This is a genomic window from Citrobacter sp. C13 (assembly GCF_014596815.2).
In the GTDB taxonomy this organism is placed as follows: Bacteria; Pseudomonadota; Gammaproteobacteria; order Enterobacterales; family Enterobacteriaceae; genus Citrobacter; species Citrobacter portucalensis.
The window spans coordinates 402,932-457,013 of the sequence record NZ_CP115024.1; the positions used below are offsets into that span (position 1 = coordinate 402,932).

A 54,082-nucleotide genomic window follows, 5' to 3' on the forward strand; every position below is an offset into this window, starting at 1 on the left:
ACCAGGCGGGCGCTTCTAGTAAGCAGCCCGCTTTGGGCTACTTAAATTGAACGCCTAAAAGATAAACGAGGAATCAAATGGCTCGTACAACACCCATCGCGCGCTACCGTAACATCGGTATCAGTGCGCACATCGACGCCGGTAAAACCACTACTACCGAACGTATTCTGTTCTACACCGGTGTAAACCATAAAATCGGTGAAGTTCATGACGGCGCAGCCACCATGGACTGGATGGAGCAGGAGCAGGAACGTGGTATTACTATCACCTCCGCAGCGACTACTGCATTCTGGTCTGGTATGGCTAAGCAGTATGAACCGCATCGCGTAAACATCATCGACACCCCGGGGCACGTTGACTTCACTATCGAAGTAGAACGTTCCATGCGTGTGCTTGATGGTGCAGTAATGGTTTACTGCGCAGTTGGTGGTGTTCAGCCTCAGTCTGAAACCGTATGGCGTCAGGCAAACAAATATAAAGTTCCGCGCATTGCGTTCGTTAACAAAATGGACCGTATGGGTGCGAACTTCCTGAAAGTTGTTGGTCAGATCAAAACCCGTCTGGGCGCGAACCCTGTTCCGCTGCAGCTGGCAATTGGCGCTGAAGAAGCGTTCACCGGTGTTGTTGACCTGGTGAAAATGAAAGCCATCAACTGGAACGAAGAAGATGCAGGCGTAACCTTCACTTATGAAGATATCCCGGCTGACATGCAGGAACTGGCTGAAGAATGGCACCAGAACCTGATCGAGTCCGCTGCAGAAGCTTCAGAAGAGCTGATGGAGAAATACCTGGGTGGTGAAGAACTGACTGAAGAAGAGATCAAAAAAGCTCTGCGTCAGCGCGTTCTGAACAACGAAATCATCCTGGTAACCTGTGGTTCTGCGTTCAAGAACAAAGGTGTTCAGGCGATGCTGGATGCGGTAATTGATTACCTGCCATCCCCAGTAGACGTACCTGCGATCAACGGTATTCTGGACGACGGTAAAGATACTCCTGCTGAGCGTCATGCTAGCGATGACGAGCCGTTTGCTGCTCTGGCATTCAAAATCGCTACCGACCCGTTCGTGGGTAACCTGACCTTCTTCCGTGTGTACTCTGGTGTGGTTAACTCCGGTGACACCATCCTGAACTCCGTGAAAACTGCACGTGAACGTTTCGGCCGTATCGTACAGATGCACGCTAACAAACGTGAAGAGATCAAAGAAGTTCGCGCGGGCGATATCGCTGCTGCAATCGGTCTGAAAGACGTGACCACTGGTGACACTCTGTGTGACCCGGATCACCCGATCATTCTGGAACGTATGGAATTCCCTGAGCCGGTAATTTCCATCGCGGTAGAACCGAAAACCAAAGCTGACCAGGAAAAAATGGGTCTGGCTCTGGGCCGTCTGGCGAAAGAAGACCCGTCATTCCGCGTATGGACTGACGAAGAATCTAACCAGACCATTATCGCTGGTATGGGTGAGCTGCACCTCGACATCATCGTTGACCGTATGAAGCGTGAATTCAACGTTGAAGCGAACGTCGGTAAACCTCAGGTTGCTTACCGTGAAGCGATTCGCGCGAAAGTTACCGATATCGAAGGTAAACACGCTAAGCAGTCTGGTGGTCGCGGTCAGTACGGTCATGTTGTTATCGACATGTACCCGCTGGAGCCGGGTTCAAACCCGAAAGGCTACGAGTTCATCAACGACATCAAAGGTGGTGTAATTCCTGGCGAATACATCCCGGCCGTTGATAAAGGCATCCAGGAACAGCTGAAATCTGGCCCGCTGGCTGGTTACCCGGTTGTTGATCTGGGCGTGCGTCTGCACTTCGGTTCTTACCATGACGTTGACTCCTCTGAGCTGGCGTTTAAACTGGCCGCTTCTATCGCCTTCAAAGATGGCTTTAAGAAAGCGAAACCAGTTCTGCTTGAGCCTATCATGAAGGTTGAAGTAGAGACTCCGGAAGAGAACACCGGTGACGTAATCGGTGACTTGAGCCGCCGTCGTGGTATGCTTCGTGGTCAGGAATCCAACGTCACTGGCGTTGTTATCCATGCTGAAGTTCCGCTGTCTGAAATGTTCGGATATGCAACCCAGCTGCGTTCTCTGACCAAAGGCCGTGCTTCTTACTCCATGGAGTTCCTGAAGTACGACGATGCGCCGAACAACGTTGCTCAGGCCGTTATTGAAGCCCGTGGTAAATAATCCACAGGATTAAAACCTAAGTCCCGTGCTCTCTCCATAGGGGAGAGCACTATAGTAAGGAATATAGCCGTGTCTAAAGAAAAATTTGAACGTACAAAACCGCACGTTAACGTCGGCACCATCGGCCACGTTGACCACGGTAAAACTACCCTGACCGCTGCAATCACTACCGTACTGGCTAAAACCTACGGCGGTGCTGCTCGTGCATTCGACCAGATCGATAACGCGCCGGAAGAAAAAGCTCGTGGTATCACCATCAACACTTCTCACGTTGAATATGACACCCCGACTCGCCACTACGCACACGTAGACTGCCCGGGCCACGCCGACTATGTTAAAAACATGATCACCGGTGCTGCGCAGATGGACGGCGCGATCCTGGTTGTTGCTGCGACTGACGGCCCGATGCCGCAGACTCGTGAGCACATCCTGCTGGGTCGTCAGGTAGGTGTTCCGTACATCATCGTGTTCCTGAATAAATGCGACATGGTTGATGACGAAGAGCTGCTGGAACTGGTAGAAATGGAAGTTCGTGAACTTCTGTCTCAGTACGATTTCCCGGGCGACGACACTCCGATCGTTCGTGGTTCTGCTCTGAAAGCGCTGGAAGGCGAAGCAGAGTGGGAAGCGAAAATCATCGAACTGGCTGGCTTCCTGGATTCTTACATCCCAGAACCAGAGCGTGCGATTGACAAGCCGTTCCTGCTGCCTATCGAAGACGTATTCTCCATCTCCGGTCGTGGTACCGTTGTTACCGGTCGTGTAGAGCGCGGTATCATCAAAGTTGGTGAAGAAGTTGAAATCGTTGGTATCAAAGAGACTGCTAAGTCTACCTGTACTGGCGTTGAAATGTTCCGCAAACTGCTGGACGAAGGCCGTGCTGGTGAGAACGTTGGTGTTCTGCTGCGTGGTATCAAGCGTGAAGAAATCGAACGTGGTCAGGTACTGGCTAAGCCGGGCTCTATCAAGCCGCACACCAAGTTCGAATCTGAAGTGTACATTCTGTCCAAAGACGAAGGCGGCCGTCATACTCCGTTCTTCAAAGGCTACCGTCCGCAGTTCTACTTCCGTACTACTGACGTGACTGGTACCATCGAACTGCCGGAAGGCGTAGAGATGGTAATGCCGGGCGACAACATCAAAATGGTTGTTACCCTGATCCACCCAATCGCGATGGACGACGGTCTGCGTTTCGCAATCCGTGAAGGCGGCCGTACTGTTGGTGCGGGCGTTGTTGCCAAAGTAATGAGCTAATTATTGATTAATTAGCTTTGAGCTTAAAAAGGGCGCTTCGGCGCCCTTTTTGCTACCTGCAATTTAGTCGTTGTCATATTTATTCGCATTTTTTATTCATTCTCCCGCCGTGTAAATCGCGTTGTGCTATTGTAATCATAACTATTCTCATTTACACTTTGCGCAGAAATTGAACGGGAGCGATCATGTACGTTTGTTTGTGTAATGCGATAAGTGATAAAAAAATACGTCAGGCTGTTCGCCAGTTTCATCCTCAGTCCTTTCAGCAATTACGTAAATTTATTCCTGTTGGAAATCAATGCGGTAAATGCATTCGTGCTGCCCGCGAGGTCATGCAGGATGAATTAACACAAATGCCAGAATTTAAAGAGATCGCCTAAGTCACACTCTTTTTTTTGACATCCCTGTAGCCCCATCTACGCTCTAAGAGTGGAAGCGGAGGGACTATAAAATGAAAGGTGATGTTAAAATCATAAATTATCTCAATAAACTATTGGGAAATGAGCTTGTCGCGATCAACCAGTATTTTCTCCATGCTCGTATGTTTAAAAACTGGGGACTGACTCGCCTCAATGATGTTGAGTACCATGAATCTATCGATGAGATGAAACACGCTGATAAATATATCGAGCGTATTTTATTCTTAGAAGGGATCCCGAACTTGCAGGATCTTGGCAAGTTGGGTATTGGCGAAGACGTTGAAGAGATGCTGCAATCCGATCTTCGACTCGAACTCGATGGTGCTAAAGACTTGCGTGAAGCCATTGCCTATGCCGATAGCGTTCATGATTATGTCAGCCGGGATATGATGATTGAGATTCTGACTGAAGAAGAAGGGCATATTGACTGGCTCGAAACCGAGCTGGACCTGATTGCAAAACTTGGCTTACAAAATTATCTGCAATCGCAAATTAAAGTCAGTGACTAACCGCCCAGTATCATACTTACCAGGCCAATAACAAAACCCGCAGCCGCCAGATATGGCCCAAATGGCAGCGGGTTTTTTAGTACCTGTTTCCCGTAACGGACGCAGGAAATCCCGGTGAGGCAACATGCCATACCCGCGGCAAGTAAAACCAAAAGTGGTAATGATTCCCAGCGATGCCATGCGCCTAGTGCGGCAAGAAATTTGACATCGCCAAAGCCTAACCCTTCCTGTCGGCATATCAAACGATATCCCCAGTAGAACAAAGCAAATACCCCATAACCCGCTACAGCACCCCAAAGCGCGTCGGATAACTGTTCAGGTCTGCAGCATTGATGATAAATAAGACCGCCCCACAAAAGAGGGCAGGTAAATTTGTCGGGCAGCAACCCGGTACGTAGGTCGTGGACTAAGAGCAACCCTGATAGCGAAACATAAATCAACAGAAAGGGGAGGTCGATGTACATGGGCAAGCCTTATCTGGTAAAGAGTTTACCTTCAGGTAAACCTGGCGGCCCTACAAGCCCGGGATGTGGGTTATGGATGCTCTCTTCCACGGAAAACGCGTTGCACCGCAGGACATACAATCAGAGTGGAAGGAGCGCCGCATTTGTGAACGAGTGATTAATTTCTACGCGGCACTTGCTTAAGACTGAGATTTACGTATAATGCGCGGGCTTGTCTAATATTGACAGCGGTTCGATATGAGCCACCGGTACTGCGAAAGCAATACCAGACAATGTTCCCAATCGGGGAACTCTGTAAGAACGGTTACACTCTCCCATCAATCGTAATGGGTTTGAGGAGTAACTATTTCGTCTATAAAATAATTGGAGCTCTGGTCTCATGCAGAACCAAAGAATCCGTATCCGTTTGAAAGCGTTTGATCATCGTCTGATCGATCAATCAACCGCGGAAATCGTCGAGACTGCCAAGCGCACTGGTGCGCAGGTTCGTGGTCCGATCCCGCTGCCGACCCGCAAAGAGCGTTTCACCGTTCTGATCTCCCCGCACGTCAACAAAGACGCGCGTGATCAGTACGAGATCCGTACTCACAAGCGTCTGGTTGACATCGTTGAGCCAACTGAAAAAACCGTTGATGCTCTGATGCGTCTGGACCTGGCTGCCGGTGTAGACGTGCAGATCAGCCTGGGTTAATCAGGTCATCGAGCGATTGAGAGGTTGATACAATGATTGGTTTAGTCGGTAAAAAAGTGGGTATGACCCGCATCTTCACTGAAGATGGCGTATCTATCCCAGTAACCGTTATCGAAGTTGAAGCAAACCGCGTTACTCAGGTTAAAGATCTGGCTAACGATGGCTATCGCGCTGTTCAGGTTACCACCGGTGCTAAAAAAGCTAACCGCGTAACTAAGCCGGAAGCTGGCCACTTTGCTAAAGCTGGCGTAGAAGCTGGCCGCGGCCTGTGGGAGTTCCGTCTGGCAGATGGTGAAGAATACACCGTTGGTCAGAACATTAGCGTTGAACTGTTTGCTGACGTTAAAAAAGTTGACGTAACCGGTACCTCTAAAGGTAAAGGTTTCGCTGGTACCGTTAAGCGCTGGAACTTCCGTACCCAGGACGCTACTCACGGTAACTCCTTGTCTCACCGCGTTCCGGGTTCTATCGGTCAGAACCAGACTCCGGGCAAAGTGTTCAAAGGCAAGAAAATGGCAGGTCAGCTGGGCAACGAACGTGTAACCGTTCAGAGCCTGGACGTAGTACGTGTTGACGCTGAGCGCAACCTGCTGCTGGTTAAAGGTGGTGTTCCGGGTGCGACCGGTTGCGACCTGATCGTTAAACCAGCTGTGAAGGCGTAAGGGGATAGCAATGGAATTAGTATTGAAAGACGCGCAGAGCGCGCTGACTGTTTCCGAAACTACCTTCGGTCGTGATTTCAACGAAGCGCTGGTTCACCAGGTTGTTGTTGCTTATGCAGCTGGTGCTCGTCAGGGTACTCGTGCTCAGAAGACTCGTGCTGAAGTAACTGGTTCAGGCAAAAAGCCGTGGCGCCAGAAAGGTACCGGCCGTGCGCGTTCAGGTTCTATCAAGAGCCCGATCTGGCGTTCAGGTGGCGTGACCTTCGCTGCTCGTCCACAGGACCACAGTCAAAAAGTTAACAAAAAGATGTACCGCGGCGCGCTGAAAAGCATTCTGTCCGAACTGGTACGTCAGGATCGTCTGATCGTTGTCGAATCATTCTCTGTAGAAGCGCCTAAAACTAAGCTGCTGGCACAGAAACTGAAAGACATGGCTCTGGAAGATGTGCTGATCATCACCGGTGAGCTGGACGAAAACCTGTTCCTGGCTGCGCGCAACCTGCACAAGGTTGACGTACGCGATGCAACTGGTATCGACCCGGTTAGCCTGATCGCCTTCGACAAAGTCGTAATGACTGCTGATGCTGTTAAGCAAGTTGAGGAGATGCTGGCATGATTCGTGAAGAACGTCTGCTGAAAGTGCTGCGCGCACCGCACGTTTCTGAAAAAGCGTCTACTGCGATGGAAAAAACTAACACCATCGTTCTCAAAGTTGCTAAAGACGCGACCAAAGCAGAAATCAAAGCTGCTGTGCAGAAACTGTTTGAAGTCGAAGTCGAAGTCGTTAACACCCTGGTAGTTAAAGGGAAAGTTAAACGTCACGGACAGCGTATCGGTCGTCGTAGCGACTGGAAAAAAGCTTACGTCACCCTGAAGGAAGGCCAGAATCTGGACTTCGTCGGCGGCGCTGAGTAAGTCGGAGGAGTAATACAATGGCAGTTGTTAAATGTAAACCGACATCTCCGGGTCGTCGCCACGTTGTTAAAGTGGTCAACCCAGAGCTGCACAAGGGCAAACCTTTTGCTCCGCTGGTTGAAAAAAACAGCAAATCCGGTGGTCGTAACAACAATGGCCGCATCACCACTCGTCACATCGGTGGTGGTCACAAGCAGGCTTATCGTATTGTTGACTTCAAACGCAACAAAGACGGTATCCCGGCAGTTGTTGAACGTCTTGAGTACGATCCGAACCGCTCCGCGAACATCGCGCTGGTTCTGTACAAAGACGGTGAACGCCGTTACATCCTGGCCCCTAAAGGCCTGAAAGCTGGCGACCAGATTCAGTCTGGCGTTGATGCTGCAATCAAAGCAGGTAACACCCTGCCGATGCGCAATATCCCGGTTGGTTCTACCGTTCATAACGTAGAAATGAAACCAGGTAAAGGCGGTCAGCTGGCACGTTCCGCTGGTACTTACGTTCAGATCGTTGCTCGTGATGGTGCTTATGTCACCCTGCGTCTGCGTTCTGGTGAAATGCGTAAAGTCGAAGCAGACTGCCGTGCAACTCTGGGCGAAGTTGGCAATGCTGAGCATATGCTGCGCGTTCTGGGTAAAGCAGGTGCTGCACGCTGGCGTGGTGTTCGTCCTACCGTTCGCGGTACTGCGATGAACCCAGTCGACCACCCACATGGTGGTGGTGAAGGTCGTAACTTTGGTAAGCACCCGGTAACTCCGTGGGGCGTTCAGACCAAAGGTAAGAAGACCCGCAGCAACAAGCGTACTGATAAATTCATCGTACGTCGCCGTAGCAAATAATTTTAGAGGATAAGCCATGCCACGTTCTCTCAAGAAAGGTCCTTTTATTGACCTGCACTTGCTGAAGAAGGTAGAGAAAGCGGTGGAAAGCGGAGACAAGAAGCCCCTGCGCACTTGGTCCCGTCGTTCAACGATCTTTCCTAACATGATCGGTTTGACCATCGCTGTCCATAATGGTCGTCAGCACGTTCCGGTATTTGTTTCCGACGAAATGGTCGGTCACAAACTGGGTGAATTCGCACCGACTCGTACTTATCGCGGCCACGCTGCTGATAAAAAAGCGAAGAAGAAATAAGGTAGGAGGAAGAGATGGAAACTTTAGCTCAACATCGCCATGCTCGTTCTTCTGCTCAGAAGGTTCGCCTTGTTGCAGACCTGATTCGCGGTAAGAAAGTGTCGCAGGCTCTGGATATTCTGACCTACACCAATAAGAAAGCGGCTGTACTGGTTAAGAAAGTCCTGGAATCTGCCATTGCTAACGCTGAACACAACGATGGCGCTGACATTGACGATCTGAAAGTTACGAAAATTTTCGTAGACGAAGGCCCGAGCATGAAGCGCATTATGCCGCGTGCAAAAGGTCGTGCAGATCGCATCCTGAAGCGCACCAGCCACATTACTGTGGTTGTGTCCGATCGCTGAGACTCTGGAGACTAGCAATGGGTCAGAAAGTACATCCTAATGGTATTCGCCTGGGTATTGTAAAACCATGGAACTCAACCTGGTTTGCGAACACCAAAGAATTCGCTGACAACCTGGACAGCGATTTTAAAGTACGTCAGTACCTGACTAAGGAACTGGCTAAAGCGTCTGTATCTCGTATCGTTATCGAGCGTCCGGCTAAGAGCATCCGTGTGACCATTCACACCGCTCGCCCGGGTATCGTTATCGGTAAGAAAGGCGAAGACGTAGAAAAACTGCGCAAAGTCGTAGCGGATATTGCTGGCGTTCCTGCTCAGATCAATATCGCCGAAGTGCGTAAGCCTGAACTGGACGCAAAATTGGTTGCTGACAGCATCACTTCTCAGCTGGAACGTCGTGTTATGTTCCGTCGTGCTATGAAGCGTGCTGTACAGAACGCAATGCGTCTGGGCGCTAAAGGTATCAAAGTTGAAGTTAGCGGCCGTCTGGGCGGCGCGGAAATCGCACGTACCGAATGGTACCGCGAAGGTCGCGTACCTCTGCACACTCTGCGTGCTGACATCGACTACAACACCTCTGAAGCGCACACCACTTACGGTGTAATCGGCGTTAAAGTGTGGATCTTCAAAGGCGAGATCCTGGGTGGTATGGCTGCTGTTGAACAACCGGAAAAACCGGCTGCGCAACCTAAAAAGCAGCAGCGTAAAGGCCGTAAATAAGGAGCGTCGCTGATGTTACAACCAAAGCGTACAAAATTCCGTAAAATGCACAAAGGCCGTAACCGCGGTCTGGCTGCTGGCGCGGATGTTAGCTTCGGCAGCTTCGGTCTGAAAGCTGTTGGCCGTGGTCGTCTGACTGCCCGTCAGATCGAAGCAGCACGTCGTGCTATGACCCGTGCAGTTAAGCGTCAAGGTAAGATCTGGATCCGTGTATTCCCGGACAAACCGATCACTGAAAAGCCGCTGGCAGTGCGTATGGGTAAAGGTAAAGGTAACGTGGAGTATTGGGTTGCCTTGATTCAGCCGGGTAAAGTCCTGTATGAAATGGACGGCGTACCGGAAGAGCTGGCCCGTGAAGCATTCAAGCTGGCAGCAGCGAAACTGCCGATTAAAACCACCTTTGTAACTAAGACGGTGATGTAATGAAAGCAAAAGAGCTGCGTGAGAAGAGTGTTGAAGAGCTGAACACCGAGCTGCTGAATCTGCTGCGTGAGCAGTTCAACCTGCGTATGCAGGCTGCAAGTGGCCAGCTGCAACAGTCTCACCTGTTGAAGCAAGTGCGTCGTGACGTCGCACGCGTTAAGACTTTACTGACTGAGAAGGCGGGTGCGTAATGACCGATAAAATCCGTACTCTGCAAGGTCGCGTTGTTAGCGATAAAATGGAGAAATCCATCGTTGTTGCTATCGAACGTTTTGTGAAACACCCGATCTACGGTAAATTCATTAAGCGTACGACCAAACTGCACGTACATGACGAGAACAACGAATGCGGTACTGGTGACGTGGTTGAAATCCGCGAATGCCGTCCGCTGTCCAAGACTAAGTCCTGGACGCTGGTTCGCGTTGTAGAGAAAGCCGTTCTGTAATACAGTAGGCATTCTCAACGAATAAACGGCTCAGCGATGAGCCGTTTATTTTTTCTACCCATATCGTTGAAGCGGTGTTATAATGCCGCGCCCCCGATATGGGGCTTTTTTAACGACCTGATTTTCGGGTCTCAGTAGTAGTTGACATTAGCGGAGCACTAAAATGATCCAAGAACAGACTATGCTGAACGTCGCCGACAACTCCGGTGCACGTCGCGTAATGTGTATCAAGGTTCTGGGTGGCTCGCACCGTCGCTACGCAGGCGTCGGCGATATCATCAAGATCACCATCAAGGAAGCAATTCCGCGTGGTAAGGTCAAAAAAGGTGATGTGCTGAAGGCGGTAGTGGTGCGCACCAAGAAGGGTGTTCGTCGCCCGGACGGTTCTGTCATTCGCTTCGATGGTAATGCATGCGTTATTTTAAACAATAACAGCGAGCAACCTATCGGTACGCGTATTTTTGGGCCGGTAACTCGTGAACTTCGTAACGAGAAGTTCATGAAAATTATCTCTCTGGCACCAGAAGTACTCTAAGGAGCGAATCATGGCAGCGAAGATCCGTCGTGATGACGAAGTTATCGTGTTAACCGGTAAAGATAAAGGTAAACGCGGTAAAGTTAAGAATGTCCTGTCTTCCGGCAAGGTCATTGTTGAAGGTATCAACCTGGTTAAGAAACATCAGAAGCCGGTTCCGGCCCTGAACCAACCAGGCGGCATCGTAGAGAAAGAAGCAGCTATTCAGATCTCTAACCTTGCTATCTTCAACGCGGCAACCGGCAAGGCTGACCGTGTAGGCTTTAGATTCGAAGACGGCAAAAAAGTCCGTTTCTTCAAATCTAACAGCGAAACTATCAAGTAATTTGGAGTAGTACGATGGCGAAACTGCATGATTACTACAAAGACGAAGTAGTCGCTAAACTCATGACTGAGTTTAACTACAATTCTGTCATGCAAGTCCCTCGGGTCGAGAAGATCACCCTGAACATGGGTGTTGGTGAAGCGATCGCTGACAAGAAACTGCTGGATAACGCAGCAGCTGACCTGACAGCAATCTCCGGTCAAAAACCGCTGATCACCAAAGCACGCAAATCAGTTGCAGGCTTCAAAATCCGTCAGGGCTATCCGATCGGCTGTAAAGTAACTCTGCGTGGCGAACGCATGTGGGAGTTCTTTGAGCGCCTGATCACTATTGCTGTTCCACGTATCCGTGACTTCCGTGGCTTGTCCGCTAAGTCTTTCGACGGTCGTGGTAACTACAGCATGGGTGTCCGTGAGCAGATCATCTTCCCAGAAATCGACTACGATAAAGTCGACCGCGTGCGTGGTTTGGATATTACCATTACCACTACTGCGAAATCTGATGAAGAAGGCCGTGCTCTGCTGGCTGCCTTTGACTTCCCGTTCCGCAAGTAAGGTAGGGTTACTGAATGGCTAAGCAATCAATGAAAGCACGCGAAGTAAAGCGCGTAGCTTTAGCTGATAAGTACTTCGCAAAACGCGCTGAACTGAAAGCTATTATCTCTGATGTGAACGCGACCGACGAAGATCGTTGGAACGCAGTTCTCAAGCTGCAGTCTCTGCCGCGTGATTCCAGCCCGTCCCGTCAGCGTAACCGCTGCCGTCAAACAGGTCGTCCGCATGGCTATGTGGGCAAGTTCGGGTTGAGCCGTATCAAACTGCGTGAAGCCGCCATGCGCGGTGAAGTACCAGGCTTGAAAAAGGCTAGCTGGTAATTACCAATTGAATCACGGGAGTAAAGACAGATGAGCATGCAAGATCCGATCGCGGATATGCTGACCCGTATCCGTAACGGTCAGGCCGCGAATAAAGCTGCGGTCACCATGCCTTCCTCCAAGCTGAAAGTGGCAATTGCCAACGTGCTGAAGGAAGAAGGTTTTATTGAAGATTTTAAAGTTGAAGGCGACACCAAGCCGGAACTGGAACTTACTCTCAAGTATTTCCAGGGTAAAGCTGTTGTAGAAAGCATTCAGCGTGTCAGTCGCCCAGGTCTGCGCATTTATAAGCGTAAAGACGAGCTGCCGAAAGTTATGGCTGGCATGGGTATCGCAGTTGTTTCTACCTCTAAAGGTGTTATGACTGATCGTGCAGCGCGCCAGGCTGGTCTTGGTGGCGAAATTATCTGCTACGTAGCCTAATCGGAGGAAAAAATGTCTCGTGTTGCTAAAGCACCGGTCGTTATTCCTGCCGGCGTTGATGTAAAAATCAACGGTCAGGTTATTACGATCAAAGGTAAAAACGGCGAGCTGACTCGTACTCTCAACGATGCTGTTGCAGTAAATCATGCAGATAATGCACTGACCTTCGGTCCGCGTGATGGTTACGCAGATGGATGGGCTCAGGCTGGTACCGCGCGTGCCCTGCTGAATGCAATGGTTGTCGGTGTTACCGAAGGCTTCACTAAGAAGCTTCAGCTGGTTGGTGTAGGTTATCGTGCAGCGGTTAAAGGGAATGTAGTAAACCTGGCTTTAGGTTTCTCTCACCCAGTTGACCATCAGCTGCCTGCGGGAATCACTGCAGAATGTCCGTCTCAGACTGAAATCGTGCTGAAAGGCGCTGATAAACAGCTGATCGGCCAGGTTGCAGCAGATCTGCGCGCCTACCGTCGTCCTGAGCCTTATAAAGGCAAGGGTGTTCGTTACGCCGACGAAGTCGTGCGTACCAAAGAGGCTAAGAAGAAGTAAGGTAACACTATGGATAAGAAATCTGCTCGTATCCGTCGTGCGACCCGCGCACGCCGCAAGCTCCAGGAGCTGGGTGCAACTCGCCTGGTGGTACATCGTACCCCGCGTCATATTTACGCACAGGTAATTGCACCGAACGGTTCTGAAGTTCTGGTAGCTGCTTCTACTGTAGAAAAAGCTATCGCTGAACAATTGAAGTACACCGGTAACAAAGACGCTGCTGCAGCTGTAGGTAAAGCTGTTGCTGAACGCGCTCTGGAAAAAGGCATCAAAGATGTTTCTTTTGACCGTTCCGGGTTCCAATATCATGGTCGTGTCCAGGCACTGGCAGATGCTGCCCGTGAAGCTGGCCTTCAGTTCTAAGGTAGAGGTGTAAGATGGCTCACATCGAAAAACAAGCTGGCGAACTGCAGGAAAAGCTGATCGCGGTTAACCGCGTATCTAAAACCGTTAAAGGTGGTCGTATTTTCTCCTTCACAGCTCTGACTGTAGTTGGTGATGGTAACGGTCGCGTTGGTTTTGGTTACGGTAAAGCGCGTGAAGTTCCAGCAGCGATCCAGAAAGCGATGGAAAAAGCCCGTCGCAATATGATTAACGTCGCGCTGAATCACGGCACCCTGCAGCACCCGGTTAAGGGTACTCACACGGGTTCTCGTGTATTCATGCAGCCGGCTTCCGAAGGTACCGGTATCATCGCCGGTGGTGCAATGCGCGCCGTTCTGGAAGTCGCTGGAGTTCGTAACGTTCTGGCTAAAGCGTATGGTTCTACTAACCCGATTAACGTGGTTCGTGCAACTATCGATGGCTTGGAAAATATGAAATCTCCGGAAATGGTCGCTGCCAAGCGTGGTAAATCCGTTGAAGAAATTCTGGGGAAATAAACCATGGCAAAGACTATTAAAATTACTCAAACCCGCAGTGCAATCGGTCGTCTGCCGAAACACAAGGCAACGCTGCTTGGCCTGGGTCTGCGTCGTATTGGTCACACCGTAGAGCGCGAGGATACTCCTGCTGTTCGTGGTATGGTCAACGCGGTTTCCTTCATGGTTAAAGTTGAGGAGTAAGAGATGCGTTTAAATACTCTGTCTCCGGCCGAAGGCTCTAAAAAAGCGGCTCGCCGCCTGGGTCGTGGTATCGGTTCTGGCCTCGGTAAAACCGGTGGTCGTGGTCACAAAGGTCAGAAGTCTCGTTCTGGCGGTGGCGTACGTCGCGGTTTCGAGGGTGGTCAGATGCCTCTGTACCGTCGTCTGCCGAAATTCGGCTTCACTTCACGTAAAGCAGCGATTACAGCCGAAGTTCGTCTGTCTGACCTGGCTAAAGTTGAAGGCGGTGTTGTAGACCTGAACACGCTGAAAGCAGCTAACATTATCGGTATCCAGATCGAGTTCGCGAAAGTGATCCTGGCTGGTGAAGTCACTACTCCGGTAACTGTTCGTGGCCTGCGTGTTACTAAAGGCGCTCGTGCTGCTATCGAAGCTGCTGGCGGTAAAATCGAGGAATAAGTAGCAGATGGCTAAACAACCGGGATTAGATTTTCAAAGTGCCAAAGGTGGCTTAGGCGAGCTGAAACGCAGACTGCTGTTTGTAATCGGCGCGCTGATTGTGTTCCGTATTGGCTCTTTCATTCCGATCCCTGGTATTGATGCCGCTGTACTTGCCAAACTGCTTGAGCAACAGCGAGGCACCATCATTGAAATGTTTAACATGTTCTCTGGTGGTGCTCTCAGCCGTGCTTCTATCTTTGCTCTGGGGATCATGCCGTATATTTCGGCGTCGATCATTATCCAGCTGCTGACGGTGGTTCATCCAACGCTGGCAGAAATTAAGAAAGAAGGGGAGTCTGGTCGTCGTAAGATCAGCCAGTACACCCGCTACGGTACTCTGGTGCTGGCAATATTCCAGTCGATCGGTATTGCTACCGGTCTGCCGAATATGCCTGGTATGCAGGGCCTGGTGATGAACCCAGGCTTTGCATTCTATTTCACCGCTGTTGTAAGTCTGGTTACAGGGACGATGTTCCTGATGTGGTTGGGCGAACAGATTACTGAACGTGGTATCGGCAACGGTATCTCAATCATTATCTTCGCCGGTATTGTCGCGGGACTCCCGCCAGCCATTGCCCATACTATCGAGCAAGCGCGTCAAGGCGACCTGCACTTCCTCGTGTTGCTGTTGGTTGCAGTATTAGTATTCGCAGTGACGTTCTTTGTTGTATTTGTTGAGCGTGGTCAACGCCGTATTGTGGTAAACTACGCGAAACGTCAGCAAGGTCGTCGTGTCTATGCTGCACAGAGCACACATTTACCGCTGAAAGTGAATATGGCGGGGGTAATCCCGGCAATCTTCGCTTCCAGTATTATTCTGTTCCCGGCGACCATCGCGTCATGGTTCGGGGGCGGGACTGGTTGGAACTGGCTGACAACAATTTCGCTGTATTTGCAGCCTGGGCAACCGCTTTATGTGTTACTCTATGCGTCTGCAATCATATTCTTCTGTTTCTTCTACACGGCGTTGGTTTTCAACCCGCGTGAAACAGCAGATAACCTGAAGAAGTCCGGTGCATTTGTACCAGGAATTCGTCCGGGAGAGCAAACGGCGAAGTATATCGATAAAGTAATGACCCGCCTGACTTTGGTTGGTGCGCTCTACATTACCTTTATCTGCCTGATCCCGGAGTTCATGCGTGATGCAATGAAAGTACCGTTCTACTTCGGTGGGACCTCACTGCTTATCGTTGTTGTCGTGATTATGGACTTTATGGCTCAAGTGCAAACTCTGATGATGTCAAGTCAGTACGAGTCTGCATTGAAGAAGGCGAATCTGAAAGGCTACGGCCGTTAACAGTCGCCCGAGAAGTTACGGAGAGTAAAAATGAAAGTTCGTGCTTCCGTCAAGAAATTATGCCGTAACTGCAAAATCGTTAAGCGTGATGGTGTCATCCGTGTGATTTGCAGTGCCGAGCCGAAGCATAAACAGCGCCAAGGCTGATTTATTCGCATATTTTTCTTGCAAAGTTGGGTTGAGCTGGCTAGATTAGCCAGCCAATCTTTTGTATGTCTGTGCGTTTCCATTTGAGTATCCTGAAAACGGGCTTTTCAGCATGGTGCGTACATATTAAATAGTAGGAGTGCATAGTGGCCCGTATAGCAGGCATTAACATTCCTGATCAGAAACATGCTGTGATCGCATTAACTTCGATCTACGGCGTCGGCAAGACCCGTTCTAAAGCCATTCTGGCTGCCGCGGGTATCGCTGAAGATGTTAAGATCAGTGAGCTGTCTGAAGAACAAATCGACACGCTGCGTGACGAAGTTGCCAAATTTGTCGTTGAAGGTGATCTGCGCCGTGAAGTTAGCATGAGCATCAAGCGCCTTATGGATCTTGGTTGCTATCGCGGTTTGCGTCATCGTCGTGGTCTCCCGGTTCGCGGTCAGCGTACCAAGACCAACGCACGTACCCGTAAGGGTCCGCGCAAACCGATCAAGAAATAATCGGGGTGATTGAATAATGGCAAAGGCACCAATTCGTGCACGTAAACGTGTAAGAAAACAAGTCTCTGACGGCGTGGCTCATATCCATGCTTCTTTTAACAACACCATCGTTACCATTACTGATCGTCAGGGTAACGCACTGGGTTGGGCAACAGCCGGTGGTTCCGGTTTCCGTGGTTCTCGCAAATCCACTCCGTTTGCAGCTCAGGTTGCAGCAGAGCGTTGCGCTGAAGCCGTAAAAGAATACGGTATCAAGAATCTGGAAGTTATGGTCAAAGGACCGGGTCCAGGTCGCGAATCTACTGTTCGTGCTCTGAACGCCGCTGGTTTCCGCATCACTAATATTACTGATGTGACTCCGATCCCTCATAACGGTTGTCGTCCGCCGAAAAAACGTCGCGTATAACGCTGTCGTTTCTAGGATTGTTGGAGAAAGAAAATGGCAAGATATTTGGGTCCTAAGCTCAAGCTGAGCCGTCGTGAGGGCACTGACTTATTCCTTAAGTCTGGCGTTCGCGCGATCGATACCAAGTGTAAAATTGAACAAGCTCCTGGCCAGCACGGTGCGCGTAAACCGCGTCTGTCTGACTATGGTGTGCAGTTGCGTGAAAAGCAAAAAGTTCGCCGTATCTACGGTGTGCTGGAGCGTCAGTTCCGTAACTACTACAAAGAAGCAGCACGTCTGAAAGGCAACACCGGTGAAAACCTGTTGGGTCTGCTGGAAGGTCGTCTGGACAACGTTGTATACCGTATGGGCTTCGGTGCCACTCGTGCAGAAGCACGTCAGCTGGTCAGCCATAAAGCAATTATGGTAAACGGTCGTGTTGTTAACATCGCTTCTTATCAGGTTAGTCCGAATGACGTTGTTAGCATTCGTGAGAAAGCGAAGAAGCAGTCTCGCGTGAAAGCCGCTCTGGAGCTGGCTGAGCAGCGTGAAAAGCCAACCTGGCTGGAAGTTGATGCTGGCAAGATGGAAGGTACGTTCAAGCGTAAGCCGGAGCGTTCTGATCTGTCTGCGGACATTAACGAACACCTGATCGTCGAGCTTTACTCCAAGTAAAGCTTAGTACCAAAGAGAGGACACAATGCAGGGTTCTGTGACAGAGTTTCTAAAACCGCGCCTGGTAGATATCGAGCAAGTGAGTTCGACGCACGCCAAGGTGACCCTTGAGCCTTTAGAGCGTGGCTTTGGCCATACTTTGGGTAACGCACTGCGCCGTATTCTGCTCTCATCGATGCCGGGTTGCGCGGTGACCGAGGTTGAGATTGATGGTGTACTACATGAGTACAGCACCAAAGAAGGCGTTCAGGAAGATATCCTGGAAATCCTGCTCAACCTGAAAGGGCTGGCGGTGAGAGTTCAGGGTAAAGATGACGTTATTCTTACCTTGAATAAATCTGGCATTGGCCCTGTGACTGCAGCCGACATTACCCATGATGGTGATGTCGAAATCGTCAAGCCACAGCACGTGATCTGCCACCTGACCGATGAGAATGCATCTATTAGCATGCGTATCAAAGTTCAGCGCGGTCGTGGTTATGTGCCGGCTTCTACCCGAATTCATTCGGAAGAAGATGAGCGCCCAATCGGCCGTCTGCTGGTCGACGCATGCTACAGCCCTGTAGAGCGTATTGCCTACAATGTTGAAGCAGCGCGTGTAGAACAGCGTACCGACCTGGACAAGCTGGTCATCGAAATGGAAACCAACGGCACAATCGATCCTGAAGAGGCGATTCGTCGTGCGGCAACCATTCTGGCTGAACAACTGGAAGCTTTCGTTGATTTACGTGATGTACGTCAGCCGGAAGTTAAAGAAGAGAAACCAGAATTCGATCCGATCCTGCTGCGCCCTGTTGACGATCTGGAATTGACTGTCCGCTCTGCTAACTGCCTCAAAGCAGAAGCTATCCACTATATCGGTGATCTGGTACAGCGTACTGAGGTTGAGCTTCTTAAGACGCCTAACCTTGGTAAAAAATCTCTTACCGAGATTAAAGACGTGCTGGCTTCCCGTGGACTGTCTCTGGGCATGCGCCTGGAAAACTGGCCACCGGCAAGCATCGCTGACGAGTAACCGGATCACAGGTTAAGGTTTTACTGAGAAGGATAAGGTCATGCGCCATCGTAAGAGTGGTCGTCAACTGAACCGCAACAGCAGCCATCGCCAGGCTATGTTCCGCAATATGGCAGGTTCACTGGTTCGTCATGAAATCATCAAGACGACTCTGCCGAAAGCGAAAGAGCTGCGTCGCGTAGTTGAGCCGCTGATTACTCTTGCCAAGACTGATAGCGTAGCTAATCGTCGTCTGGCATTCGCCCGTACTCGTGATAACGAGATCGTGGCAAAACTGTTTAACGAACTGGGCCCGCGTTTTGCGAGCCGCGCCGGTGGTTACACTCGCATTCTGAAGTGTGGTTTCCGTGCAGGCGACAACGCGCCGATGGCATACATCGAGCTGGTTGATCGTTCAGAGAAAACAGAAGCTGCTGCAGAGTAATCTGTAGTAACGTAAAAAAACCCGCCTCGGCGGGTTTTTTTATATCCGTCATATCCCCACTTATCTACAATATCTGTACTCTTTTTGTTCATCCCCTGGAGTGTTGTATGCGGTTACTTGACCAGTGGGCAGAGCGCCATATTATTGATGCACAGTCTAAAGGCGAGTTTGATGATTTACCGGGAATGGGCGAACCGCTGACTCTTGACGATGACTCCCATGTCCCGCCTGAACTCCGAGCCGGATACCGTTTATTAAAAAATGCAGGTTGCCTTCCTCCTGAGCTCGAGCAACGCAGAGAGGCAATACAGCTGCTTGAAATACTCGCGGGGATCCGCAAAGATGATCCCAGTTATCCGGAGGTGAGCCGAAGACTGTCGCTACTGGAACTTAAACTTCGGCAGGCTGGACTCAGCACCGAGTTTTTGCGCGGTGACTACGCAGATAAGTTGCTAAAAAAGATCAACGACGAATAGCGGAGAGAGCATGTACCGAATTGGTGAAATAGCGAAACTGGCTGACGTGACGCCGGATACTATCCGCTACTATGAAAAGCAGCAGATGATGGAGCATGAAGTGCGTACTGAAGGCGGATTTCGGCTCTATACAGAAAGCGATCTTCAGCGCTTGAAGTTTATTCGTTATGCCCGGCAGCTTGGTTTCACTCTGGAGTCGATCCGCGAATTGCTTTCGATCCGTGTTGATCCCGAACACCATACCTGTCAGGAATCAAAAGGGATCGTCCAGGAAAGACTGCAAGAAGTCGAAGCCCGTATTGCTGAACTTCAGACGATGCAGCGGTCTCTGCAGCGATTGAATGATGCATGCTGCGGCAAGGCACACAGCAGCGTGTACTGCTCTATTCTTGAAGCTCTTGAGCAAGGCGCCAGTGGAACAACATCAGGCTGTTGATTTCTTGAACTGCCAGGTCTACACTCGCGGCGTAAATTCCTACAAACTGGAGATATTATGAGTCGTTATCAGCACACCAAAGGGCAGATAAAGGACAACGCCATTGAGGCGCTTCTGCATGACCCACTGTTCAGACAGCGCGTTGAGAAAAATAAGAAAGGGAAAGGAAGTTATCTACGTAAAGGAAAACATGGCAATCGGGGTAACTGGGAGACCAGTGGCAAGAAAGTAATTAACTTTTTTACCACTGGCCTTCTTGTTTCAGTGAGTGCTTAAGAGCGATTATTCTGTTCTTTCAGCAGGTCACGAATTTCACTTAGCAATATTTCTTCTTTCGATGGAGCTGGCGGTGCTGCCGGCTCTTCCGCTTTTTTACGGTTCAGTTTGTTGATCAGTTTGATTGCCATAAAGATAGCAAACGCAACAATAATGAAATCGAATACATTTTGAATAAATACACCGTAATGCATGACCACGGCAGGGATGTCTCCCTGTGCATCACGTAGCGTTAAAGCAAACTGTTTAAAATCAATTCCACCAATTAACAGCCCCAGCGGCGGCATAATGATATCGGCAACCAGTGATGAAACAATCTTACCGAATGCCGCGCCAATAATGACACCCACTGCCAAATCGACAACATTCCCGCGCATCGCGAATTCGCGAAACTCTTTAATAATGCTCATTTTATTCTCCCTATGCAGCTGACGTTTATAAGTTTAACAAATGTTTAGGCAATTTCCATTTATGTATTGCCGAAAGGAAAATTAATTAGACCATGAAAAATAAAGGGAAATAAAAAGGGCGCTGTATTAGCGCCCAAATTATTACAGGAAAAAAGGACTTGGCTGGAATAGTCGCTCGACGTCGGTAATAAACTTTTTATCTGTCAGGAACATAATTACGTGATCGCCCTGCTCAATGCGCAGGTTATCGTTGGCAATCATGACATCGTTACCACGTACAACGGCGCCAATAATGGTTCCGGGCGGAAGTTTAATTTCATCAATTGAACGCCCTACAACTCTCGACGTCGTTTCATCCCCGTGTGCGACGGCTTCAATGGCTTCCGCGACGCCACGGCGAAGTGAAGAAACGCCAACAATATCAGCTTTACGCACGTGGCTCAGCAGCGCGGAGATGGTCGCCTGCTGCGGTGAAATCGCAATATCGATCACGCTGCCTTGCACCAGATCGACGTATGCTCTGCGCTGGATCAACACCATTACTTTCTTGGCGCCCATCCGTTTGGCAAGCATCGCCGACATGATATTTGCTTCGTCATCATTGGTCACTGCGATGAACAGATCGACCTGATCGATATGTTCTTCGGCCAGTAACTCTTGATCCGAAGCATCACCAAAAAAGACGATTGTATTTTGTAGTTTCTCTGCAAGTTCGGATGCGCGTTGTTGATTACGTTCGATCAGTTTGACGCTGTAATCTTTTTCCAGACGACGTGCCAGACCCGCACCGATATTACCGCCACCCACTAACATAATGCGTTTGTACGGCTTTTCCAGACGCTGCAGTTCACTCATTACGGCGCGTATATGCTGTGATGCCGCAATAAAGAAGACTTCATCACCCGCTTCAACGATTGTAGAACCTTGCGGACGGATCGGTCGGTCATGACGGAAAATCGCCGCAACGCGGGTATCGATGTGCGGCATATGCTCACGCATTGTTGACAGCGCATTACCGATAAGCGGCCCGCCGTAATAGGCTTTTACTACTGCCAGACTGACTTTACCTTCGGCAAAATTCACCACCTGCAATGCGCCCGGATATTCAATCAGGCGATAAATACTATCAATAACCAGTTGCTCAGGCGCAATCAGGTGATCGATTGGCACCGCATCGGATTGGAACAGCTTGTCGGCATCGCGAACGTAATCTGGTGAACGAATACGGGCGATGCGATTAGGCGTATTAAACAGTGAATAAGCTACCTGGCAGGCAACCATATTTGTTTCATCTGAGCTGGTTACGGCAACCAGCATATCGGCATCGTCGGCACCGGCTTCACGCAATACGCGGGGATGCGAACCATGCCCTTGCACGACACGGAGATCAAACTTGTCCTGCAGGCTGCGCAGGCGTTCACCATTGGTATCGACTACCGTGATATCGTTGTTCTCTCCGACCAGGTTTTCAGCCAGCGTACCGCCAACTTGCCCTGCGCCCAGAATGATAATTTTCATCAGTCGCGACCCGTTATCTCATCACTTTTTGATTAGCTTAGCGTAAAAGAAGCCATCGCCATCTTCCGCACCCGGTAAATTCTGACGTCCGGGTTTTTCCGGCGTACCGGTTTCGCTTAATACCGCATCCGGTGTGCGTGCCAGGAAGGCGGCAATTTGCTGCTGGTTCTCTTCTGGCAGGATAGAACACGTTGCATACACCAGCGTGCCGCCAGATTTAAGATGTGACCAGGTAGCATTCAGGATCTCAGCCTGTAATTGGGCAAGTTCGGCAATATCCCGGTCGCGGCGCAGCCATTTGATATCCGGATGGCGACGGATCACCCCGGTTGCAGAACATGGGGCGTCCAGCAAAATACGGTCAAACTGTTGTTCACCGCACCACTGCTTTGGATAGCGTCCATCCCCCTGTTTTACGGTTGCCTTCATGCCCAGACGTTTCAGATTGTCGTAAACGCGCGATAAGCGTTTTTCATCCACATCGACGGCCATGACGTTAGCTTGCGGAGCAACTTCCAGAATGTGAGTGGTTTTACCGCCCGGCGCACAGCACAGGTCGAGGATCTGCTCACCGTCCTCCGGCAACAGATAATTTACGCATCCTTGAGCGGAAGCATCCTGAACGGTGACCCAACCTTCGTTAAAACCAGGGAGGGCGTGAACTGGGGCCGGTGTTTCCAGACGCACTGCATCCGGGTAGTCTGGATGCGGAAAACCTGTTAATCCCGCTTCGGTAAGCAGGTCTAGCCAGGCGTCGCGAGTATGGTGATTACGATTGACTCGTAGCCACATCGGCGGTCGCTGGTTATTGGCTTCAAGAATGGCTTCCCATTTCTGCGGATACGCACTCTTAATACGTTTCACCAGCCAGGAGGGGTGTAAGAAGCGCAAATCGCTTTGCGCAAACTCGGCCAGCAGTTCATCCTGACGGCGTTGAAACTGGCGCAGTACGCCGTTGATCAGCCCTTTCAGCTGTGGACGCTTAATAATGACCGCGCCTTCTACGGTCTCAGCTAACGCAGCGTGTGCTGGAATCCGAGTATGCAACAGTTGGTAGAAGCCCACCATGATCAGGTAGTGAACGGTGCGCTGTTTGCCCGTCATTGGACGTTCCATCAGTTGCTGGATCATCCACTCCAGTTGAGAGAGTGTACGTAATACGCCGAAGCAAAGTTCCTGTAACAGCGCTTTGTCTTTATCGGCAACTTTTTGCTGCATGGCGGGCAGCACGTTACTTAGTGATTGTCCTTTCTCGACAACCTGTTCGACGGCCTGGGCCGCCATACTGCGTAAATTAAGATGTTTTTTCATAAGCGCAAAAATAAAAATGCCCGGAGACACCGGGCTTAAAGAGATGAACCGTCAGGCCAGACGGTTTCCGGGCACGAACCACTCCCGGCGTGAATTAAGCAGATCCTGCGCGCTCATGGCTTTTTTACCGGCAGGCTGCAAAGAGATAAGATTCAGAATGCCGTCACCTGTTGCGACCTGGATACCCTGCTTTGTCGCCTCTAGAATGGTGCCTGGCTCGGCCTGGGTGTTTACAGCAATAACCGAAGCTTGCCAGACTTTCACTGGCTGACCATCGATTTCAAGCCAGCTCATTGGCCACGGGTTAAAGGCGCGGATGCAGCGTTCCAATTGAACAGCCGAAAGCGACCAGTCGATACGGGCCTCTTCTTTGCTGAGTTTTTCTGCATGCGTAACCAGTGATTCGTCTTGTACCACCGGTTTTATTGTACCGGCAGCCAGCTGTTTTAGCGTTTCAATCAGCCCCTGAGGCCCCAGGTCTGCCAGCTTGTCATATAACGAACCGCTGGTATCTTCTGCCGTAATTGGGCAGGACAGCTTCAGCAGCATATCACCGGTGTCGAGGCCAACATCCATCTGCATGATGGTAACACCGGTTTCGGCGTCGCCTGCCCACAGTGAGCGCTGGATCGGTGCTGCACCCCGCCAACGCGGAAGCAGGGAACCGTGAACGTTGATACAACCCAGGCGCGGCATTTCCAGTACTGCTTTTGGCAGGATCAGGCCATATGCCACCACCACCATCACGTCTGCGTGTAAATCAGCAACCAGTAGTTGGTTTTCCTGAGGGCGAAGAGAGACGGGTTGAAAGACCGGTATCCCTTTTTCTTCTGCCAGCACTTTTACCGGGCTGGGCATCAGCTTTTTACCGCGTCCCGCCGGGCGGTCCGGTTGGGTAAACACGCCAACGACGTTATGTCCAGAAGACAGCAGCGCGTCGAGATGACGCGCTGCAAAGTCAGGTGTACCCGCAAAAATAATACGTAGTGAGTCTGACACGTTGATCCTTGTCCTTAAGCTCGGGCGTTCAGGCGGTCGAGTTTTTCAACTTTCTGACGAATGCGTTGTTGCTTCAACGGAGACAGATAATCGATAAATAGTTTACCGACCAGGTGATCCATTTCATGTTGAATGCAGATAGCGAGCAGGCCATCGGCTTCCAGTTCAAAAGATTTGCCGTCGCGATCAAGCGCACGAATTTTTACTTTCTCTGCACGCGGTACTAACGCACGCTGTTCAGGAATAGACAGACAGCCTTCTTCAATGCCGGTTTCGCCGTCTTTTTCCAGCAGTTCTGGGTTAATGAGTACCAACTGCTCATCGCGATTTTCAGAGACATCAATAACAATGATGCGCTGATGAATATCGACCTGTGTTGCTGCCAGACCGATACCTTCTTCGGCGTACATCGTTTCGAACATATCATCAACGATACGCTGAATTTCTGCATTCACTTCTTCAACCGGTTTTGCGACTTTGCGAAGGCGCTCGTCCGGAATATGTAACACTTGCAAAACTGACATAGTTATCCAGAGTTGTGTTCAGGAGTTGAAAAGATAATTACCTCTATTCTAGACAAAACCCCCTCTGATTGACAGCATCAGTGACCAATCGCAAAGATTGCCAGGACTGCTTGTGGCAGGGGAACAGGGATGACCCAAATCGAAATTTGGCTACGTTTAGCGCAAGTGAATGAACTGTATGGTGATGAGATAGTGCGCGTTGCTCACTGGCTCAATACTCAACCGTGTATTAACAACGCGGTACTCTTGCAGGCTGGATTCTCTCCACGCCAGGCAAGACGCTTTTTAACCTTTTCAGATCTGACGCTGGAAAAAACGCTGCGCTGGCTTGAACAGCCTAACCACCATTTTGTGGTTGCCGACAGCGAGCATTATCCGCCACAGCTCCGTGCGATTGAGGATTATCCTGGGGTGCTTTTTGTTGCAGGAGCTCCCGCATGCCTCCACTCATTTCAAGTTGCCGTTGTCGGTAGTCGACAACACTCATGGTATGGCGAACGCTGGGGACGGTTGTTTTGCGAAAATCTTGCTGCATGTGGGGTGACGATCACCAGCGGTCTGGCCCGGGGGATTGATGGCGTGGCGCACAATGCTGCGATAAACCGACAAGGCACAAGTATTGCGGTGCTGGGAAATGGACTTGAGACCATTCACCCACGACAGCATATCCGTCTTGCGGAGCGACTTATTGAGGCTGGGGGCGCACTGGTGTCTGAGTTCCCATTAGATATGCTCCCTTTGCCGCGCAATTTTCCCCGACGAAATCGCATTATTAGTGGTCTAAGTAAAGGTGTACTGGTCGTTGAAGCTGCACAGCGTAGTGGTTCACTGGTTACTGCTCGCTGTGCACTGGAACAAGGGCGGGAGGTGTTTGCTTTACCAGGGCCGATTGGGAGCCCGGGAAGTGAAGGCCCGCATTGGCTTATTCAGCAGGGAGCCATGCTTGTGACGACACCAGAGGAAATTCTTGAAAATTTGCAATATGGGCTGCAATGGTTGCCAGATGAACCTGAAAAATCAATTTATTCGCCAGATCACGGAGAGGTGGCATTGCCATTTCCGGAGCTCCTGGCTAACGTAGGAGATGAGGTAACACCTGTTGACGTCGTCGCTGAACGTGCCGGCCAACCTGTGCCAGAGGTAGTGGCTCAACTGCTCGAACTGGAGTTAGCAGGGTGGATCGCAGCTGTACCCGGCGGCTATGTCCGATTGAGGAGGGCATGCCATGTTCGACGTACTAATGTATTTGTTTGAGACATATATCCATAACGAAGCTGAGCTGCGTGTGGATCAGGACAAACTGGAACGGGATCTTACCGACGCTGGTTTTGATCGTGAAGACATTTACAACGCGTTACTTTGGCTGGAGAAGCTTGCTGACTATCAGGATGGCCTTGCTGAACCTATGCAGCTGGCATCGGACCCTCTTTCTATACGTATTTATACTGCGGAAGAGTGCGATCGACTGGATGCAAGCTGTAGAGGATTCCTGCTATTCCTGGAGCAGATTCAGGTGCTAAACCTCGAAACGCGAGAAATGGTTATTGAGCGCGTACTCGCGCTGGATACGGCAGAGTTCGATCTGGAAGACCTGAAGTGGGTGATTCTGATGGTGCTATTCAACATTCCAGGTTGTGAAAATGCCTATCAGCAAATGGAAGAATTACTCTTTGAAGTGAATGAAGGTATGCTGCATTAATCAATCTTCATTCAGTATGAGTTGTTATGGCTAAATCAGCACTGTTCACGGTGCGTAAAAACGAGCCCTGCCCACAATGCGGGGCTGAACTGGTTATTCGTTCCGGGAAACACGGTCCATTTCTCGGTTGTTCACTCTATCCAGAATGCGATTACATCCGTCCGCTGAAATCTTCCGCGGACGGACATATTGTCAAAGTTCTGGAGGGTAAGCTTTGTCCTGCATGTGGCGCTGAGCTGGTGCTGAGACAGGGCCGATTCGGTATGTTTATTGGATGCAGTGACTATCCTGCGTGCGATCACACCGAGCTCATCGACAAGCCTGATGAAACAGCAATAGTCTGTCCTCAATGCCAGACTGGTCATCTTGTCCAGCGGCGTTCCCGTTATGGCAAAACCTTTTACTCCTGCGATCGCTATCCGGAGTGCCAGTTTGTCATTAACTTCAAACCGTTAGCCGGAGAATGTCCTGAGTGTCATTATCCGCTTCTCATCGAAAAGAAAACCGCGCAGGGTGTGAAGCATTTCTGTGCCAGTAAACAATGTGGAAAGCCGATTTCGGCGGAATAAAAAAGTGAATAATAACCTGCCCACAGATCCTATCGTTGCTGCGATAGCGGTTCTGAAACAAGAAAAAGTCATCGCCTATCCAACTGAAGCTGTATTTGGTGTCGGCTGCGACCCCGATAGCGAAACGGCGGTGAGCCGTTTGTTGGCGCTAAAACAACGTCCGGTCGATAAAGGGTTAATTTTAATCGCGTCAAACTTTGAACAACTTAAACCGTATATCGACGATAGCATGCTCACCGATGCTCAACGTGACGCTGTTTTCGCCCGTTGGCCTGGTCCTGTTACCTTCGTTTTCCCAGCGCTTGCGACAACGCCACGCTGGTTGACCGGGCGCTTTGATTCTCTGGCTGTTCGCGTCACCGATCACCCGCTGGTGGTTGCGTTGTGCCAGGCTTATGGCAAACCGTTAGTTTCTACCAGTGCTAATTTGAGTGGCTTACCGCCTTGCAGAACGGTAGAGGAAGTTCGCGCACAGTTCGGTACAGACTTTCCTGTGGTTGAAGGGGAGACCGGGGGGCGTTTGAATCCTTCGGAGATCCGTGATGCTCTGACAGGTGAACAGTTTCGACAGGGGTAATATGAAAGAAGCCTATGCTGTTTTTGGTAATCCGATAGCGCACAGTAAATCGCCCTTTATTCATCAGCAATTTGCAGAGCAACTGAAGATTGATTACTCCTACGGGCGTGTATTGGCACCCATCAATGATTTTGTGAATACCCTGAACGCTTTTTTTGCTGAGGGCGGGAAGGGGGCAAATGTCACCGTGCCTTTTAAAGAAGAGGCATTTGCACGTGCCGATGAACTAACGGAGCGGGCATCGCTTGCTGGAGCGGTCAACACCCTTAAACGGCTGGAGGATGGGCGTTTGCTGGGAGACAACACGGATGGTATCGGCTTGTTGAGCGATCTTGAGCGTTTATCTTTCATTCGTCCCGGATCGCGAGTTCTGCTGATTGGTGCGGGTGGTGCATCCCGTGGAGTTTTATTACCTCTTCTTTCTATGGATTGCGCGGTGACTATTGTTAACCGTACCGCTTCGCGCGCTGAAGAACTGGCACTAATCTTCTCCCATACCGGCAGCGTACAGGCGGTAGGAATGGATGAGCTTGATAATTACAGTTTTGATTTGATTATTAACGCGACATCCAGCGGAATTAGCGGTGAGATACCGGCTATTCCGACATCTCTTATTCACTCATCTGTCTATTGTTATGACATGTTTTATCAGAAAGGAGATACACCGTTCCTCTCCTGGTGTGCCGAACATGGGGCGAAACAATATGCTGATGGCCTGGGTATGCTGGTGGGGCAAGCAGCGCACGCCGTTTTACTCTGGCATGGGGTTTTGCCGCAGATTGAACCCGTCATTAAAAGCATGCAGCAGGAATTGTCGGCATGAATCAGGCGATCCAGTTTCCCGATCGAGAAGAATGGCGCACGGATGTCAGCGCCGTGGTTTTTCCGGCGATGGTTCATGGTATGCAGTTAACATGTGCCATATCTGGAGAGATGCTGGCGTCCCGCTTTGGCGGCGACACGCCTGAACAGTGGTTGGAAATCTTTCAACAGCATCGCTGGGATCTGGAAGAAGAAGCTGAAGGATTGATCCAGGACCAGCAGGAAGATGCTCAAGGTTGGGTGTGGTTACTCTGACTTAAATATTCATCTTTCCACTTAACATAGTTGTTAGCTGAATATTGTAAGCCTGCTTTCTCTTCATCGCTTAATGGACGGATTTGTTTAACCGGGCTTCCCAGGTACAGATACCCGCTTTCCAGGCGTTTGTTTTGGGGAACCAGGCTCCCAGCCCCAATCATAACGTCGTCTTCTACTACCACGCCATCCAGCAGAATCGAACCCATGCCGACTAATACGCGGTTGCCAATGATACAGCCGTGTAGCATGACTTTATGACCGACTGTTACATCCTCACCCACGATCAATGGATTACCCTGCGGATTAGACGTGGATTTATGTGTGACATGGAGAACGCTGCCGTCCTGAATGTTTGTACGGGCACCAATTTGTACATAGTTAACGTCGCCACGAATGGCAACCAGTGGCCAAATTCCGACATCATCAGCCAAACGAGCATCACCAATGACGACACTGCTGGTGTCGATCATCACGCGATTTCCGATCTGTGGGAAAAGATCCTTATAAGGACGCAGTACATCAGACATGTTTACCTCAACGAAAATAGAGCAGTAATGAAGACTTTGGTTGGATTATTGAGACTGTGCAAGTGGTTTAGCTATCAAAAATCAGCCAAATTGCGCAGGAATGTAGCGAAAGGAGTGAAAAACAAGCATTCAGAAAAAAAGATCCAAAAAATACTTGTGCTAAAAAATGGGATCCCTATAATGCGCCTCCATCGACACGGCGGATGTGAATCACTTCACGCAAACAGCCGGTTCGGTTGAAGAGAAAAACCTGAAAATGAGGGTTGACTCTGAAAGAGGAAAGCGTAATATACGCCACCTCGCGACAGAGCGCTAAAGCGCGTCGCAACTGCTCTTTAACAATTTATCAGACAATCTGTGTGGGCACTCGAAGATACGGATTCTTAACGTCGCAAGACGAAAAATGAATACCAAGTCTCAACGAGTGAACACGTAATTCATTACGAAGTTTAATTCATTGAGCATCAAACTTTTAAATTGAAGAGTTTGATCATGGCTCAGATTGAACGCTGGCGGCAGGCCTAACACATGCAAGTCGAACGGTAGCACAGAGGAGCTTGCTCCTTGGGTGACGAGTGGCGGACGGGTGAGTAATGTCTGGGAAACTGCCCGATGGAGGGGGATAACTACTGGAAACGGTAGCTAATACCGCATAACGTCGCAAGACCAAAGAGGGGGACCTTCGGGCCTCTTGCCATCGGATGTGCCCAGATGGGATTAGCTAGTAGGTGGGGTAACGGCTCACCTAGGCGACGATCCCTAGCTGGTCTGAGAGGATGACCAGCCACACTGGAACTGAGACACGGTCCAGACTCCTACGGGAGGCAGCAGTGGGGAATATTGCACAATGGGCGCAAGCCTGATGCAGCCATGCCGCGTGTATGAAGAAGGCCTTCGGGTTGTAAAGTACTTTCAGCGAGGAGGAAGGTGTTGTGGTTAATAACCGCAGCAATTGACGTTACTCGCAGAAGAAGCACCGGCTAACTCCGTGCCAGCAGCCGCGGTAATACGGAGGGTGCAAGCGTTAATCGGAATTACTGGGCGTAAAGCGCACGCAGGCGGTCTGTCAAGTCGGATGTGAAATCCCCGGGCTCAACCTGGGAACTGCATCCGAAACTGGCAGGCTAGAGTCTTGTAGAGGGGGGTAGAATTCCAGGTGTAGCGGTGAAATGCGTAGAGATCTGGAGGAATACCGGTGGCGAAGGCGGCCCCCTGGACAAAGACTGACGCTCAGGTGCGAAAGCGTGGGGAGCAAACAGGATTAGATACCCTGGTAGTCCACGCCGTAAACGATGTCGACTTGGAGGTTGTGCCCTTGAGGCGTGGCTTCCGGAGCTAACGCGTTAAGTCGACCGCCTGGGGAGTACGGCCGCAAGGTTAAAACTCAAATGAATTGACGGGGGCCCGCACAAGCGGTGGAGCATGTGGTTTAATTCGATGCAACGCGAAGAACCTTACCTACTCTTGACATCCAGAGAACTTAGCAGAGATGCTTTGGTGCCTTCGGGAACTCTGAGACAGGTGCTGCATGGCTGTCGTCAGCTCGTGTTGTGAAATGTTGGGTTAAGTCCCGCAACGAGCGCAACCCTTATCCTTTGTTGCCAGCGGTTCGGCCGGGAACTCAAAGGAGACTGCCAGTGATAAACTGGAGGAAGGTGGGGATGACGTCAAGTCATCATGGCCCTTACGAGTAGGGCTACACACGTGCTACAATGGCATATACAAAGAGAAGCGACCTCGCGAGAGCAAGCGGACCTCATAAAGTATGTCGTAGTCCGGATTGGAGTCTGCAACTCGACTCCATGAAGTCGGAATCGCTAGTAATCGTGGATCAGAATGCCACGGTGAATACGTTCCCGGGCCTTGTACACACCGCCCGTCACACCATGGGAGTGGGTTGCAAAAGAAGTAGGTAGCTTAACCTTCGGGAGGGCGCTTACCACTTTGTGATTCATGACTGGGGTGAAGTCGTAACAAGGTAACCGTAGGGGAACCTGCGGTTGGATCACCTCCTTACCTTAAAGAAACGTTCTTTGTAGTGCTCACACAGATTGTCTGATGAAAATTAGCAGTAAGAAAATCTCTGCAGGCTTGTAGCTCAGGTGGTTAGAGCGCACCCCTGATAAGGGTGAGGTCGGTGGTTCAAGTCCACTCAGGCCTACCAAATTCTTTCTGATACCGCGTTGTGAAACGACTCGCATACTTCAGTATGCTTCACCGTTCCACGCCTTGTCTCAGCAAGAATTAAGGTGAATGAGATAACTACGATGGGGCTATAGCTCAGCTGGGAGAGCGCCTGCCTTGCACGCAGGAGGTCTGCGGTTCGATCCCGCATAGCTCCACCATCCCTTACTGCAAAAACACAAGAAAACTTCAGAGTGTACCTGAAAAGGTTCACTGCGAAGTTTTGCTCTTTAAAAATCTGGATCAAGCTGAAAATTGAAACGACACACTGTTTCATTTCTCCGTAATAAGAAATGAAAAGCGGTGTGTTCGAGTCTCTCAAATTTTTGCAAACCGATGATGAATCGAAAGAAACATCTTCGGGTTGTGAGGTTAAGCGACTAAGCGTACACGGTGGATGCCCTGGCAGTCAGAGGCGATGAAGGACGTGCTAATCTGCGATAAGCGTCGGTAAGGTGATATGAACCGTTATAACCGGCGATTTCCGAATGGGGAAACCCAGTGTGATTCGTCACACTATCATTACGTGAATACATAGCGTAATGAAGCGAACCGGGGGAACTGAAACATCTAAGTACCCCGAGGAAAAGAAATCAACCGAGATTCCCCCAGTAGCGGCGAGCGAACGGGGAGCAGCCCAGAGTCTGAATCAGCATGTGTGTTAGTGGAAGCGTCTGGAAAGTCGCACGATACAGGGTGAAAGTCCCGTACACAAAAGTGCATGTGTTGTGAACTCGAAGAGTAGGGCGGGACACGTGGTATCCTGTCTGAATATGGGGGGACCATCCTCCAAGGCTAAATACTCCTGACTGACCGATAGTGAACCAGTACCGTGAGGGAAAGGCGAAAAGAACCCCGGCGAGGGGAGTGAAAAAGAACCTGAAACCGTGTACGTACAAGCAGTGGGAGCACCCTTTGGGGTGTGACTGCGTACCTTTTGTATAATGGGTCAGCGACTTATATTCTGTAGCAAGGTTAACCGAATAGGGGAGCCGAAGGGAAACCGAGTCTTAACTGGGCGTTAAGTTGCAGGGTATAGACCCGAAACCCGGTGATCTAGCCATGGGCAGGTTGAAGGTTGGGTAACACTAACTGGAGGACCGAACCGACTAATGTTGAAAAATTAGCGGATGACTTGTGGCTGGGGGTGAAAGGCCAATCAAACCGGGAGATAGCTGGTTCTCCCCGAAAGCTATTTAGGTAGCGCCTCGTGAATTCATCTTCGGGGGTAGAGCACTGTTTCGGCTAGGGGGTCATCCCGACTTACCAACCCGATGCAAACTGCGAATACCGAAGAATGTTATCACGGGAGACACACGGCGGGTGCTAACGTCCGTCGTGAAGAGGGAAACAACCCAGACCGCCAGCTAAGGTCCCAAAGTCATGGTTAAGTGGGAAACGATGTGGGAAGGCACAGACAGCCAGGATGTTGGCTTAGAAGCAGCCATCATTTAAAGAAAGCGTAATAGCTCACTGGTCGAGTCGGCCTGCGCGGAAGATGTAACGGGGCTAAACCATGCACCGAAGCTGCGGCAGCGACACTATGTGTTGTTGGGTAGGGGAGCGTTCTGTAAGCCGTTGAAGGTGTACTGTGAGGTATGCTGGAGGTATCAGAAGTGCGAATGCTGACATAAGTAACGATAATGCGGGTGAAAAACCCGCACGCCGGAAGACCAAGGGTTCCTGTCCAACGTTAATCGGGGCAGGGTGAGTCGACCCCTAAGGCGAGGCCGAAAGGCGTAGTCGATGGGAAACAGGTTAATATTCCTGTACTTGGTGTTACTGCGAAGGGGGGACGGAGAAGGCTATGTTAGCCGGGCGACGGTTGTCCCGGTTTAAGCATGTAGGCGGGAAGTTTAGGTAAATCCGGACTTCTTTTAACGCTGAGGTGTGATGACGAGGCACTACGGTGCTGAAGTAACAAATGCCCTGCTTCCAGGAAAAGCCTCTAAGCATCAGGTAACACGAAATCGTACCCCAAACCGACACAGGTGGTCAGGTAGAGAATACCAAGGCGCTTGAGAGAACTCGGGTGAAGGAACTAGGCAAAATGGTGCCGTAACTTCGGGAGAAGGCACGCTGATATGTAGGTGAAGTGGTTTACCCATGGAGCTGAAATCAGTCGAAGATACCAGCTGGCTGCAACTGTTTATTAAAAACACAGCACTGTGCAAACACGAAAGTGGACGTATACGGTGTGACGCCTGCCCGGTGCCGGAAGGTTAATTGATGGGGTTATCCGTAAGGAGAAGCTCTTGATCGAAGCCCCGGTAAACGGCGGCCGTAACTATAACGGTCCTAAGGTAGCGAAATTCCTTGTCGGGTAAGTTCCGACCTGCACGAATGGCGTAATGATGGCCAGGCTGTCTCCACCCGAGACTCAGTGAAATTGAACTCGCTGTGAAGATGCAGTGTACCCGCGGCAAGACGGAAAGACCCCGTGAACCTTTACTATAGCTTGACACTGAACACTGGTCCTTGATGTGTAGGATAGGTGGGAGGCTTTGAAGTGTGGACGCCAGTCTGCATGGAGCCATCCTTGAAATACCACCCTTTAATGGCTGGTGTTCTAACGTAGACCCGTGATCCGGGTTGCGGACAGTGTCTGGTGGGTAGTTTGACTGGGGCGGTCTCCTCCTAAAGAGTAACGGAGGAGCACGAAGGTTAGCTAATCCTGGTCGGACATCAGGAGGTTAGTGCAAAGGCATAAGCTAGCTTGACTGCGAGAGTGACGGCTCGAGCAGGTGCGAAAGCAGGTCTTAGTGATCCGGTGGTTCTGAATGGAAGGGCCATCGCTCAACGGATAAAAGGTACTCCGGGGATAACAGGCTGATACCGCCCAAGAGTTCATATCGACGGCGGTGTTTGGCACCTCGATGTCGGCTCATCACATCCTGGGGCTGAAGTAGGTCCCAAGGGTATGGCTGTTCGCCATTTAAAGTGGTACGCGAGCTGGGTTTAGAACGTCGTGAGACAGTTCGGTCCCTATCTGCCGTGGGCGCTGGAGAATTGAGGGGGGCTGCTCCTAGTACGAGAGGACCGGAGTGGACGCATCACTGGTGTTCGGGTTGTCATGCCAATGGCATTGCCCGGTAGCTAAATGCGGAAGAGATAAGTGCTGAAAGCATCTAAGCACGAAACTTGCCCCGAGATGAGTTCTCCCTGACTCCTTGAGAGTCCTGAAGGAACGTTAAAGACGATGACGTTGATAGGTCGGGTGTGTAAGTGTAGCGATACATTGAGCTAACCGATACTAATGAACCGTGAGGCTTAACCTTACAACGCCGAAGATGTTTTGGCGAAAGAAAGACATCGATTTCAGTCTGATTACAGATGACATCGACATGCTAAAAGCGTGTTGATAAACAGAATTTGCCTGGCGGCTGTAGCGCGGTGGTCCCACCTGACCCCATGCCGAACTCAGAAGTGAAACGCCGTAGCGCCGATGGTAGTGTGGGGTCTCCCCATGCGAGAGTAGGGAACTGCCAGGCATCAAATTTAGTGTGCTGATATGGCTCAGTTGGTAGAGCGCACCCTTGGTAAGGGTGAGGTCCCCAGTTCGACTCTGGGTATCAGCACCAGTTTTTCGGTTAAAGTTCGGCACTTAGAAAAGAATTTGTCTGGCGGCTGTAGCGCGGTGGTCCCACCTGACCCCATGCCGAACTCAGAAGTGAAACGCCGTAGCGCCGATGGTAGTGTGGGGTCTCCCCATGCGAGAGTAGGGAACTGCCAGACATCAAATAAAAGCGAAAGGCTCAGTCGAAAGACTGGGCCTTTTGTTTTATCTGTTGTTTGTCGGCGAGCGCTCTCCTGAGGAGGACAAATCCGCCGGGAGCGGATCTGAACGTTGCGCAGCAACGGCCCGGAGGGTGGCGGGCAGCACGCCCGCCATAAACTGCCAGACATCAAATAAGTGAAAAGGCCATCCTTTCGGATGGCCTTTTTGCATTTATACGCGAAAATCAGCCGGAACTGTATCCGGCATATATATTTAATGAATAACCTGCGATAAAAACGCGCGAGTGCGTTCCGATTTGGGGTGAGCAAAAAACTCATCCGGTGGTGCCTGTTCCACAATCTCGCCAAGATCCATAAAGATCACCCGGTCGGCTACTGTGCGGGCAAAGCCCATTTCATGGGTTACACATAGCATGGTCATACCCGATTGCGCCAGACCTATCATGGTATCCAGCACTTCTTTTACCATTTCAGGATCCAACGCTGATGTGGGTTCATCAAATAACATGATTTTGGGTTTCATACACAGCGAGCGTGCAATGGCCACGCGCTGTTGTTGTCCACCAGAGATTTGCCCGGGATATTTATGCGCATGTTCGGCAATGCGGACCCGCTCAAGGTAGTGCATTGCCAGTACTTCAGCCTCTTTTTTCGGCATCTTTTGCACCCAGATAGGCGCCAGTGTGCAGTTTTGCAAGACAGTTAAATGAGGAAAGAGATTAAAGTGCTGAAAGACCATGCCGACTTCTTGTCGGACGCGCTCAATATTGCGGATGTCTTCATTGAGTTCAATCCCATCCACCACAATGCGTCCTTGCTGATGTTCTTCAAGATGGTTAATACAGCGGATAGTTGTCGATTTACCCGAACCGGAAGGCCCGCATAATACGATGCGCTCTCCCTGTTTTACCTTTAGGTTGATGTTTTTCAGGACATGAAACTGTCCGTACCATTTGTTGACGTTTTCCAGTGTAATCATCGAGTCGGTAGACGGCATTAATAATTGGCTCATAAATTCCTCAGTGCGGTGTACGCCCGGTGTTAAAACGTTTTTCCAGATGCTGGCTGTAACGCGACATGCTGAAACAGAAGATCCAGTAGATCAGTGCGGCAAAAACATATCCTTCCGTCGACATACCCAGCCACGCAGGGTCCACAGTTGCCTGCTGTACGCTACTGAAGAGATCAAACAGACCGATGATGATGACCAGGCTGGTATCCTTGAACAGAGCGATAATCGTGTTAACCAGGCCAGGGATAACCAGCTTGAGGGCTTGCGGAAGAATGACCAGCCCCTGAGTTTTCCAGTAACCTAGCGCCAGTGATTCTGCGGCTTCATACTGACCTTTTGGTAGGGCCTGTAACCCTCCGCGAACCACTTCTGCGACATAGGCCGACTGGAAAAGAATAACGCCGACCAGCGCCCGGATAAGCTTGTCGATACTGGTTCCTTCGGACATAAACAGAGGAAGCATGACCGAGGACATAAACAGAACGGTAATCAGCGGTACACCGCGCCAGAACTCAATGAAAATGACGGATAAAACCCGCACGACTGGCATATGGGAACGACGTCCCAACGCCAGTAAAATGCCCCATGGAAGCGCGCCTGCAATCCCCACGGATGCAATAATAAGCGTCAGTGTTAATCCGCCCCACTGCCGCGTTTCTACGCGTTCAAGCCCGAAAAAACCACCGTACATCAGCCACCAGACGACAATCGGATAAATGACTGCCCAGATGGCGATATAGCGGCCACGGTGAGGAATGGTTTTCCAGAACATCGGAACAATAGAAACCAGACCAATCATCAGGGCCAGATTTACGCGCCAACGCTGATCGTGGGGATAAAGCCCATACATGAATTGCCCGAAGCGTTCATGAATGAACACCCAGCAGGCTCCCGCTTTGGTGCAGTCTGCCCGGGTAGAGCCGACCCAGTTGGCCTGAAAAAATACCCAGTTCAACAGTGGTGGAAGAAATGACCAAATCAGCCATACGCATAGCAGGGTGAGCAGGCTATTTGACCAACTGGAGAACAGGTTTTTACGCACCCAGAGTAGACTGCGGCTTGCCGGATTGCTGCGCTGGCGCGAGGGGTGAGACAGCAGTGCTTTTGTCATCATGGCTCCTTAGCGCTCAATCAGTGCAATACGGCGGTTATAAATATTCATCAGCAAAGAAATACTTAGACTGATGATCAGGTATACCGACATGGTGATGGCGATCGTTTCAATGGCTTGCCCTGTTTGATTGAGTACCGTGCCGGCAAACAGTGAAACCATGTCCGGGTAGCCAATGGCGGCTGCAAGAGAAGAGTTCTTGACGATATTCAGGTACTGGCTGGTCAGTGGGGGAATGATGACGCGTAGCGCCTGTGGGATGATTACCTGGCGTAGCGTCACCGGATTTGGTAGACCCAGCGAGCGTGCGGCTTCATGTTGGCCGTAAGGAACGGCCTGAATGCCTGCCCTAATAATTTCTGCAATAAATGCCGAGGTATATACCGAAAGCGCCAGAGTTAGTGCCGCCAGTTCAGGAATAAGCACCATACCGCCACTGAAGTTAAAACCACGGAGCGCGGGAATATCCCAGTGAAGCGCAGCGCCAAACATCCACTGTGAAATCACCGGTAAAAGTACGATCAACGTAAGAGCTGTGGGCCAGGTCCGACGTAGCTGACCGGTTTTGGTCTGATGCATTCTGTTGAAGCGAAATAATCCGATGGTGACGACGATAGCGATAACAACAGCGGTGCAAAAGGCAAAAAAACCTTCTCCCATTTGCAGGGACGGAATATAGAGCCCCCGGTTACTCAGGAACATCAAATCCAGCGCGTTAACGGCCTGGCGTGGGCCGGGCAGGTTACGTAATACGGCGAAATACCAGAAGAAGATCTGCAGCAGCGGCGGTATATTGCGGAACGTTTCGATGTAGATCGTCGAGAGCTTTCGCAATAACCAGTTATCTGACAGGCGTGCCAGCCCGAGAAAGAAACCGAGAATTGATGCGAAAACAATGCACAGTGCTGAAACTAACAGCGTATTGAGCAGGCCGACCACAAAGACACGACCATACGTATCGCCTTGCTCGTAATCAATCAGATGCTGGACAATACCAAATCCGGCGCTGCGATCGAGAAAAGAAAACCCCGAGGTAATACCGCTATTGTTCAGGTTATTTATCGTGTTATGAATGAGATAGACCGCAATGCTGATAACCACAATGACGGCGAGTATTTGAAATAACCAGGCGCGGACCGCAGGGTTAGAAAAGGATAACGATCCTTTTACGGTTGAGCGGCGATGGAACATAAGAAAACCTCAGTAACTATGACTCTGGGCTGAGCGCCGCAGTTGCGGCGCCCGTTACATCACTACGCATTAGCGCACCGGTGGCGCATATTGAATGCCACCGTTATTCCAGAGGTTGTTCTGTCCACGTTTGATCTTCAGCGGACTTTCCGATCCAACGTTACGTTCAAAGATCTCCGAATAGTTACCAACCTGCTTGATAATGTTGTAGGCCCATTTGTTATCAAGCTTCAGATCCTTGCCATAATCCCCTTCTTTACCCAAAAGGTGTGCCATATCCGGTGTTGCTGGATTAGCCGCTTTTTCATCGACGTTTTTCGAGTTAACACCCATTTCTTCCGCATTCAGCATGGCGAACAGCGTCCAGCGAACAATGGAGAACCACTCATCGTCCCCACGACGTACGACAGGTCCCAGAGGTTCTTTAGAAATAACTTCTGGCAGGACGATCCATTCCGCAGGATTGCTCAGCTTGATGCGTAGGGCATACAGCTGAGACTGGTCGGAAGCCAGCGTATCGCAACGTCCAGATTCCAGAGCTTTGGCTGATTCATCCGAACGGTCAAAGGTGACGGGGGTGTACTTCATCTTGTTGGCTTTAAAGTAGTCGGCCACGTTTAGTTCGGTATCGGTTCCCGCCTGAATACAGACCGTTGCACCATCCAGCTCTTTAGCGCTCTTCAGGCCTGCTTTATTGTGGGTAAGAAAACCAATGCCGTCGTAATACGTTACACCAGTGAAGGACATGCCCATACCGGCATCACGAGAAGAGGTCCACGTGGTATTACGAGAGAGCAAGTCGACTTCACCAGACTGTAATGCGGTAAAGCGTTCCTTGGCGGTGAGCGGGGTATATTTTACTTTGCTATCATCGCCAAATACGGCGGAGGCAACGCCACGACATACATCAACATCAATACCCGAGAACTTGCCGCTTGCATCGGCGTAAGAAAAGCCAGGCAAGCCGTCGCTGATCCCACATTGCACAAACCCTTTTTTCTTTACGGCATCAAGTGTTGCGCCGGCATGTGCCTGATTTGCAACAGCAAGCAGCACACCGGCCGCAGCCAGGCTGGCGATTATCATCTTTTTCATAGAGCATCCTGTGTGGAGGAATTATTGTTATGGAAACGTTCTGAAAACGTCTTTTACCTGTCTGTGGCTTTGGCCATACTCTTTTAAGCAAAGGTAGTGCCAGTTTTTTGCGCCTGATTATTCGACGCAATATGCAGAGTGTAGACAGGAAAAAATAAATGCAGCGCCCTGAAGTGGTGCAAAATTGAAACGTAAGCCACATTTCGGCGCAAAAAATTTAAAAATCAGACAGGACGCGTGATAACGATTTCTGGCGTTAATATTAATGGCGTGAGAATAATGAAAAGAGATTGTGGTGTTACGAAAAACAGAAAAAATGCTAATTTCAAATCGTGGATGTGTGAAGGAACTCTATAATAATTTTATTATATGCCAGGCACTATTAAGCAACGTTTTGTCTTATATGTAGATTTTATGCTTATTGCTAAAAGCGCGGTAATAACCGCGCTTTTGAGATGATTTATTTGGTCAGGGCGACAATCCCAAGTGTCAGTCCGGCAACGGCTGCAGCACCACCGGCGATGGCTCCGGCTGTTTCCCAGTTATCCTGGGTAGTGCCTTTCATACAGGTATTGGTATGAACCAGGCGCCCCTGATCGTCGTATACAGGTACGCAAGGAGAATCGTGTGCACAGCCAGCCAGGAATGCGGTAAGCAATGCAACGGATATTAATCTTTTCATGGTGTTACCTCAAAATAAGCGTTTCGCTAATTAAGCAAAGACAAACGCTAAGCCATCTGCGAACTCGGTGATTATTTTACCACTTCTTAAAAAAGGACTGACATGAGGAATAATCTCAATTCATGTGGATTGTAAAAATAATGGATAAAAAGAAAGGTTGCAGGCGAGTTTAGAGGGATAGTTTAAATGAAATAAATGGCTATCTTACTAATAAATAAAGAGGAGCATCGTAGGTGAAAAAGGCGTCCGTAGACGCCTTTATTTTACAAATTAATCGTTGTGCCGACTAAAACGCCGTCTTACGACAACAAAGAAGACGGGGACGAAGAAGATAGCCAACAATGTTGCGGTCAGCATTCCTCCCATAACACCTGTACCGACCGCATTCTGCGCACCACTACCTGCTCCGTGACTGATAACCAGAGGCATAACCCCCAGAATAAAGGCCAGGGATGTCATCAGGATAGGACGAAGACGCATACGCGATGCCTCCAGCGTCGCTTCAATCAACCCCTTGCCTTCTTTATCCATCAGGTCTTTGGCAAATTCGACGATCAGGATAGCGTTCTTAGCCGAGAGGCCGATAGTGGTTAGTAAGCCAACCTGGAAATACACGTCGTTATTCATCCCACGCAGTGATGCTGCTAACAATGCGCCCACAACACCGAGCGGTACAACCAGCATCACCGAGAAAGGAATAGACCAGCTTTCATACAATGCGGCAAGGCAAAGGAAGACAACGATTAGCGAGATGGCATACAGCGCAGGCGCCTGGTTACCCGACAGCCTTTCCTGATAGGACATCCCCGTCCAGTCATGACCAATACCGTTTGGCAGTTTTTCCGCCAGACTTTCCATCAGCGCCATTGCTTCACCGGTACTTCTGCCAGGTGCTGCTTCGCCCAGTATTTCCATGGATGGCATACCGTTGTAACGTTCCAGTCGCGGTGAACCATAAATCCAATGTGATGCACTGAACGCAGAGAACGGAACCATTTCGCCATTGGCGCTGCGGATATACAGATTATTGATGTCCGCTGGCAGCATGCGGTATTTTGCATCTCCCTGGACGTAAACTTTCTTCACGCGGCCACGGTCAATAAAGTCGTTAACGTAATAGCCGCCCAGTGATGCGGAGATAGTTTCGTTGATATCCGACAGCGATACCCCCAGCGCCTGTGCTTTCTCCTGATCAACATCCAGCTTAAACTGCGGAGTATCTTCCAGTCCGTTAGGACGAACGCGAACCAACAGATCGGGGTGTTTAGCCACCATCCCCAGCAGTTGGTTACGCGCTTGCGTCAACGCCGTATGCCCCAGACCGCCCTGATCGATCAACTCAAAATCGAAGCCGGTTGCGGTACCCAGTTCAACAATAGCGGGCATATTGAAGGGGAAGACTAACCCATCGCGGATCTGGCTGAACGCGCGTGTGGCGCGTGCAATGACCGCTTCAACACTATTTTTCTCGCCGCTACGTTCATCCCAGGGCTTGAGGCTAACGAATGCCAGACCTGAGTTTTGCCCCTGACCGCTGAAGCTAAAACCGTTAACCGTGAAGACGCTTTCGACGTTAGCTTTCTCATTGGTCAGGTAGTACTGAGTAACCTGATCCAGTACTTTCTGGGTGCGCTCTTGCGTAGCGCCTGCCGGAAGTTGAATCATTGTCATAAACACACCCTGATCCTCCTCTGGCAGGAAGGAGGTCGGCAGGCGCATAAACAGAACCGCCATTCCGATGACGATTATCAGGTAGACGACCAGATAACGCCCGGTTTTACGCACAATACCGCTGACGCTATTGGTGTAGTGATTGACGCTGTGATCGAATTTGGTATTAAACCAGCCAAAGAAACCGCTTTTTTTCTCGTGATGCTCAGCCGATACCGGCTTCAACAGCGTTGCACAAAGCGCAGGGGTCAGGATCAGCGCGACCAGTACAGAAAGCGCCATGGCGGAAACGATGGTGATGGAGAACTGCCGATAGATAGCCCCGGTTGAACCGCCAAAGAAGGCCATCGGGATAAATACCGCAGACAGCACCATAGCAATACCAACCAGTGCTCCCTGTATTTGTGACATGGATTTTTCCGTCGCCTCTTTGGGCGGCAGATGATCCTCCATCATCACGCGTTCTACGTTTTCCACCACCACTATCGCATCATCGACCAATAGACCGATGGCGAGCACCATGCCGAACATCGTCAGGGTGTTTATTGAGTAGCCAAACGCAGCAAGCACGGCAAATGTGCCCAACAATACGACAGGTACGGCGATGGTCGGAATGAGCGTTGCCCGGATGTTTTGCAGGAACAAATACATGACCAGGAACACCAGCACGATCGCTTCAAACAGCGTTTTTACCACTTCATGAATTGAGATGGTCACGAACGGTGTCGTATCGTACGGGTAGACCACCTTCATTCCCTGCGGGAAGAATGGTTGCAGTTCAACCAGTTTGGCTTTAATAGCGTTAGCGGTATCCAGCGCGTTTGCCCCGGTTGCCAGCTTGATCCCAAGGCCGGATGCAGGCTTACCGTTAATACGCGCCACGACGTTGTAGTTTTCTCCACCCAACTCGATACGCGCGACGTCTTTCAGGTGAACAACCGAACCATCGCTGTTCACGCGTAAAGTCACTTTGCCGAACTCTTCAGGGTCTTTCAGTCGCGTTTGCGCAATGATAGAAGCGTTCAGCTGCTGGTTAGGTAATGCAGGCGTCCCCCCTAACTGACCTGCGGCAATCTGATCGTTCTGTACCTTCAACTGATTGATCACATCAACCGGCGTGAGCTGATATTTATTCAATAAGTTTGCATCCAGCCAGATGCGCATGGCGTACTGTGCACCAAACAGCTGCACGTCACCCACGCCATTCAGACGGCTGATTGAGTCTTTAACGTTCGAGGCGACGTAATCGGAAATGTCATCCTGTGTGGTTTGTGGGTTGTCAGAAACAAAGCCCGCGACCATCAAAAAGCTGCTGCTGGATTTCTCGACGCTGATCCCTTGCTGCTGAACTTCTTGCGGCAGTAGCGGAGTGGCGAGCTGCAGTTTATTTTGCACCTGCACTTGCGCGATATCGGGATCGGTACCGGACTGGAAAGTCAGCGTAATAGTCACACTCCCGGCCGAGTCGCTGGTGGAGGACATATACATCAGGTTATCGATACCATTCATATTCTGTTCGATAACCTGTGTGACTGTATCCTGAACCGTCTGTGCATCCGCACCAGGGTAGGTGGCAGAAATAGCGACCGCAGGAGGCGCAATGGTCGGGTACTGTGCCACGGGCAGTTGCATGATTGCCAGAGCACCCGCCATCATCAGAATGATAGCCAATACCCAGGCAAAGATAGGACGCCTGATAAAAAAGTTAGCCATGTCCGGTTACCTTATTGGGCTTTCGTGGCAGGGGTTTCGGTATCGGCGGTTGCTTTAACCTGAACGCCTGGACGTGCTTTCTGTAAGCCGCTCACGATAACTTTGTCACCCGGTTGCAGGCCTTCACTAATGAGCCACTTGTCACCAATAGCTTGTGTGGCAACGACTGCGCGAGACTCAACCTGACTCTTGTCGTTAACGACCATTACGGTGGCATCGCCGCGAGGCGTACGCGTTACCCCCTGCTGCGGAACGAGAATGGCATTCGGCTGGACGCCTTCATCAATGCGTGCGCGCACAAACATGCCCGGCAACAGCGTGTGCTGCGGGTTAGGGAACACGGCTCTGAGGGTGATTGAGCCGGTGCTTTCATCAACCGTCACATCAGAAAACTGCAAAGAGCCTTTTAGTGGGTATGACTGACCATTTTCCATCACCAGTTCGACTGTACTGCTGGCGCTGTCTTTATGCAGGCTCCCTTGCTCAACGGACTGTTTGAGGCGCATAAAGTCGTTGCTGGACTGTGTTACGTCGACGTAAATGGGATCGAGTTGTTGAACGGTAGCAAGCTCTGTAGCCTGGCCATTCGTGACTAATGCGCCTTCGGTGACGTTAGATTTACCGATGCGTCCGCTAATTGGCGATGTCACTTTGGTGTAGGCCAGATTGATACGCGCGCTTTCGACCGCCGCTTTTGCCGCGATCACGGAGGCATCGGCCTGACGGGCATCAGCAATTGCCTGATCGTACTCTTGCTGGCTGATGTACTTGGTGCCAACCAACGGCACATAGCGTTTTACCGTTAAATGCGCGATTGCAGCAGCCGCTTCACTCTTCGCCAGTTCACCTTTGGCGCTGTCATAGTCAGCCTGATAAGTCGCGGGATCGATCTGATAAAGTGACTGTCCGGATTCAATATCGCTTCCCTCAGTGAAATTCCGTTTAAGCACTATCCCGCTGACCTGGGGACGAACTTCTGCAATTCGGAATGCCGTTGTGCGCCCGGGTAATTCGGTCGTTACGGCTAAAGGAGCCTTTTCGACGACATGGACAGTCACCTGCGGTTCTGTGGGATGAGCTTGTGTTTCTCCCTGATCGTTACAACCGGCGAGTAATGCTGCGGAGACGATGATGAATGAGGGCAGGAGTGAAAACCTGGCATTTTTCGTCATTTCTATTCCTTAAAAAACCGAACGCTCGTTATTAACCGGGTAACGCAGGGGCGATAACGCGCACAAGAAAAATAATAGTTGGCTATCCTACAAATTATTAGCTTGCGATGTAAGCAATACTTATTTATGGGCGCGATACACGGCACGTAAAAGCAAAAAAAGATTAATCGACAGCTGTTTCATTGTGGTGTTAATAGCAATACAATGATTCGCATAAACACAAATTGAAATAAGCATTTGGTTTATGAATATATTTGTTGTTGGTATTCGTTTTGTTTATTCGTGTGCGAAGTCCGTAATAATATTTTTTAGAACTCGTTTAAATAAATGCTAAGTGATACATTTGTTCCGTATCGCAAATATTAGATAAGAAAATTAATCATTCTCTACTCTACCTCAGACAGTCGGGACCATGGCCAGAAAAACGAAAGCTGATGCCCTCAAAACGCGGCAGAACCTGATAGAAACAGCAATTGTACAGTTTGCCGCACGTGGCGTAAGCAATACGACGCTAAACGACATTGCGGATGCCGCCAGCGTGACGCGTGGCGCGCTCTATTGGCATTTCGAAAATAAAACTCAACTGTTTAATGAGCTATGGTTACAACAACCACCTTTACGCGATCTGATTCAGGACAAGCTAATTGGTCGTTGGGGTGATAACCCTTTACAGCGATTGCGAGAAAAGTTTGTGGTGGGGTTACAATATATTGCAGAGAACCCTCGTCAGCAGGCATTAATGCAGATTTTATATCATAAGTGTGAATTTCATAACGATATGATATCTGAGCAGACTATTCGCGATAAAATAGGTATCAGTCATCAAAGCATTCGTGATTCCCTGCAAAAGTGTGTAGATGACAATCTGATTGCCACCACTCTTGATTTAGATGTCATCATCATTATTCTGCACGGTAGTTTTAGCGGAATTATAAAAAACTGGTTAATGAATCCAGTGAGTTATGATCTATATGGGCAAGCTCCAGTATTAGTTGATAATGTACTAAAAATGTTAAGCCCAGACGGTAGCGTCATGCAATTAATGCAGAGTGAAAACCAGGTCGGATAGTTTTTACCGCCAGAGGCTGACGGCTGTCGAAGCATTACCTGAGGTGCTATTCGAGGTCGACGCAGTTGACCAGCTTAAGGGGATTCACTGAGTTCATATTCCGGCACTTGTCGTGCTCTGTTGTCATCAGCTCTATCCATTGGATGAGCAGCGCATCAAAAAGAAAAACGAAGACCGCAAAAACAACCAGCCACCAATACTTGCGAATCATTCCTAAACCCTGTGTATTCATGCCCAAGCGTGCAGGGAATATACACGAAATTTTTAAGCTGAAAAGCAGACTTACAATGCCTTTACTTTGTTGAAAGATCGCCACTCTTTGCCGTCAATCGACTCTTTTTAGACAGGTTTTTTGTCTTACGTTTTTTCACCTTGGCAAGCTCAATTTCTGAAAAATGAGAACCGATACTCAGTCTTCTGAGCCCCATTTTTACGTATTCAGTATTGATCTCAATCCCGACAAACTTGCGACCCAATTCCACGGCGGTAGCACCGGTGGTGAAGCTGCCGGCGAACGGATCGAGTACCTTGTCATCTGGGTTCGAGGACGCCAGAATTATACGCTCCAGGAGGGCTTTGGGTTTCTGGGTGGGGTGGTTTTCGTATTCGTCCATCAGATAGCGTACGCGTGGGAACTCCCAGACATTGCCCGGCACTTTTTTCTGATTGTATGGCTGCGGCGGGTTTTTTCTGTAGTCTATTAGCGCGCGTTTAGCGCCAGTTTTGGCTTCAACCAGAATATCGTCACGATTAAATGTATAGTTTTTCTGATCTTTTACCATCATCAGGATCGGTTCATACATCGAACCAAAGTAATTTTTGGCTTGTACCCCTGAGCTATCGTATGACCACACGATACGACTCTTGATGGTAAAAAGCGGGCGGCATTTGAGGTCGATGTACGGCATGTTCTCCGTACTGTTCATGATGTACATGGTGCCGTGTGGTTTGAGGATGCGATGGCACTCGTCGATGCACTCAAACAACCACGCCAGAAAGGCCTCTTCGTCCCAGGATTCCACCATCCCGTCAAAGTCTTTCCCGATGTTATAAGGAGGGTCAGCAAAAATGAGTTCGACACTTTCAGACGGCAGTTTTTTCAGTTCAGTTAGCGCGTCACCCAGGATTATCTTTTTAGATTCATCGCCAAAATAGACAGGTTCACATCTCGCGTTCATCGCCAAAGCCTCCCGTGTGACGTCAATAAAAAAGGCGCTTCCCCATGCCGAGTAGCGCCTTTTAAAACAAACATTTAACTGATTAGTATCAGTTCATGCCGTATTTTTTCAGTTTTTTACGCAGCGTACCACGGTTGATGCCCATCATCAGGGCAGCACGGGTCTGGTTACCGCGGGTGTATTGCATCACCATGTCCAACAGGGGCTGTTCTACTTCAGCCAGTACCAGCTCATAGAGATCATTCACATCCTGACCATTCAATTGAGCAAAATAGTTCTTCAGTGCCTGTTTAACCGAGTCACGCAGGGGCTTTTGAGTTACCTGGTCCTGAGAGTTAACGGTAGAAACGGTCAGTACGTCAGAATTTACGCGTTGTTCGAACATAGTTCTGTCAGCTCTTTATTTCTGTTTACGCAAAATTTTCGAAGTATGCCTCCAACGCCGCCAGCTGTTCGCTGGAATCTTCAATGGCGTTGAATGTGCGCCGAAACTGGTCATCCGGAGCGTGTTCCTGGAGATACCAGGATACGTGTTTACGCGCAATTCGGTACCCTTTTGCCTGACCATAAAAGTCGTGCAGTTCCCGAATGTGCGCACAAAGCAAGCGCTTCACCTCTGCCATAGGCAGCGGGGGCAGCAGCTCCCCAGTGTCCAGATAATGCTGGATTTCCCGAAAGATCCAGGGTCTTCCCTGAGCTGCACGTCCTATCATCAGGGCATCCGCCCCCGTATAGTCGAGTACAGCTCTGGCTTTATGCGGGTCAGTAATGTCGCCATTCGCGATAATCGGAATGGAAACTTTCTGCTTAACTGCCCGAATACTGTCGTACTCAGCATCTCCATTGAACAAACAGGCGCGGGTGCGTCCATGAATGGTCAGAGCCTGAATGCCACAGTCTTCAGCCAGTTGGGCAATCTCTACGCAGTTACGGTGTTCCGGAGCCCAGCCGGTGCGAATCTTGAGTGTGACAGGAACGTCCACTGCATTGACGACCTCGGTTAGTATCGATTTCACTAAATCCGGGTACTGCAAGAGGGCTGAACCTGCGAGCTTGCGATTCACTTTTTTAGCCGGACACCCCATATTGATATCAATAATCTGGGCGCCGCTTTCCACGTTAATACGTGCGGCATCGGCCATCTCAACAGGGTCGCTACCGGCAATTTGCACCGTGCGAATTCCTGGCTCATCAACGTGCACCATCCGTAAACGAGACTTGTCACTTTCCCAAACCTGCGGGTTAGAAGACATCATCTCGGATACTGTCAATCCGGCTCCCATCTCATAGCACAGCGTCCTGAATGGTCTGTCAGTGATGCCAGCCATAGGTGCTGCGATCAGGCGATTTCTGAGCTGGTATTGTCCGATGCGCATGAGTTAAGAAATGACCATACTGTGACTGCAAGGCGGCGTATATTACGCATTTTTCGCACGAGATGAAAGGCCAAACTTTGACCAATCCACTGAGGTGGATCAATGAATTGCCGTAAATGTGAACGCATGAAAATATTTAATCATATAAATCATCGCATTATAAAAATGTGTCGATTTTATATACACATATAATTTTGCGTAACTTCTCATTTTTTCTTCAGCTGCAGACGGTACTGACAAGATATTCTGCTGAATTAATCAGCAAATTACCTCGTCATTGTGTGATCGCTACCTCATTTTAGTACAGGATCTCGGTATCCCCAGAATAGCTGTCCGTAATCTTGCGTTCATTCAACGGCTGCAGCGGGCGATTGTTTGCTGGCCCAACAATGTAGTGAAATTTATCCAACTGTTCGGCAGAAAGAGCAACAGGCGTTTTCAGGACAGACCAGGTGACGCCTTCGGTCAGGGAGGTGTTGTTAACGAACCACGGTAGCGCCAGTAGGTTTTATTGTCGGGTAAAAGCTGGTGGATATCGACCGGCGAGAAGATGTCCATGCTGCTGTCCTCCATGGTTGGAAAGGACTCCCACAAATTTTGAATCGCCTGGTTCTGTTCACCCACGTCAAACATAACCGCCACAATAGCAATGTCTCCGGATTGATTTTTGTGGAGCAACTGCATCTCCAGCGGATAGGTTTTACCGTTGAGGGTATGTTCACTCGGGGCGTGAAAATCAAATTGTTTTAAATAATAAAGCGTTTCATCAATTTCAATAGAATTAGATGCGTAACTACTCATCGTTGCTTGCAACGTATGGTTAATGCTCCGAAATCTAGTTGGGCCATCGACGTACTGCATGTTTAGCGCGGGGAGACCGAGTTTACTGGTTGTGGTGGTCTGGATGTCTATGGGGGATTGGTTTATGCCTGTCTGGCACGTTGCATACGCTTTGCTGATTTCTCCCCATCGTGCGGGGCCGTTTTCTTCGGTATATCCCCATGGTACGGCCAGCGTGGTCAGTGGCATCATGCATGCTGCCAGCAAAGTTGTTGTAAAACAGTTGAAACGCATACGTTTACTCAACGAAACTCAATATAAAAAATAACAAAATCAATTGATTATTATATCGCTGAGGAAAGTGTCGGTATGCTGGTCAATTGTCTGAAAATGGCGTGGTCAGATAACCACGCCGGAAGGGATTATTTTTTCTGGCCGGTAATGCGACACCACTCTTCTTTCTCGATAACCGGATCGAGCGTAAAGAGATCGGCATAGGCTTCACAGACGCTTTCCGCCTGGCTGGCAAGAATACCAGAAAGCCCCAGCAAACCGCCCTCAACGGGCAGTACGCTGATTAACGGAGCCAGTTCACGTAATGGGCCAGCAAGGATGTTGGCGACCACCACGTCGGCTTTCATCGCCTCTGGCTGGTCTTTCGGCAGATAAAGCTCCAGACGCTCAGAAACACCATTACGCTGGGCGTTATCACGGCTGGCCTGAATCGCCTGCGGGTCGATATCCACGCCAATGGCTTTCGCCGCACCCAGCTTCAGTGCCGCAATGGCAAGAATGCCGGAGCCGCAGCCAAAGTCGATAACCGTTTTACCGTTAAGATCAAGACCGTCCAGCCATTGCAGGCACAGAGAGGTAGTGGGGTGCGTGCCTGTGCCAAATGCCAGACCCGGGTCCAGCATCACGTTGACAGCATTCTCATCCGGGACATCGCGCCAGCTTGGGCAAATCCACAGACGTTCACCAAAGCGCATCGGGTGGAAGTTATCCATCCATTCGCGTTCCCAGTCTTTGTCTTCGAGCTGTTCGATTTTATGCGCGAAGCCTTCACCCAGCAGCGGATGCTGTTCCAGGATGGCAACCACTTCTTTCATGTCGGTTTCTGCATCGAACAAGCCGATAACGTCGGTATCACCCCACAGGCGAGTCTCGCCCGGCAGAGGTTCAAACACCGGCGTATCATGCGTATCCTGGAAAGTAATGGAAACGGAGCCCGCTTCCATCAGCGCATCGCTCAACTCTTCAGCGTTGGCACCGGTCGTGTTCAGTTTCAGTTGGATCCATGGCATGGCAAAACTCTTTATTTATCAGTAGTCAATATGGCGGCTTGCGGGACGGCGGAACCGAAACGGTTGCCTATCAGGAAAGCCAGCAAGCTTATCAGTAACGAGGGCACGATTGGGTGGAAGCCCAGGAACTGAACGTTAAAGGTGGCGAGTAGAGCATAAAGCACGCCGCCGACAATCATCGCGCTCAATGCGCCTGACGCGTTTGCCCGCTCCCAGTAGAGGCCCAGCACCAGCGGCCACAGGAAAACGGCTTCCAGCCCGCCAAACGCCAGCAGATTCAACCAGATAATCATCTCTGGCGGTTTCCAGGCGGCCAGCAGCAGTAACGCGCCCAGCAGCAGGGTAATCACTGCCGACATGCGCTTCAGCCGGGTTTCGTTTTCCAGCTGTTCCGGGCGAAGGTTCAGGTACAGATCCTTAATGATCGTAGCGGAACTTTGCAGCAATTGGGCATTGATCGTCGACATGATCGCGGCCATGGGCGCGGCGAGGAAAATCCCGGCAGCGACCGGCGGCAGGACTTTGACCATCAGCGTAGGGATAACCAGATCCGGTACCGTCAGGTCAGGGATTACCGCCCGTCCCAGGGCACCCGCCAGATGCATACCAAACATCAGGATCGCCACTACGATGGTGCCGATGATAATGCCGCGGTGTACCGCTTTACTGTCTTTATAAGAGATGCAGCGTACCGCCGTATGCGGCAGGCCAATCACGCCGAAGCATACTAACACCCAGAATGAGGTCATAAACGTGGGTGACAAAATGTCATCAGCGCCCTGCGGCGAGACCAGTTTAGGGTCGATAGCCTGCAGGGTTACCACCGCATTGCTAAGGCCACCGGCAGCATGAACGACGCCGACCAGCAAAACGATAGTACCAATCAGCATCACCATGCCCTGCATGGTGTCGTTCAGTACACTGGCGCGAAATCCGCCGAACGCCGTATACAATGCAATACTGACGCCAAAAATCAGCAGACCGGTTTCGTAGGGGATACCCGCTGCGGTTTCCAGCAAACGTGCGCCGCCAATAAACTGTACGGTCATTGCCCCGACAAACGCGACCAACAGGCTGAGGCTTGCCAGCCATACCAGCAGGCGGCTCTGGTAGCGCGCAAATAGCATATCGTTGAGGGTAACAGCATTATAACGGCGTGCCAGAATCGCGAACTTCTTGCCGAGAATACCCAGCGACAGCCAGACGGCAGGCAACTGGATCATCGCCAGCAGCACCCATCCCAGTCCGTATTTGTAAGCGGCACCAGGACCGCCAATAAACGAGCTGGCGCTAATGTAGGTTGCCGTTAGCGTCATCGCTAACACGACCCCGCCCATGGAGCGGCTGCCAAGGAAATATTCATTCAGGAAGGTACCGGTAACTCTCTTACGCATGGCATAAACAGAGAGACCGAATACCACCAGAAGATAGGCGACCAGCGGTAAAATAACTTCAAGCTGCATCGTCATCCTCCAACGGAATGTCGCGATAGATAAACTTTACCATCGCCCAGCACAGCACGATAAAAACCAGCGGCGTTAACAGGCAGGCCATTTCGAACCAGTGCGGTAAGCCGGTAAAACCCAGCGTTGAATCAGGTAAGTAAGCGGCCACTAACCATGTGGCCAGATATAAAAGGGTTAGCCACAGCGCCCAGCGCGCCTCTTTATGGGCCTGAACAAAACGAGCGTCCATTTTTTGTCCCTTGTGGATAAAGAAAGCGGGGATTGTACCTTATGGCACGTGCGGGAGGGGAGAAAAACAAAAGGCCGGAATTTCCGGCCTTTTCGGTTAACGCACGCTTACTTTTCCTGAAGTCCGAGTTTTTTCTCCAGATAGTGGATATTGGTTCCACCGTGCTGGAAATGCTCGTCATTCATGATGCGGATCTGTAGATCAACGTTGGTTTTGATACCGTCGATGATCAGTTCCTGCAATGCGTTTTTCATACGGGCGATAGCGACGTCGCGGTTTTCGCCATAGCAGATCAGCTTACCGATCATTGAGTCATAGTACGGAGGTACAGTGTAGCCTGCGTAAATATGGGACTCCCAACGCACACCAAAGCCACCCGGCGCGTGGAAACGCGTGATTTTGCCCGGGCTTGGCAGGAAGGTGTTCGGGTCTTCGGCGTTGATACGGCATTCTACCGCATGGCCTTTAACCACAACTTCGTCCTGCTTGATGGACAGCGGTTGTCCCGCTGCGATGCGCAGCTGCTCTTTGATCAGGTCAACGCCGGTGATCATTTCGGTTACCGGGTGCTCAACCTGAATACGGGTGTTCATCTCAATGAAGTAGAACTCGCCGTTTTCAAACAGGAACTCAAAAGTACCCGCCCCGCGATAGCCGATATCAACGCATGCTTTGGCGCAACGCTCGCCAATGTAGCGACGCAGTTCCGGTGTAATGCCCGGCGCTGGTGCTTCTTCGACGACTTTCTGGTGACGACGCTGCATGGAGCAGTCACGTTCTGCCAGATAAATCGCGTTACCCTGACCGTCTGCCAGCACCTGAATTTCAATGTGGCGTGGGTTTTCCAGGTATTTCTCCATGTAGACCATATCGTTATTGAAAGCGGCTTTCGCTTCCGCTTTGGTCATGGAGATGGATTGTGCCAGTTCGGCATCGCTGCGCACGACGCGCATACCGCGACCGCCGCCGCCGCCGGAGGCTTTGATGATAACCGGGTAGCCGATGCGTTTAGCATGAGCGCGGTTAGCGTCCATGTCATCGCCCAGCGGGCCGTCAGAGCCTGGGACTGTCGGTACGCCCGCTTTCTTCATCGCGGTGATTGCAGACACTTTGTCGCCCATCAGGCGGATGGTGTCGGCTTTCGGGCCGATGAAGATAAAGCCAGAACGCTCTACCTGCTCAGCAAAGTTGGCGTTCTCAGAGAGGAAGCCATAGCCCGGGTGAATTGCCACCGCGCCGGTGATTTCAGCGGCGCTGATGATAGCCGGGATGTTCAGATAGCTTTTTACGGACGGAGCCGGGCCGATACAGACCGTCTCATCCGCCAGCAATACGTGTTTTAAATCGCGATCCGCACTTGAGTGCACAGCGACAGTCTTGATGCCCAGTTCTTTACAGGCACGAAGAATACGCAGGGCAATCTCGCCGCGGTTGGCGATAACAATTTTATCCAACATGTTCGCCTCGTTATTCGATGACGACCAGCGGCTCGTCAAATTCTACCGGTTGACCACTTTCTACCAGAATCGCTTTAACTACGCCGGATTTGTCGGCTTCGATCTGGTTCATCATTTTCATGGCTTCAACGATGCACAGGGTATCGCCCGCATTCACTTTCTGTCCGATTTCGATGAACGCTTTAGCATCCGGGCTCGGGGTGCGGTAGAACGTACCAACCATTGGGGAGCGTACGATGTGACCACTGATTTCCGCTGCTGCCGGAGCTTCCATACTTGGAGAGGCAGTTTGTGCGACAGCGTTAGACAGAGCTGGTTGCTGCATCACTGGTGCAGCATAAGCCTGTTGCATCATCGGAAAACTTGCAGCTGGCGCTGCACGGCT

65 protein-coding genes, 3 tRNA genes, 4 rRNA genes and 1 pseudogene (1 of these 73 only partly in view) are annotated in these 54,082 nt (G+C 50.4%); 49 read left to right on the plus strand and 24 right to left on the minus strand.

The genetic code is table 11. The annotated features are described in order from the left end of the window. Window positions 1-77 precede the first annotated feature (77 nt). From fusA to bfr, 4 genes are all read left to right on the plus strand, one after another. A complete protein-coding gene (gene fusA, locus IB222_RS01900) occupies window positions 78-2,192 on the plus strand; it encodes an elongation factor G (protein ID WP_003023659.1) in 2,115 nt (704 codons plus the stop codon). Window positions 2,193-2,261: 69 nt separating this feature from the next. Beyond that, a complete protein-coding gene (tuf, locus tag IB222_RS01905) occupies window positions 2,262-3,446 on the plus strand; it encodes an elongation factor Tu (protein ID WP_003031109.1) in 1,185 nt (394 codons plus the stop codon). Window positions 3,447-3,631: 185 nt separating this feature from the next. Beyond that, window positions 3,632-3,826: a bacterioferritin-associated ferredoxin gene (gene bfd / locus IB222_RS01910; RefSeq protein WP_003031111.1), complete on the plus strand. Its 195-nt coding sequence runs from the start codon at window positions 3,632-3,634 to the stop codon at window positions 3,824-3,826. A 71-nt stretch (window positions 3,827-3,897) separates the two neighbouring features. Then, entirely contained in the window at window positions 3,898-4,374 is a 477-nt protein-coding gene (bfr, locus tag IB222_RS01915) for a bacterioferritin (protein ID WP_003827773.1), read from the plus strand. On the opposite strand, the gene IB222_RS01920 is transcribed toward bfr, so the two are convergent. Then, window positions 4,371-4,838 carry an A24 family peptidase gene (locus tag IB222_RS01920; RefSeq protein WP_126317314.1) on the minus strand — a complete coding sequence of 156 codons (468 nt, stop codon included), beginning with the start codon at window positions 4,836-4,838 and terminating at the stop codon, window positions 4,371-4,373. The two genes, bfr and IB222_RS01920, sit on opposite strands and share 4 nt — an antisense overlap. A 379-nt stretch (window positions 4,839-5,217) precedes the next feature. On the opposite strand from IB222_RS01920, the gene rpsJ reads away from it, so the two are divergent. From rpsJ to IB222_RS02075, 31 genes are all read left to right on the plus strand, one after another. Continuing rightward, entirely contained in the window at window positions 5,218-5,529 is a 312-nt protein-coding gene (gene rpsJ, locus IB222_RS01925) for a 30S ribosomal protein S10 (RefSeq protein ID WP_001181005.1), read from the plus strand. Between the two features lie 32 nt (window positions 5,530-5,561). After that, window positions 5,562-6,191: a 50S ribosomal protein L3 gene (rplC, locus tag IB222_RS01930; RefSeq protein WP_003031117.1), complete on the plus strand. Its 630-nt coding sequence runs from the start codon at window positions 5,562-5,564 to the stop codon at window positions 6,189-6,191. Between the two features lie 10 nt (window positions 6,192-6,201). Continuing rightward, on the plus strand, window positions 6,202-6,807 hold the full coding sequence (gene rplD, locus IB222_RS01935; RefSeq protein ID WP_003031119.1) for a 50S ribosomal protein L4: 606 nt from the start codon (window positions 6,202-6,204) through the stop codon (window positions 6,805-6,807). After that, window positions 6,804-7,106, plus strand: coding sequence for a 50S ribosomal protein L23 (gene rplW / locus IB222_RS01940; protein WP_000617546.1), 303 nt, complete (start codon window positions 6,804-6,806; stop codon window positions 7,104-7,106). The genes rplD and rplW overlap by 4 nt, the downstream gene beginning before the upstream one ends. 17 nt (window positions 7,107-7,123) lie before the next feature. Beyond that, complete coding sequence (gene rplB / locus IB222_RS01945) at window positions 7,124-7,945, plus strand: 50S ribosomal protein L2 (protein ID WP_000301869.1); 822 nt, start codon at window positions 7,124-7,126, stop codon at window positions 7,943-7,945. A 16-nt stretch (window positions 7,946-7,961) separates the two neighbouring features. Next, the gene (gene rpsS / locus IB222_RS01950) at window positions 7,962-8,240 is read left to right on the plus strand and encodes a 30S ribosomal protein S19 (protein ID WP_001138115.1); all 279 of its coding nucleotides are present in this window, start codon (window positions 7,962-7,964) and stop codon (window positions 8,238-8,240) included. 14 nt (window positions 8,241-8,254) lie between these two features. Further along, a complete protein-coding gene (gene rplV / locus IB222_RS01955; protein WP_000448832.1) occupies window positions 8,255-8,587 on the plus strand; it encodes a 50S ribosomal protein L22 in 333 nt (110 codons plus the stop codon). A 17-nt stretch (window positions 8,588-8,604) separates the two neighbouring features. Then, window positions 8,605-9,306 carry a 30S ribosomal protein S3 gene (gene rpsC, locus IB222_RS01960; RefSeq protein WP_000529945.1) on the plus strand — a complete coding sequence of 234 codons (702 nt, stop codon included), beginning with the start codon at window positions 8,605-8,607 and terminating at the stop codon, window positions 9,304-9,306. Window positions 9,307-9,318: 12 nt separating this feature from the next. Continuing rightward, a complete protein-coding gene (gene rplP / locus IB222_RS01965) occupies window positions 9,319-9,729 on the plus strand; it encodes a 50S ribosomal protein L16 (RefSeq protein WP_000941208.1) in 411 nt (136 codons plus the stop codon). Further along, window positions 9,729-9,920 carry a 50S ribosomal protein L29 gene (gene rpmC / locus IB222_RS01970; RefSeq protein WP_000644742.1) on the plus strand — a complete coding sequence of 64 codons (192 nt, stop codon included), beginning with the start codon at window positions 9,729-9,731 and terminating at the stop codon, window positions 9,918-9,920. The genes rplP and rpmC overlap by 1 nt, the downstream gene beginning before the upstream one ends. Further along, window positions 9,920-10,174 carry a 30S ribosomal protein S17 gene (gene rpsQ / locus IB222_RS01975; protein ID WP_003031120.1) on the plus strand — a complete coding sequence of 85 codons (255 nt, stop codon included), beginning with the start codon at window positions 9,920-9,922 and terminating at the stop codon, window positions 10,172-10,174. Before rpmC ends, rpsQ begins: the two co-directional genes overlap by 1 nt. Before the next feature lie 163 nt (window positions 10,175-10,337). Continuing rightward, window positions 10,338-10,709, plus strand: coding sequence for a 50S ribosomal protein L14 (gene rplN / locus IB222_RS01980; protein ID WP_000613954.1), 372 nt, complete (start codon window positions 10,338-10,340; stop codon window positions 10,707-10,709). Between the two features lie 10 nt (window positions 10,710-10,719). Continuing rightward, window positions 10,720-11,034, plus strand: a complete 315-nt coding sequence (gene rplX / locus IB222_RS01985; RefSeq protein WP_003031122.1) for a 50S ribosomal protein L24 — start codon at window positions 10,720-10,722, stop codon at window positions 11,032-11,034. 14 nt (window positions 11,035-11,048) lie between these two features. After that, window positions 11,049-11,588 carry a 50S ribosomal protein L5 gene (gene rplE / locus IB222_RS01990; RefSeq protein ID WP_003031123.1) on the plus strand — a complete coding sequence of 180 codons (540 nt, stop codon included), beginning with the start codon at window positions 11,049-11,051 and terminating at the stop codon, window positions 11,586-11,588. 14 nt (window positions 11,589-11,602) lie between these two features. Continuing rightward, window positions 11,603-11,908, plus strand: coding sequence for a 30S ribosomal protein S14 (gene rpsN / locus IB222_RS01995; protein ID WP_003031125.1), 306 nt, complete (start codon window positions 11,603-11,605; stop codon window positions 11,906-11,908). Between the two features lie 30 nt (window positions 11,909-11,938). Then, entirely contained in the window at window positions 11,939-12,331 is a 393-nt protein-coding gene (gene rpsH / locus IB222_RS02000; RefSeq protein WP_003031127.1) for a 30S ribosomal protein S8, read from the plus strand. A gap of 12 nt (window positions 12,332-12,343) precedes the next feature. After that, window positions 12,344-12,877, plus strand: a complete 534-nt coding sequence (gene rplF, locus IB222_RS02005) for a 50S ribosomal protein L6 (protein WP_003031129.1) — start codon at window positions 12,344-12,346, stop codon at window positions 12,875-12,877. A gap of 9 nt (window positions 12,878-12,886) precedes the next feature. Then, window positions 12,887-13,240 (plus strand): 50S ribosomal protein L18, encoded by a 354-nt coding sequence (rplR, locus tag IB222_RS02010; RefSeq protein WP_000358960.1) that lies wholly within the window; start codon window positions 12,887-12,889, stop codon window positions 13,238-13,240. Between the two features lie 14 nt (window positions 13,241-13,254). After that, on the plus strand, window positions 13,255-13,758 hold the full coding sequence (gene rpsE, locus IB222_RS02015) for a 30S ribosomal protein S5 (RefSeq protein ID WP_003031131.1): 504 nt from the start codon (window positions 13,255-13,257) through the stop codon (window positions 13,756-13,758). 3 nt (window positions 13,759-13,761) lie between these two features. Next, window positions 13,762-13,941 carry a 50S ribosomal protein L30 gene (rpmD, locus tag IB222_RS02020; RefSeq protein WP_001140434.1) on the plus strand — a complete coding sequence of 60 codons (180 nt, stop codon included), beginning with the start codon at window positions 13,762-13,764 and terminating at the stop codon, window positions 13,939-13,941. Window positions 13,942-13,944: 3 nt separating this feature from the next. Continuing rightward, window positions 13,945-14,379 carry a 50S ribosomal protein L15 gene (gene rplO / locus IB222_RS02025; RefSeq protein ID WP_003031132.1) on the plus strand — a complete coding sequence of 145 codons (435 nt, stop codon included), beginning with the start codon at window positions 13,945-13,947 and terminating at the stop codon, window positions 14,377-14,379. 7 nt (window positions 14,380-14,386) lie between these two features. Continuing rightward, complete coding sequence (secY, locus tag IB222_RS02030) at window positions 14,387-15,718, plus strand: preprotein translocase subunit SecY (RefSeq protein WP_001118864.1); 1,332 nt, start codon at window positions 14,387-14,389, stop codon at window positions 15,716-15,718. A 30-nt stretch (window positions 15,719-15,748) separates the two neighbouring features. Further along, window positions 15,749-15,865, plus strand: a complete 117-nt coding sequence (rpmJ, locus tag IB222_RS02035; RefSeq protein ID WP_000868187.1) for a 50S ribosomal protein L36 — start codon at window positions 15,749-15,751, stop codon at window positions 15,863-15,865. A gap of 146 nt (window positions 15,866-16,011) precedes the next feature. After that, on the plus strand, window positions 16,012-16,368 hold the full coding sequence (gene rpsM / locus IB222_RS02040; RefSeq protein ID WP_003031135.1) for a 30S ribosomal protein S13: 357 nt from the start codon (window positions 16,012-16,014) through the stop codon (window positions 16,366-16,368). 16 nt (window positions 16,369-16,384) lie between these two features. Then, on the plus strand, window positions 16,385-16,774 hold the full coding sequence (rpsK, locus tag IB222_RS02045; protein WP_003031137.1) for a 30S ribosomal protein S11: 390 nt from the start codon (window positions 16,385-16,387) through the stop codon (window positions 16,772-16,774). 33 nt (window positions 16,775-16,807) lie between these two features. Then, window positions 16,808-17,428, plus strand: coding sequence for a 30S ribosomal protein S4 (rpsD, locus tag IB222_RS02050; RefSeq protein WP_003031138.1), 621 nt, complete (start codon window positions 16,808-16,810; stop codon window positions 17,426-17,428). Window positions 17,429-17,453: 25 nt separating this feature from the next. Then, window positions 17,454-18,443 (plus strand): DNA-directed RNA polymerase subunit alpha, encoded by a 990-nt coding sequence (gene rpoA / locus IB222_RS02055; RefSeq protein ID WP_003031139.1) that lies wholly within the window; start codon window positions 17,454-17,456, stop codon window positions 18,441-18,443. A 40-nt stretch (window positions 18,444-18,483) separates the two neighbouring features. Next, the gene (gene rplQ, locus IB222_RS02060; RefSeq protein ID WP_001216370.1) at window positions 18,484-18,867 is read left to right on the plus strand and encodes a 50S ribosomal protein L17; all 384 of its coding nucleotides are present in this window, start codon (window positions 18,484-18,486) and stop codon (window positions 18,865-18,867) included. A gap of 107 nt (window positions 18,868-18,974) precedes the next feature. Beyond that, a complete protein-coding gene (locus tag IB222_RS02065) occupies window positions 18,975-19,343 on the plus strand; it encodes a DUF1992 domain-containing protein (protein WP_148361406.1) in 369 nt (122 codons plus the stop codon). Window positions 19,344-19,353: 10 nt separating this feature from the next. Next, window positions 19,354-19,779, plus strand: coding sequence for a Zn(2+)-responsive transcriptional regulator (gene zntR / locus IB222_RS02070; RefSeq protein WP_003031145.1), 426 nt, complete (start codon window positions 19,354-19,356; stop codon window positions 19,777-19,779). Window positions 19,780-19,836: 57 nt separating this feature from the next. Continuing rightward, on the plus strand, window positions 19,837-20,055 hold the full coding sequence (locus tag IB222_RS02075; protein ID WP_149385113.1) for an alternative ribosome-rescue factor A: 219 nt from the start codon (window positions 19,837-19,839) through the stop codon (window positions 20,053-20,055). Here the strand turns inward: IB222_RS02075 and mscL are convergent. The 5 genes from mscL to def form a co-directional block, all read right to left on the minus strand. Beyond that, window positions 20,052-20,465 (minus strand): large-conductance mechanosensitive channel protein MscL, encoded by a 414-nt coding sequence (gene mscL / locus IB222_RS02080; protein WP_148361407.1) that lies wholly within the window; start codon window positions 20,463-20,465, stop codon window positions 20,052-20,054. The genes IB222_RS02075 and mscL overlap by 4 nt on opposite strands. A gap of 141 nt (window positions 20,466-20,606) precedes the next feature. Beyond that, a complete protein-coding gene (gene trkA / locus IB222_RS02085; protein ID WP_003031153.1) occupies window positions 20,607-21,983 on the minus strand; it encodes a Trk system potassium transporter TrkA in 1,377 nt (458 codons plus the stop codon). A gap of 21 nt (window positions 21,984-22,004) precedes the next feature. After that, the gene (gene rsmB / locus IB222_RS02090) at window positions 22,005-23,294 is read right to left on the minus strand and encodes a 16S rRNA (cytosine(967)-C(5))-methyltransferase RsmB (RefSeq protein WP_148361408.1); all 1,290 of its coding nucleotides are present in this window, start codon (window positions 23,292-23,294) and stop codon (window positions 22,005-22,007) included. A gap of 51 nt (window positions 23,295-23,345) precedes the next feature. Next, window positions 23,346-24,293, minus strand: a complete 948-nt coding sequence (gene fmt / locus IB222_RS02095) for a methionyl-tRNA formyltransferase (RefSeq protein ID WP_003828282.1) — start codon at window positions 24,291-24,293, stop codon at window positions 23,346-23,348. A gap of 14 nt (window positions 24,294-24,307) precedes the next feature. Continuing rightward, window positions 24,308-24,817, minus strand: a complete 510-nt coding sequence (gene def, locus IB222_RS02100; protein WP_003828283.1) for a peptide deformylase — start codon at window positions 24,815-24,817, stop codon at window positions 24,308-24,310. A gap of 129 nt (window positions 24,818-24,946) precedes the next feature. Between def and dprA the strand changes: the two genes are divergently transcribed. Genes dprA through IB222_RS02130 form a run of 6 tightly spaced genes read left to right on the plus strand, consistent with a single transcriptional unit; the run spans window position 24,947 to window position 28,739 of the window. After that, window positions 24,947-26,071: a DNA-protecting protein DprA gene (dprA, locus tag IB222_RS02105; RefSeq protein ID WP_126957926.1), complete on the plus strand. Its 1,125-nt coding sequence runs from the start codon at window positions 24,947-24,949 to the stop codon at window positions 26,069-26,071. After that, window positions 26,043-26,516, plus strand: a complete 474-nt coding sequence (smg, locus tag IB222_RS02110; RefSeq protein ID WP_003031162.1) for a DUF494 family protein Smg — start codon at window positions 26,043-26,045, stop codon at window positions 26,514-26,516. The genes dprA and smg overlap by 29 nt, the downstream gene beginning before the upstream one ends. A gap of 26 nt (window positions 26,517-26,542) precedes the next feature. After that, entirely contained in the window at window positions 26,543-27,085 is a 543-nt protein-coding gene (locus IB222_RS02115) for a type I DNA topoisomerase (protein WP_148361409.1), read from the plus strand. A gap of 4 nt (window positions 27,086-27,089) precedes the next feature. Further along, a complete protein-coding gene (gene tsaC / locus IB222_RS02120) occupies window positions 27,090-27,662 on the plus strand; it encodes an L-threonylcarbamoyladenylate synthase type 1 TsaC (protein ID WP_003828289.1) in 573 nt (190 codons plus the stop codon). A 1-nt stretch (window position 27,663) separates the two neighbouring features. Beyond that, on the plus strand, window positions 27,664-28,485 hold the full coding sequence (gene aroE / locus IB222_RS02125; RefSeq protein ID WP_148361410.1) for a shikimate dehydrogenase: 822 nt from the start codon (window positions 27,664-27,666) through the stop codon (window positions 28,483-28,485). Then, complete coding sequence (locus IB222_RS02130; RefSeq protein ID WP_148361411.1) at window positions 28,482-28,739, plus strand: DUF1488 domain-containing protein; 258 nt, start codon at window positions 28,482-28,484, stop codon at window positions 28,737-28,739. The genes aroE and IB222_RS02130 overlap by 4 nt, the downstream gene beginning before the upstream one ends. Here IB222_RS02130 and IB222_RS02135 read toward each other — a convergent pair. Next, window positions 28,715-29,269: a gamma carbonic anhydrase family protein gene (locus IB222_RS02135; RefSeq protein WP_003031171.1), complete on the minus strand. Its 555-nt coding sequence runs from the start codon at window positions 29,267-29,269 to the stop codon at window positions 28,715-28,717. The genes IB222_RS02130 and IB222_RS02135 overlap by 25 nt on opposite strands. A 474-nt stretch (window positions 29,270-29,743) precedes the next feature. Here IB222_RS02135 and IB222_RS02140 point away from each other — a divergent pair. From IB222_RS02140 to rrf (IB222_RS02170), 7 genes are all read left to right on the plus strand, one after another. After that, a 16S ribosomal RNA gene (locus IB222_RS02140) occupies window positions 29,744-31,285 on the plus strand. 71 nt (window positions 31,286-31,356) lie between these two features. Then, window positions 31,357-31,433 (plus strand) — tRNA-Ile (locus tag IB222_RS02145). Window positions 31,434-31,538: 105 nt separating this feature from the next. After that, window positions 31,539-31,614, plus strand: a tRNA-Ala gene (locus IB222_RS02150). A gap of 209 nt (window positions 31,615-31,823) precedes the next feature. Then, window positions 31,824-34,731, plus strand: a 23S ribosomal RNA gene (locus IB222_RS02155). Window positions 34,732-34,828: 97 nt separating this feature from the next. Next, window positions 34,829-34,944: ribosomal RNA gene (rrf, locus tag IB222_RS02160) — 5S ribosomal RNA — on the plus strand. A 14-nt stretch (window positions 34,945-34,958) separates the two neighbouring features. Then, window positions 34,959-35,034: transfer RNA gene (locus tag IB222_RS02165), tRNA-Thr, on the plus strand. Window positions 35,035-35,072: 38 nt separating this feature from the next. Then, window positions 35,073-35,188, plus strand: a 5S ribosomal RNA gene (gene rrf / locus IB222_RS02170). The 16S, 23S and 5S rRNA genes sit together here with 3 tRNA genes alongside, the layout of an rRNA operon. Window positions 35,189-35,444: 256 nt before the next feature. Here the strand turns inward: rrf (IB222_RS02170) and IB222_RS02175 are convergent. The 7 genes from IB222_RS02175 to IB222_RS02205 form a co-directional block, all read right to left on the minus strand. Then, window positions 35,445-36,203, minus strand: coding sequence for an amino acid ABC transporter ATP-binding protein (locus IB222_RS02175; RefSeq protein WP_126317321.1), 759 nt, complete (start codon window positions 36,201-36,203; stop codon window positions 35,445-35,447). A 7-nt stretch (window positions 36,204-36,210) separates the two neighbouring features. Beyond that, the gene (locus IB222_RS02180) at window positions 36,211-37,314 is read right to left on the minus strand and encodes an amino acid ABC transporter permease (protein ID WP_126319745.1); all 1,104 of its coding nucleotides are present in this window, start codon (window positions 37,312-37,314) and stop codon (window positions 36,211-36,213) included. 9 nt (window positions 37,315-37,323) lie between these two features. Further along, a complete protein-coding gene (locus tag IB222_RS02185) occupies window positions 37,324-38,505 on the minus strand; it encodes an amino acid ABC transporter permease (RefSeq protein WP_149385016.1) in 1,182 nt (393 codons plus the stop codon). A gap of 69 nt (window positions 38,506-38,574) precedes the next feature. Further along, window positions 38,575-39,600, minus strand: coding sequence for an amino acid ABC transporter substrate-binding protein (locus IB222_RS02190; RefSeq protein ID WP_003828858.1), 1,026 nt, complete (start codon window positions 39,598-39,600; stop codon window positions 38,575-38,577). A 460-nt stretch (window positions 39,601-40,060) separates the two neighbouring features. After that, window positions 40,061-40,282 (minus strand): lipoprotein, encoded by a 222-nt coding sequence (locus tag IB222_RS02195; RefSeq protein ID WP_003025292.1) that lies wholly within the window; start codon window positions 40,280-40,282, stop codon window positions 40,061-40,063. A 270-nt stretch (window positions 40,283-40,552) separates the two neighbouring features. After that, window positions 40,553-43,666 (minus strand): efflux RND transporter permease subunit, encoded by a 3,114-nt coding sequence (locus tag IB222_RS02200; RefSeq protein ID WP_149385015.1) that lies wholly within the window; start codon window positions 43,664-43,666, stop codon window positions 40,553-40,555. Window positions 43,667-43,677: 11 nt separating this feature from the next. Continuing rightward, window positions 43,678-44,838: an efflux RND transporter periplasmic adaptor subunit gene (locus IB222_RS02205; RefSeq protein ID WP_149385014.1), complete on the minus strand. Its 1,161-nt coding sequence runs from the start codon at window positions 44,836-44,838 to the stop codon at window positions 43,678-43,680. A 412-nt stretch (window positions 44,839-45,250) separates the two neighbouring features. Here IB222_RS02205 and envR point away from each other — a divergent pair, with 412 nt between their 5' ends. Beyond that, window positions 45,251-45,907 (plus strand): acrEF/envCD operon transcriptional regulator, encoded by a 657-nt coding sequence (envR, locus tag IB222_RS02210; RefSeq protein WP_149385013.1) that lies wholly within the window; start codon window positions 45,251-45,253, stop codon window positions 45,905-45,907. A gap of 46 nt (window positions 45,908-45,953) precedes the next feature. Here the strand turns inward: envR and IB222_RS02215 are convergent, their stop codons facing one another. From IB222_RS02215 to accB, 10 genes and pseudogenes are all read right to left on the minus strand, one after another. Beyond that, the gene (locus IB222_RS02215) at window positions 45,954-46,118 is read right to left on the minus strand and encodes a DUF2556 family protein (protein ID WP_003025279.1); all 165 of its coding nucleotides are present in this window, start codon (window positions 46,116-46,118) and stop codon (window positions 45,954-45,956) included. A gap of 82 nt (window positions 46,119-46,200) precedes the next feature. Then, a complete protein-coding gene (yhdJ, locus tag IB222_RS02220) occupies window positions 46,201-47,085 on the minus strand; it encodes an adenine-specific DNA-methyltransferase (protein ID WP_008785971.1) in 885 nt (294 codons plus the stop codon). Between the two features lie 88 nt (window positions 47,086-47,173). Then, the gene (gene fis, locus IB222_RS02225; protein WP_000462905.1) at window positions 47,174-47,470 is read right to left on the minus strand and encodes a DNA-binding transcriptional regulator Fis; all 297 of its coding nucleotides are present in this window, start codon (window positions 47,468-47,470) and stop codon (window positions 47,174-47,176) included. A gap of 25 nt (window positions 47,471-47,495) precedes the next feature. After that, window positions 47,496-48,461, minus strand: coding sequence for a tRNA dihydrouridine synthase DusB (dusB, locus tag IB222_RS02230; protein ID WP_032934195.1), 966 nt, complete (start codon window positions 48,459-48,461; stop codon window positions 47,496-47,498). Between the two features lie 298 nt (window positions 48,462-48,759). Next, window positions 48,760-49,535: pseudogene (locus tag IB222_RS02235) on the minus strand (carbonic anhydrase family protein). A 128-nt stretch (window positions 49,536-49,663) separates the two neighbouring features. Further along, window positions 49,664-50,545, minus strand: coding sequence for a 50S ribosomal protein L11 methyltransferase (gene prmA / locus IB222_RS02240; protein WP_003025221.1), 882 nt, complete (start codon window positions 50,543-50,545; stop codon window positions 49,664-49,666). An 11-nt stretch (window positions 50,546-50,556) separates the two neighbouring features. Further along, window positions 50,557-52,008 (minus strand): sodium/pantothenate symporter, encoded by a 1,452-nt coding sequence (panF, locus tag IB222_RS02245; RefSeq protein WP_148361415.1) that lies wholly within the window; start codon window positions 52,006-52,008, stop codon window positions 50,557-50,559. Next, window positions 51,998-52,240, minus strand: coding sequence for a YhdT family protein (locus IB222_RS02250; RefSeq protein ID WP_016154721.1), 243 nt, complete (start codon window positions 52,238-52,240; stop codon window positions 51,998-52,000). Before IB222_RS02250 ends, panF begins: the two co-directional genes overlap by 11 nt. A 107-nt stretch (window positions 52,241-52,347) precedes the next feature. After that, a complete protein-coding gene (accC, locus tag IB222_RS02255) occupies window positions 52,348-53,697 on the minus strand; it encodes an acetyl-CoA carboxylase biotin carboxylase subunit (protein ID WP_003828838.1) in 1,350 nt (449 codons plus the stop codon). 10 nt (window positions 53,698-53,707) lie between these two features. Next, window positions 53,708-54,082: the 3' portion of an acetyl-CoA carboxylase biotin carboxyl carrier protein gene (accB, locus tag IB222_RS02260; RefSeq protein WP_003025210.1), read on the minus strand. Its footprint extends 96 nt past the window's final position; 375 of the gene's 471 nt are visible here — the last part of the coding sequence; the start codon falls outside the window, past its right edge; the stop codon is at window positions 53,708-53,710.

Excerpts from the sequence above, each read along its gene's own strand:
- zntR (WP_003031145.1), top strand. The coding sequence starts at position 19,354 with ATGTACCGAATTGGTGAAATAGCGAAACTGGCTGACGTGACGCCGGAT.
- rplO (WP_003031132.1), top strand. The coding sequence starts at position 13,945 with ATGCGTTTAAATACTCTGTCTCCGGCCGAAGGCTCTAAAAAAGCGGCT.
- rpsH (WP_003031127.1), top strand. The coding sequence starts at position 11,939 with ATGAGCATGCAAGATCCGATCGCGGATATGCTGACCCGTATCCGTAAC.
- rpmD (WP_001140434.1), top strand. The coding sequence starts at position 13,762 with ATGGCAAAGACTATTAAAATTACTCAAACCCGCAGTGCAATCGGTCGT.
- rplD (WP_003031119.1), top strand. The coding sequence starts at position 6,202 with ATGGAATTAGTATTGAAAGACGCGCAGAGCGCGCTGACTGTTTCCGAA.
- smg (WP_003031162.1), top strand. The coding sequence starts at position 26,043 with ATGTTCGACGTACTAATGTATTTGTTTGAGACATATATCCATAACGAA.
- IB222_RS02130 (WP_148361411.1), top strand. The coding sequence starts at position 28,482 with ATGAATCAGGCGATCCAGTTTCCCGATCGAGAAGAATGGCGCACGGAT.
- prmA (WP_003025221.1), bottom strand. The coding sequence starts at position 50,545 with ATGCCATGGATCCAACTGAAACTGAACACGACCGGTGCCAACGCTGAA.
- mscL (WP_148361407.1), bottom strand. The coding sequence starts at position 20,465 with ATGAGCATTATTAAAGAGTTTCGCGAATTCGCGATGCGCGGGAATGTT.
- rplW (WP_000617546.1), top strand. The coding sequence starts at position 6,804 with ATGATTCGTGAAGAACGTCTGCTGAAAGTGCTGCGCGCACCGCACGTT.
- rplC (WP_003031117.1), top strand. The coding sequence starts at position 5,562 with ATGATTGGTTTAGTCGGTAAAAAAGTGGGTATGACCCGCATCTTCACT.
- rplP (WP_000941208.1), top strand. The coding sequence starts at position 9,319 with ATGTTACAACCAAAGCGTACAAAATTCCGTAAAATGCACAAAGGCCGT.
- secY (WP_001118864.1), top strand. The coding sequence starts at position 14,387 with ATGGCTAAACAACCGGGATTAGATTTTCAAAGTGCCAAAGGTGGCTTA.
- IB222_RS02180 (WP_126319745.1), bottom strand. The coding sequence starts at position 37,314 with ATGACAAAAGCACTGCTGTCTCACCCCTCGCGCCAGCGCAGCAATCCG.
- rplX (WP_003031122.1), top strand. The coding sequence starts at position 10,720 with ATGGCAGCGAAGATCCGTCGTGATGACGAAGTTATCGTGTTAACCGGT.
- fusA (WP_003023659.1), top strand. The coding sequence starts at position 78 with ATGGCTCGTACAACACCCATCGCGCGCTACCGTAACATCGGTATCAGT.
- IB222_RS02250 (WP_016154721.1), bottom strand. The coding sequence starts at position 52,240 with ATGGACGCTCGTTTTGTTCAGGCCCATAAAGAGGCGCGCTGGGCGCTG.
- IB222_RS02115 (WP_148361409.1), top strand. The coding sequence starts at position 26,543 with ATGGCTAAATCAGCACTGTTCACGGTGCGTAAAAACGAGCCCTGCCCA.
- rplE (WP_003031123.1), top strand. The coding sequence starts at position 11,049 with ATGGCGAAACTGCATGATTACTACAAAGACGAAGTAGTCGCTAAACTC.
- IB222_RS02195 (WP_003025292.1), bottom strand. The coding sequence starts at position 40,282 with ATGAAAAGATTAATATCCGTTGCATTGCTTACCGCATTCCTGGCTGGC.
- rplQ (WP_001216370.1), top strand. The coding sequence starts at position 18,484 with ATGCGCCATCGTAAGAGTGGTCGTCAACTGAACCGCAACAGCAGCCAT.
- rplN (WP_000613954.1), top strand. The coding sequence starts at position 10,338 with ATGATCCAAGAACAGACTATGCTGAACGTCGCCGACAACTCCGGTGCA.
- IB222_RS02075 (WP_149385113.1), top strand. The coding sequence starts at position 19,837 with ATGAGTCGTTATCAGCACACCAAAGGGCAGATAAAGGACAACGCCATT.
- accC (WP_003828838.1), bottom strand. The coding sequence starts at position 53,697 with ATGTTGGATAAAATTGTTATCGCCAACCGCGGCGAGATTGCCCTGCGT.
- IB222_RS01920 (WP_126317314.1), bottom strand. The coding sequence starts at position 4,838 with ATGTACATCGACCTCCCCTTTCTGTTGATTTATGTTTCGCTATCAGGG.
- rpoA (WP_003031139.1), top strand. The coding sequence starts at position 17,454 with ATGCAGGGTTCTGTGACAGAGTTTCTAAAACCGCGCCTGGTAGATATC.
- rsmB (WP_148361408.1), bottom strand. The coding sequence starts at position 23,294 with ATGAAAAAACATCTTAATTTACGCAGTATGGCGGCCCAGGCCGTCGAA.
- rplF (WP_003031129.1), top strand. The coding sequence starts at position 12,344 with ATGTCTCGTGTTGCTAAAGCACCGGTCGTTATTCCTGCCGGCGTTGAT.
- IB222_RS02135 (WP_003031171.1), bottom strand. The coding sequence starts at position 29,269 with ATGTCTGATGTACTGCGTCCTTATAAGGATCTTTTCCCACAGATCGGA.
- rpsJ (WP_001181005.1), top strand. The coding sequence starts at position 5,218 with ATGCAGAACCAAAGAATCCGTATCCGTTTGAAAGCGTTTGATCATCGT.
- rplV (WP_000448832.1), top strand. The coding sequence starts at position 8,255 with ATGGAAACTTTAGCTCAACATCGCCATGCTCGTTCTTCTGCTCAGAAG.
- dprA (WP_126957926.1), top strand. The coding sequence starts at position 24,947 with ATGACCCAAATCGAAATTTGGCTACGTTTAGCGCAAGTGAATGAACTG.
- rpsC (WP_000529945.1), top strand. The coding sequence starts at position 8,605 with ATGGGTCAGAAAGTACATCCTAATGGTATTCGCCTGGGTATTGTAAAA.
- bfd (WP_003031111.1), top strand. The coding sequence starts at position 3,632 with ATGTACGTTTGTTTGTGTAATGCGATAAGTGATAAAAAAATACGTCAG.
- rplB (WP_000301869.1), top strand. The coding sequence starts at position 7,124 with ATGGCAGTTGTTAAATGTAAACCGACATCTCCGGGTCGTCGCCACGTT.
- IB222_RS02190 (WP_003828858.1), bottom strand. The coding sequence starts at position 39,600 with ATGAAAAAGATGATAATCGCCAGCCTGGCTGCGGCCGGTGTGCTGCTT.
- IB222_RS02205 (WP_149385014.1), bottom strand. The coding sequence starts at position 44,838 with ATGACGAAAAATGCCAGGTTTTCACTCCTGCCCTCATTCATCATCGTC.
- panF (WP_148361415.1), bottom strand. The coding sequence starts at position 52,008 with ATGCAGCTTGAAGTTATTTTACCGCTGGTCGCCTATCTTCTGGTGGTA.
- rplR (WP_000358960.1), top strand. The coding sequence starts at position 12,887 with ATGGATAAGAAATCTGCTCGTATCCGTCGTGCGACCCGCGCACGCCGC.
- def (WP_003828283.1), bottom strand. The coding sequence starts at position 24,817 with ATGTCAGTTTTGCAAGTGTTACATATTCCGGACGAGCGCCTTCGCAAA.
- rpmJ (WP_000868187.1), top strand. The coding sequence starts at position 15,749 with ATGAAAGTTCGTGCTTCCGTCAAGAAATTATGCCGTAACTGCAAAATC.
- trkA (WP_003031153.1), bottom strand. The coding sequence starts at position 21,983 with ATGAAAATTATCATTCTGGGCGCAGGGCAAGTTGGCGGTACGCTGGCT.
- bfr (WP_003827773.1), top strand. The coding sequence starts at position 3,898 with ATGAAAGGTGATGTTAAAATCATAAATTATCTCAATAAACTATTGGGA.
- IB222_RS02175 (WP_126317321.1), bottom strand. The coding sequence starts at position 36,203 with ATGAGCCAATTATTAATGCCGTCTACCGACTCGATGATTACACTGGAA.
- IB222_RS02065 (WP_148361406.1), top strand. The coding sequence starts at position 18,975 with ATGCGGTTACTTGACCAGTGGGCAGAGCGCCATATTATTGATGCACAG.
- rpsQ (WP_003031120.1), top strand. The coding sequence starts at position 9,920 with ATGACCGATAAAATCCGTACTCTGCAAGGTCGCGTTGTTAGCGATAAA.
- yhdJ (WP_008785971.1), bottom strand. The coding sequence starts at position 47,085 with ATGAACGCGAGATGTGAACCTGTCTATTTTGGCGATGAATCTAAAAAG.
- rpsK (WP_003031137.1), top strand. The coding sequence starts at position 16,385 with ATGGCAAAGGCACCAATTCGTGCACGTAAACGTGTAAGAAAACAAGTC.
- rpsS (WP_001138115.1), top strand. The coding sequence starts at position 7,962 with ATGCCACGTTCTCTCAAGAAAGGTCCTTTTATTGACCTGCACTTGCTG.
- dusB (WP_032934195.1), bottom strand. The coding sequence starts at position 48,461 with ATGCGCATCGGACAATACCAGCTCAGAAATCGCCTGATCGCAGCACCT.
- envR (WP_149385013.1), top strand. The coding sequence starts at position 45,251 with ATGGCCAGAAAAACGAAAGCTGATGCCCTCAAAACGCGGCAGAACCTG.
- rpsE (WP_003031131.1), top strand. The coding sequence starts at position 13,255 with ATGGCTCACATCGAAAAACAAGCTGGCGAACTGCAGGAAAAGCTGATC.
- IB222_RS02185 (WP_149385016.1), bottom strand. The coding sequence starts at position 38,505 with ATGTTCCATCGCCGCTCAACCGTAAAAGGATCGTTATCCTTTTCTAAC.
- rpsN (WP_003031125.1), top strand. The coding sequence starts at position 11,603 with ATGGCTAAGCAATCAATGAAAGCACGCGAAGTAAAGCGCGTAGCTTTA.
- aroE (WP_148361410.1), top strand. The coding sequence starts at position 27,664 with ATGAAAGAAGCCTATGCTGTTTTTGGTAATCCGATAGCGCACAGTAAA.
- fis (WP_000462905.1), bottom strand. The coding sequence starts at position 47,470 with ATGTTCGAACAACGCGTAAATTCTGACGTACTGACCGTTTCTACCGTT.
- IB222_RS02215 (WP_003025279.1), bottom strand. The coding sequence starts at position 46,118 with ATGATTCGCAAGTATTGGTGGCTGGTTGTTTTTGCGGTCTTCGTTTTT.
- rpsD (WP_003031138.1), top strand. The coding sequence starts at position 16,808 with ATGGCAAGATATTTGGGTCCTAAGCTCAAGCTGAGCCGTCGTGAGGGC.
- rpmC (WP_000644742.1), top strand. The coding sequence starts at position 9,729 with ATGAAAGCAAAAGAGCTGCGTGAGAAGAGTGTTGAAGAGCTGAACACC.
- IB222_RS02200 (WP_149385015.1), bottom strand. The coding sequence starts at position 43,666 with ATGGCTAACTTTTTTATCAGGCGTCCTATCTTTGCCTGGGTATTGGCT.